This window comes from Dactylosporangium sp. NPDC049742 (assembly GCF_040674675.1).
Lineage (GTDB): Bacteria > Actinomycetota > Actinomycetes > Mycobacteriales > Micromonosporaceae > Dactylosporangium > Dactylosporangium maewongense.
Genome location: NZ_JBFANF010000015.1, coordinates 1 through 57,671, shown reverse-complemented (window position 1 = coordinate 57,671; position 57,671 = coordinate 1). Strand labels below are relative to the sequence as shown.

45 protein-coding genes (1 of these 45 running past the window's edge) are annotated in these 57,671 nt (G+C 71.7%); 30 read left to right on the top strand and 15 right to left on the bottom strand.

Annotated features, from left to right (window positions below; genetic code table 11):
* From AB0J72_RS20490 to AB0J72_RS20440, 11 genes are all read left to right on the top strand, one after another.
* Window positions 1–201, top strand: partial view of a type I polyketide synthase gene (locus AB0J72_RS20490; protein ID WP_363400898.1) — the end only. The gene continues 5,631 nt to the left of window position 1, outside the view; the window shows 201 of its 5,832 coding nt (coding positions 5,632–5,832); the start codon falls outside the window, past its left edge; it ends in the stop codon at window positions 199–201.
* Window positions 201–638: an acyl-CoA thioesterase gene (locus AB0J72_RS20485; RefSeq protein WP_360565902.1), complete on the top strand. Its 438-nt coding sequence runs from the start codon at window positions 201–203 to the stop codon at window positions 636–638. The genes AB0J72_RS20490 and AB0J72_RS20485 overlap by 1 nt, the downstream gene beginning before the upstream one ends.
* A 25-nt stretch (window positions 639–663) precedes the next feature.
* Window positions 664–1,203: a flavin reductase family protein gene (locus AB0J72_RS20480; RefSeq protein ID WP_344508702.1), complete on the top strand. Its 540-nt coding sequence runs from the start codon at window positions 664–666 to the stop codon at window positions 1,201–1,203.
* Between the two features lie 20 nt (window positions 1,204–1,223).
* The gene (locus AB0J72_RS20475; RefSeq protein WP_363401097.1) at window positions 1,224–2,570 is read left to right on the top strand and encodes a cytochrome P450; all 1,347 of its coding nucleotides are present in this window, start codon (window positions 1,224–1,226) and stop codon (window positions 2,568–2,570) included.
* Window positions 2,571–2,868: 298 nt separating this feature from the next.
* The gene (locus tag AB0J72_RS20470) at window positions 2,869–4,845 is read left to right on the top strand and encodes a CRTAC1 family protein (protein WP_363400895.1); all 1,977 of its coding nucleotides are present in this window, start codon (window positions 2,869–2,871) and stop codon (window positions 4,843–4,845) included.
* Window positions 4,842–5,843: an enediyne biosynthesis protein gene (locus AB0J72_RS20465; protein WP_363400893.1), complete on the top strand. Its 1,002-nt coding sequence runs from the start codon at window positions 4,842–4,844 to the stop codon at window positions 5,841–5,843. The genes AB0J72_RS20470 and AB0J72_RS20465 overlap by 4 nt, the downstream gene beginning before the upstream one ends.
* Window positions 5,844–5,920: 77 nt before the next feature.
* Window positions 5,921–6,859: a hypothetical protein gene (locus tag AB0J72_RS20460; protein ID WP_363400891.1), complete on the top strand. Its 939-nt coding sequence runs from the start codon at window positions 5,921–5,923 to the stop codon at window positions 6,857–6,859.
* A gap of 71 nt (window positions 6,860–6,930) precedes the next feature.
* Window positions 6,931–7,797, top strand: coding sequence for a maleylpyruvate isomerase N-terminal domain-containing protein (locus AB0J72_RS20455; RefSeq protein ID WP_363400889.1), 867 nt, complete (start codon window positions 6,931–6,933; stop codon window positions 7,795–7,797).
* A gap of 84 nt (window positions 7,798–7,881) precedes the next feature.
* Window positions 7,882–8,652: a class I SAM-dependent methyltransferase gene (locus AB0J72_RS20450; RefSeq protein ID WP_363400887.1), complete on the top strand. Its 771-nt coding sequence runs from the start codon at window positions 7,882–7,884 to the stop codon at window positions 8,650–8,652.
* 10 nt (window positions 8,653–8,662) lie between these two features.
* The gene (locus AB0J72_RS20445) at window positions 8,663–10,030 is read left to right on the top strand and encodes a cation:proton antiporter (protein ID WP_363400885.1); all 1,368 of its coding nucleotides are present in this window, start codon (window positions 8,663–8,665) and stop codon (window positions 10,028–10,030) included.
* Between the two features lie 64 nt (window positions 10,031–10,094).
* Window positions 10,095–10,778, top strand: coding sequence for an O-methyltransferase (locus tag AB0J72_RS20440; protein ID WP_363400882.1), 684 nt, complete (start codon window positions 10,095–10,097; stop codon window positions 10,776–10,778).
* Window positions 10,779–10,860: 82 nt separating this feature from the next.
* Here the strand turns inward: AB0J72_RS20440 and AB0J72_RS20435 are convergent, their stop codons facing one another.
* Entirely contained in the window at window positions 10,861–11,115 is a 255-nt protein-coding gene (locus AB0J72_RS20435) for a phosphopantetheine-binding protein (RefSeq protein ID WP_344508689.1), read from the bottom strand.
* A 155-nt stretch (window positions 11,116–11,270) separates the two neighbouring features.
* Between AB0J72_RS20435 and AB0J72_RS20430 the strand changes: the two genes are divergently transcribed.
* From AB0J72_RS20430 to AB0J72_RS20415, 4 genes are read left to right on the top strand one after another with little or no spacing between them, the layout of a single operon-like run.
* The gene (locus tag AB0J72_RS20430) at window positions 11,271–14,417 is read left to right on the top strand and encodes an AMP-binding protein (RefSeq protein ID WP_363400879.1); all 3,147 of its coding nucleotides are present in this window, start codon (window positions 11,271–11,273) and stop codon (window positions 14,415–14,417) included.
* Window positions 14,401–16,029: a tyrosine 2,3-aminomutase gene (gene cmdF / locus AB0J72_RS20425; protein WP_363400877.1), complete on the top strand. Its 1,629-nt coding sequence runs from the start codon at window positions 14,401–14,403 to the stop codon at window positions 16,027–16,029. The genes AB0J72_RS20430 and cmdF overlap by 17 nt, the downstream gene beginning before the upstream one ends.
* Before the next feature lie 16 nt (window positions 16,030–16,045).
* Window positions 16,046–17,536 (top strand): tryptophan 7-halogenase, encoded by a 1,491-nt coding sequence (locus AB0J72_RS20420; RefSeq protein WP_363400875.1) that lies wholly within the window; start codon window positions 16,046–16,048, stop codon window positions 17,534–17,536.
* Between the two features lie 2 nt (window positions 17,537–17,538).
* Entirely contained in the window at window positions 17,539–18,882 is a 1,344-nt protein-coding gene (locus AB0J72_RS20415) for a condensation domain-containing protein (RefSeq protein ID WP_363400873.1), read from the top strand.
* A 43-nt stretch (window positions 18,883–18,925) separates the two neighbouring features.
* Here the strand turns inward: AB0J72_RS20415 and AB0J72_RS20410 are convergent, their stop codons facing one another.
* The 3 genes from AB0J72_RS20410 to AB0J72_RS20400 all read right to left on the bottom strand — a co-directional run bounded on the left by AB0J72_RS20410 (window position 18,926) and on the right by AB0J72_RS20400 (window position 23,451).
* Window positions 18,926–20,200, bottom strand: coding sequence for a hypothetical protein (locus AB0J72_RS20410; protein WP_363400871.1), 1,275 nt, complete (start codon window positions 20,198–20,200; stop codon window positions 18,926–18,928).
* 386 nt (window positions 20,201–20,586) lie between these two features.
* Window positions 20,587–22,191 carry a 4-hydroxyphenylacetate 3-hydroxylase N-terminal domain-containing protein gene (locus AB0J72_RS20405; protein WP_363400869.1) on the bottom strand — a complete coding sequence of 535 codons (1,605 nt, stop codon included), beginning with the start codon at window positions 22,189–22,191 and terminating at the stop codon, window positions 20,587–20,589.
* A 12-nt stretch (window positions 22,192–22,203) separates the two neighbouring features.
* The gene (locus AB0J72_RS20400; RefSeq protein WP_363400866.1) at window positions 22,204–23,451 is read right to left on the bottom strand and encodes a cytochrome P450; all 1,248 of its coding nucleotides are present in this window, start codon (window positions 23,449–23,451) and stop codon (window positions 22,204–22,206) included.
* A gap of 151 nt (window positions 23,452–23,602) precedes the next feature.
* Between AB0J72_RS20400 and AB0J72_RS20395 the strand changes: the two genes are divergently transcribed.
* Window positions 23,603–24,757: an epoxide hydrolase family protein gene (locus AB0J72_RS20395; RefSeq protein ID WP_363400864.1), complete on the top strand. Its 1,155-nt coding sequence runs from the start codon at window positions 23,603–23,605 to the stop codon at window positions 24,755–24,757.
* Between the two features lie 109 nt (window positions 24,758–24,866).
* Here the strand turns inward: AB0J72_RS20395 and AB0J72_RS20390 are convergent, their stop codons facing one another.
* Together AB0J72_RS20390 and AB0J72_RS20385 are read right to left on the bottom strand one after the other, a co-directional pair.
* Window positions 24,867–25,076, bottom strand: coding sequence for a DUF6052 family protein (locus AB0J72_RS20390; RefSeq protein ID WP_344508672.1), 210 nt, complete (start codon window positions 25,074–25,076; stop codon window positions 24,867–24,869).
* Window positions 25,066–26,352, bottom strand: a complete 1,287-nt coding sequence (locus AB0J72_RS20385) for a hypothetical protein (RefSeq protein WP_363400862.1) — start codon at window positions 26,350–26,352, stop codon at window positions 25,066–25,068. The genes AB0J72_RS20390 and AB0J72_RS20385 overlap by 11 nt, the downstream gene beginning before the upstream one ends.
* A 253-nt stretch (window positions 26,353–26,605) precedes the next feature.
* On the opposite strand from AB0J72_RS20385, the gene AB0J72_RS20380 reads away from it, so the two are divergent.
* From AB0J72_RS20380 to AB0J72_RS20355, 6 genes are all read left to right on the top strand, one after another.
* Window positions 26,606–27,271, top strand: a complete 666-nt coding sequence (locus tag AB0J72_RS20380; RefSeq protein WP_363400860.1) for a flavodoxin family protein — start codon at window positions 26,606–26,608, stop codon at window positions 27,269–27,271.
* On the top strand, window positions 27,268–28,698 hold the full coding sequence (locus AB0J72_RS20375) for an AMP-binding protein (protein ID WP_363400858.1): 1,431 nt from the start codon (window positions 27,268–27,270) through the stop codon (window positions 28,696–28,698). The genes AB0J72_RS20380 and AB0J72_RS20375 overlap by 4 nt, the downstream gene beginning before the upstream one ends.
* A gap of 21 nt (window positions 28,699–28,719) precedes the next feature.
* Window positions 28,720–30,180: an anthranilate synthase component I family protein gene (locus tag AB0J72_RS20370; RefSeq protein WP_363400856.1), complete on the top strand. Its 1,461-nt coding sequence runs from the start codon at window positions 28,720–28,722 to the stop codon at window positions 30,178–30,180.
* 4 nt (window positions 30,181–30,184) lie between these two features.
* A complete protein-coding gene (locus AB0J72_RS20365; protein WP_363400854.1) occupies window positions 30,185–30,808 on the top strand; it encodes an aminodeoxychorismate/anthranilate synthase component II in 624 nt (207 codons plus the stop codon).
* Window positions 30,809–30,904: 96 nt separating this feature from the next.
* Window positions 30,905–32,518, top strand: coding sequence for an MFS transporter (locus AB0J72_RS20360; RefSeq protein ID WP_363400852.1), 1,614 nt, complete (start codon window positions 30,905–30,907; stop codon window positions 32,516–32,518).
* A 295-nt stretch (window positions 32,519–32,813) separates the two neighbouring features.
* A complete protein-coding gene (locus AB0J72_RS20355) occupies window positions 32,814–34,004 on the top strand; it encodes an IS110 family transposase (RefSeq protein WP_363400850.1) in 1,191 nt (396 codons plus the stop codon).
* 544 nt (window positions 34,005–34,548) lie between these two features.
* Here AB0J72_RS20355 and AB0J72_RS20350 read toward each other — a convergent pair.
* From AB0J72_RS20350 to AB0J72_RS20340, 3 genes are read right to left on the bottom strand one after another with little or no spacing between them, the layout of a single operon-like run.
* Window positions 34,549–35,691, bottom strand: coding sequence for an aminotransferase class I/II-fold pyridoxal phosphate-dependent enzyme (locus tag AB0J72_RS20350; RefSeq protein WP_363400848.1), 1,143 nt, complete (start codon window positions 35,689–35,691; stop codon window positions 34,549–34,551).
* A gap of 3 nt (window positions 35,692–35,694) precedes the next feature.
* Entirely contained in the window at window positions 35,695–37,086 is a 1,392-nt protein-coding gene (locus tag AB0J72_RS20345) for a nucleotide disphospho-sugar-binding domain-containing protein (RefSeq protein WP_363400846.1), read from the bottom strand.
* Window positions 37,087–37,135: 49 nt separating this feature from the next.
* Window positions 37,136–38,425, bottom strand: a complete 1,290-nt coding sequence (locus AB0J72_RS20340; RefSeq protein WP_363401095.1) for an FAD-binding monooxygenase — start codon at window positions 38,423–38,425, stop codon at window positions 37,136–37,138.
* A gap of 269 nt (window positions 38,426–38,694) precedes the next feature.
* On the opposite strand from AB0J72_RS20340, the gene AB0J72_RS20335 reads away from it, so the two are divergent.
* The 3 genes from AB0J72_RS20335 (at window position 38,695) to AB0J72_RS20325 (ending at window position 43,352) form a co-directional block, all read left to right on the top strand.
* A complete protein-coding gene (locus tag AB0J72_RS20335; RefSeq protein ID WP_363400844.1) occupies window positions 38,695–39,972 on the top strand; it encodes an MFS transporter in 1,278 nt (425 codons plus the stop codon).
* Between the two features lie 250 nt (window positions 39,973–40,222).
* Window positions 40,223–42,256 (top strand): peroxidase family protein, encoded by a 2,034-nt coding sequence (locus tag AB0J72_RS20330; protein ID WP_363400842.1) that lies wholly within the window; start codon window positions 40,223–40,225, stop codon window positions 42,254–42,256.
* A 25-nt stretch (window positions 42,257–42,281) separates the two neighbouring features.
* Window positions 42,282–43,352, top strand: coding sequence for an abortive infection protein (locus AB0J72_RS20325; protein ID WP_363400840.1), 1,071 nt, complete (start codon window positions 42,282–42,284; stop codon window positions 43,350–43,352).
* Window positions 43,353–43,409: 57 nt separating this feature from the next.
* Here AB0J72_RS20325 and AB0J72_RS20320 read toward each other — a convergent pair whose 3' ends face one another.
* Window positions 43,410–43,856, bottom strand: a complete 447-nt coding sequence (locus AB0J72_RS20320) for a hypothetical protein (protein WP_344508647.1) — start codon at window positions 43,854–43,856, stop codon at window positions 43,410–43,412.
* Between the two features lie 331 nt (window positions 43,857–44,187).
* Here AB0J72_RS20320 and AB0J72_RS20315 point away from each other — a divergent pair, with 331 nt between their 5' ends.
* The gene (locus AB0J72_RS20315; RefSeq protein ID WP_363400838.1) at window positions 44,188–45,504 is read left to right on the top strand and encodes an acyltransferase; all 1,317 of its coding nucleotides are present in this window, start codon (window positions 44,188–44,190) and stop codon (window positions 45,502–45,504) included.
* Window positions 45,505–45,802: 298 nt separating this feature from the next.
* Here the strand turns inward: AB0J72_RS20315 and AB0J72_RS20310 are convergent, their stop codons facing one another.
* The gene (locus tag AB0J72_RS20310; protein WP_360571252.1) at window positions 45,803–46,240 is read right to left on the bottom strand and encodes an SgcJ/EcaC family oxidoreductase; all 438 of its coding nucleotides are present in this window, start codon (window positions 46,238–46,240) and stop codon (window positions 45,803–45,805) included.
* A 13-nt stretch (window positions 46,241–46,253) separates the two neighbouring features.
* The gene (locus tag AB0J72_RS20305) at window positions 46,254–47,432 is read right to left on the bottom strand and encodes an acyl-CoA dehydrogenase family protein (RefSeq protein WP_363400836.1); all 1,179 of its coding nucleotides are present in this window, start codon (window positions 47,430–47,432) and stop codon (window positions 46,254–46,256) included.
* A gap of 151 nt (window positions 47,433–47,583) precedes the next feature.
* On the opposite strand from AB0J72_RS20305, the gene AB0J72_RS20300 reads away from it, so the two are divergent.
* The gene (locus AB0J72_RS20300) at window positions 47,584–48,756 is read left to right on the top strand and encodes a nucleotide disphospho-sugar-binding domain-containing protein (RefSeq protein ID WP_363400834.1); all 1,173 of its coding nucleotides are present in this window, start codon (window positions 47,584–47,586) and stop codon (window positions 48,754–48,756) included.
* A gap of 79 nt (window positions 48,757–48,835) precedes the next feature.
* Here AB0J72_RS20300 and AB0J72_RS20295 read toward each other — a convergent pair whose 3' ends face one another.
* Window positions 48,836–49,504: a winged helix-turn-helix transcriptional regulator gene (locus AB0J72_RS20295; protein ID WP_363400832.1), complete on the bottom strand. Its 669-nt coding sequence runs from the start codon at window positions 49,502–49,504 to the stop codon at window positions 48,836–48,838.
* Window positions 49,505–49,646: 142 nt separating this feature from the next.
* On the opposite strand from AB0J72_RS20295, the gene AB0J72_RS20290 reads away from it, so the two are divergent.
* Entirely contained in the window at window positions 49,647–51,788 is a 2,142-nt protein-coding gene (locus tag AB0J72_RS20290; protein WP_360571258.1) for an MMPL family transporter, read from the top strand.
* 44 nt (window positions 51,789–51,832) lie between these two features.
* On the opposite strand, the gene AB0J72_RS20285 is transcribed toward AB0J72_RS20290, so the two are convergent.
* Both AB0J72_RS20285 and AB0J72_RS20280 read right to left on the bottom strand, forming a co-directional pair.
* Complete coding sequence (locus AB0J72_RS20285) at window positions 51,833–54,940, bottom strand: BTAD domain-containing putative transcriptional regulator (protein ID WP_363400830.1); 3,108 nt, start codon at window positions 54,938–54,940, stop codon at window positions 51,833–51,835.
* 573 nt (window positions 54,941–55,513) lie between these two features.
* Complete coding sequence (locus AB0J72_RS20280; RefSeq protein ID WP_363400828.1) at window positions 55,514–55,702, bottom strand: hypothetical protein; 189 nt, start codon at window positions 55,700–55,702, stop codon at window positions 55,514–55,516.
* Between the two features lie 124 nt (window positions 55,703–55,826).
* Here AB0J72_RS20280 and AB0J72_RS20275 point away from each other — a divergent pair, with 124 nt between their 5' ends.
* A complete protein-coding gene (locus AB0J72_RS20275) occupies window positions 55,827–56,741 on the top strand; it encodes a hypothetical protein (RefSeq protein WP_363400826.1) in 915 nt (304 codons plus the stop codon).
* A gap of 45 nt (window positions 56,742–56,786) precedes the next feature.
* Window positions 56,787–57,608 (top strand): AfsR/SARP family transcriptional regulator, encoded by an 822-nt coding sequence (locus tag AB0J72_RS20270; protein WP_363400825.1) that lies wholly within the window; start codon window positions 56,787–56,789, stop codon window positions 57,606–57,608.
* Window positions 57,609–57,671: the final 63 nt, after the last annotated feature.

Here is a 57,671-nt window from a genome sequence, read left to right as displayed (position 1 = left end):
GCGACGCGGGTGTGGGCGGCCGTGGAGTGCGTGCAGAAGGCGGGCCGCTCGACCCTCGGGCCGCTGAGCCTGATGCCGTCGTCGCGGGCCGGCTGGGTCGTCTACTCGGCCGGGGACGCGTGCGTGGCGACCTTCGCCACAACCGTGCGCGGCGTCGACGGGCAGGTCGTCTTCGCGGTCCTGACCGGAGGGGAGCAGTGATGGAGTCGTACTTCGAGTACCAGCACACGGTCGGCTTCGAGGAGACCAACCTCGTCGGCAACGTGTACTACGTCAACTACCTGCGCTGGCAGGGCCGCTGCCGGGAGCTGTTCCTCAAGACGAAGGCGCCCGAGGTCCTCGCGGACCTGCAGGACGACCTGAAGCTCTTCACGCTGCGGGTCGGCTGCGAGTTCTTCGCCGAGATCACCGCGTTCGACGAGCTGTCGATCCGGATGCGGCTGGTGGAGCTGGCGCAGACCCAGATCGAGTTCAGCTTCGACTACGTGCGGGTCGGCGACGGCGGCGAGCTGCTCGTCGCCCGGGGCGGTCAGCGGGTGGCCTGCATGCGCGGGCCGAACACCAGGACGGTGCCGGCCCGTGTGCCGGAGGCGCTCGCCCGGGCGCTGGAGCCGTACACGTCGATGGCCCGGGTCTGAGGGCCTGCGCGAGCAGGAGGTGCGCGTGGACGTCCAGCCAAGGCCGCCGCTCAACGCGGTGACCGATCCGAAATCGTTGCGGCGGGCCCTGGGGGCGTTCGCCACCGGCGTCACCGTGGTGACCGTCGGCGGCAGCACACCGCACGGCATGACCGCCAACTCCTTCACCCCGGTGTCGCTCGACCCGCCGCTGGTGTCGATCTGCGTCGGGCGGCAGGCGGTCATGCACGGCACGCTCGGCGAGGTCGGCGCGTTCGCCGTGTCGGTGCTCTCCTCGGAGCAGGAGAGCCTGGCCCGGTACTTCGCCGACCGCCGCCGGCCGCTGGGCTGGCAGCAGTTCGACGTCGTCGACTGGGCGCCGGCACCGAACACGGGGGCGCCGCTCGTCGGCGGCGCCCTGGCCCACTTCGAGTGCGAGCTGTGGCGCACGTACGACGGCGGGGACCACACCATCTTCATCGGCAAGGTCCTGTCGATGCACCGCAGCGTCGACGACGAGGCGCTGCTGTTCCACTCCGGCAAGTTCCACCACCTGAGCCAGGAGCGCACCGAGGTGACGACGTGACGACGCTCGACCGCCCCCGGCTGCTGGATCCGCCCAGCAGCCCGCGGATCACCGCGATGGGCATGCTCGTGAAGATGACCCGCGACCGGATCGGCATGATGACCGACGCGGCGAAGGACTACGGCGACGCGTCCCGGCTCGCGGTCGGGCACAAGACGCTGTACTTCTTCAACCACCCCGACCACGCCAAGCACGTGCTCGCCGACAACGCCGGCAACTACCAGAAGGGCATCGGCCTGGTCCATGCCCGCCGGGCGCTCGGCGACGGCCTGCTCACCAGCGAGGGCGAGCTGTGGCGCAAGCAGCGCAAGGTGATCCAGCCGGCGTTCCAGAGCCGGCGGATCGCGGCGCAGGCCGGGGCGGTCGCGGAGGAGGGTGCCAAGCTCGTCGAGCGGCTGCGCCGGCGGGCCGGGACCGGTCCGGTCAACGTCCCGGAGGAGATGACCACGCTGACCCTCGGCGTGCTCGGCCGGACGCTGCTGGACGCCGACCTCAGCCGGTTCGGCGGGATCGGTGACTCGTTCGCCGCCGTGCAGGACCAGGCGATGTTCGAGCTGGAGACGCTCAGCGCGGTGCCGACCTGGGTGCCGCTGCCCCGGCAGCTGCGCTTCCGCCGGGCCCGCCGGAGCCTGGAGGCGATCGTCGACGAGCTGGTCGGCGGCCGGCGGGCCCGCACCGAGGACCGCGACGACGTGCTGTCGCGGCTCATCGTCTCGGCTGACGCCGAGCCGGACCCGGCCGTCGGCCGCGAGCGGCTGCGCGACGAGCTCGTCACGCTGCTGCTCGCCGGGCACGAGACGACCGCTAGCACGCTCAGCTGGGCGCTGTACCTCATCGGCGAGCACCCGGAGGTGCGGCAGCGGCTGCGCGAGGAGGCCGTCGCGGTGCTCGGCGACCGGCTGCCGGTCTTCGAGGACCTGCACCAGCTGCGGTACACCTCGATGGTCCTCGAGGAGGTCATGCGGCTCTACCCGCCGGTGTGGCTGCTGCCGCGCAAGGCCCTCGCGGCCGACGAGGTCGGCGGCTACCGGGTGCCGGCCGGCGCCGACGTGCTCGTGTCCCCGTTCACGCTGCACCGGCACCCGGACTTCTGGCCGGAGCCGGAGCGCTTCGACCCGGAGCGGTTCGACCCGCAGCGCCCGACCGGCACGGCGGAGCGGCCCCGGTACGCGTACATCCCGTTCGGCGCCGGGCCGCGGTTCTGCGTCGGCAACCACCTCGGCATGATGGAGGCGGCGTTCGTGCTCGCGCTGCTGTGCCGGGACCTGAAGCTGGAGAAGGTGCCCGGCCACCGGGTGGTCCCCGAGCCGATGCTGTCGCTGCGCATCCGCGGCGGCCTGCCGATGACGGTGACCGCCGTCCGCTGACCGAGTGTCCAATGTGGACGCCCGCCGGAGCTGTTGCTCCGGCGGGCGTTTCGCTGTGCGCAAGGGGTGCGCCGATAGCGTCCCACTAGGGCGTGGCTAGGGCGAGAGATCGACGAACGCCGTTGAGCATTTGCCGAGAAGACTTTGCTGCGGCCCGCCGCAACGATAGCGATAGTTCGATGGATCGAGCCGCGGGAGCGGCGGTCCTCGACCAGCCTGCGGGATCTCCGCCGGTCAATCAGGCAGGTGTCCGGCCGCGCATCCGCGGGCGACATGCCGTCGACCTCAAGGGGGAACTGTGCCACCGCAACCTGTCGGCGTCCTGCGCCGGCTCATCCCAGGCGCCTTCGTCCTGGTGCTCGTCGCCGCGTTGTACGTGGCGGCCCAGCTGCCCGAGGCGTCGGCGGCGACACGCAACGCCATCGCCAACCGATACGCGTTCACCGAGCTGCAGATCGCGCTGCCGCCGGGCCTGCCGCAGCACACGGTGCGTCAGGTCAACCCGAAGTACGAGCACATCAGGGCCTGGATCTCCTCGGTCGGCGCCGCCGTCGCGGTCAACGACATCGACGGCAACGGCCGGTCCAACGACCTGTGTCTCGTCGACACCCGCAGCGACTCGGCGATCGTCACGCCGGCGCCGCAGGGCGGGGCGACCTACGCGCCGTTCGTGCTGAACCCGGCGCCGCTGCCGACCAGCGCCACGATGGCGCCGATGGGCTGCGTGCCCGGCGACTACAACGCCGACGGCTGGACCGACCTGCTCGTCTACTACTGGGGCCGCACGCCGGTGCTGTACATGCACAAGCCCGGTGCCACCACGCTGGAGATGGCCGCGTTCCGGCCCACCGAGCTGGTCGCCGCGTCGAACACCGCGGCCGGCGGCTACGGCGGCCCGCTGTGGAACACCAACGCGGTGAACGTCGCCGACTTCGACGGCGACGGCCACGTGGACATCGGCGTGTTCAACTACTTCCCCGACACCCAGGTGCTCGACCCGCAGGGTGACCCCAACGTGCAGATGAACCACTCGATGTCGCGGGCGGAGAACGCCGGCGGCGCGCACGTGCTGCACTGGGAGGCCGCCAGCAGCGGCGACGAGCCCAGCGTCACGTACGTGGAGCAGAAGGCGATCCCGCCGTCGGCCGCGACCGGCTGGACGCTCGGGGCCGGCTCCGCGGACCTGGACGGCGACCTGCGCCCGGAGCTGTACCTCGCCAACGACTTCGGCCGGGACCGCTTCTTCCGCAACGTCTCCACCCCGGGGCAGATCAAGTTCGCCCTCGTCGAGGGGGAGCGCGGCGCCTTCACGCCGAAGTCCCTCGTCGTCGGGCACGACTCCTTCAAGGGCATGTCGATCGAGTTCAGCGACCTGTCCGGCGACGGGCAGTTCGACATGTTCATCAGCAACATCACCACCAGCTGGGGGCTGGAGGAGAGCAACCTCTACTACCAGAACACCGCGGCGAACCCGGCGAAGGCCGCCACGGCGCTCAAGGACGGCCGGGCGCCGTTCGAGAACAAGGCCGCCTCGGCGAACATCGCCTGGGTCGGCTGGGGCTGGGACGCCAAGGCCGCCGACTTCGACAACAGCGGCCGGCTGTCGCTGGTGCAGACCACCGGCTTCGTCAAGGGCCAGATCAACCGCTGGTCGTGGCTGCAGGAGCTGGCGATGACCAACGACCTGCTGCTGCAGGAGCCGCAGATGTGGCCGAACGCGAAGCCCGGTGACGACATCGCCGGCTCGCAGCCGTTCGCGTTCTGGGCCAAGGAGCCCAACGGCCGCTACGTCAACGTCGCCAAAGAGCTCGGCATGACGTCCGACATCCCGAGCCGCGGCGTCGCGGTCGCCGACGTCGACGGCGACGGCGCCCAGGACTTCGCCATCGCCCGGCAGTGGGGCGCCCCGTCCTACTACCGCAACACCAAGGCCGGCAGCGGCGAGTACCTCAGCCTCAACCTGTACCGCCCGGCGACCGGTGGCGTCTCCGCGACCGGTGGCCTGCCCGGCGCGCCCGCCTACGGCGCCCAGGTGCGCGTCACCACCGCCGACGGCCGCACCCAGGTGTCGCAGCTCGACGGCGGCGGCGGGCACTCCGGCAAGCGCGGCTTCCAGCAGCACTTCGGGCTCGGCGCCAACCAGGGCAAGCCGGTCTCGGCCGAGGTGTGCTGGCTCGACAACACCGGTGCCATGCACATGCAGACGCTGCAGCTGAGCCCCGGCCAGCACACCCTCATGTTGACCACGCAAGCCCAGGAGGTGCAGCCGTCATGACCGACGTGCAGCCCCGCGTCAAGCTCCCGACCGAGGCGCCGGTCTCACCGGCCGTAGCGGTTCCCACCAAGGCGACGGTGACGGTGTCGACCCCGTCGGGCGCGCCACCGCGCATCGACGGGCGCGACCCGCGGTATCTCGCACTGCGCAACTTCGCGATCTCCATGAGCATCTTCAACATCCTCGGCTACACCGTGCTCGGCTTCGAGCAGCCGTGGACGTGGCCGCTGTTCTCCCTCGCCATCGGCTACTCGACGGAGCTCGTCGTGGAGTGGATCGCGGCGAAGGCGGAGCGGCGCGCCCCCGGCTACTCCGGCCACGGCGGCTGGGGCCTGTACACGTTCCTGCTGCCGTCGCACATCACCGCGCTCGCGGCGAACATGCTGCTGTACGCCAACGACGTGTACTGGCCGATCGCCTTCGCCGTCGTCGTGGCCGTCGGGCAGAAGGTGCTGTTCCGCGCCCCGATCAAGGGCCGGCTGCGGCACTTCATGAACCCGTCGAACTTCGGCATCACCGTCACGCTGGTGCTGTTCGGCTGGGTCAACGTGGCGCCGCCGTACCACTTCACCGAGCACGTCCCGGACGTGATCCGCATCGTGGTGCCGACCGTCATCCTCACCGCGGGCACGATCCTCAACTCGCTGCTGACCAAGCGGGTCGCGCTCATCGTCGGCTGGGTCGGCGCGTTCGTCATCCAGGCGCTGATCCGGCACTACGTGTGGGACGTCGCGCTGTGGGCGGCGCTCGGCCCGATGACGGGCGTCGCGTTCATCCTCTTCACCAACTACATGATCACCGACCCGGGCACCACCCCGACGTCGGGCAAGGCGCAGTTCATGTTCGGCTCCAGCGTCGCGTTCGTCTACGGCGCGCTGCTGCTGGCCAACGTGGTCTACACGCTGTTCTTCGCCGTCACCATCGTCTGTGCCGCCCGCGGCCTGTTCTGGTGGGCGAAGTGGCTGAAGGACCGCCGGACGACCGTCATCACCACCTGAGGCACCACGCCGGTCGGCGCGGGGACAACGGCGTCCCCGCGCCGGCCGCGTTCCTTGTCGTCCACAGTGGAGGGTACGTGACATCCACCCAGCTGCGGACCGGCGTCACGCCGGGCCCGCACCTCGCTCTCCGACGCGCCCGCAACGGCCGGGTCGTCCTGTTCAGCATCCTGGCCGGCATCGCGCTGGCGGTGCTCTGGTCCTACGAGTTCGTCGACTCGGTCATCGGCGACAACGTCGCCAACAACCTGCTCGGCCACGACGCGAAGAAGACCGCCATCGCCGGCACCACCGCCGGCCTGGTCTTCGCGTTCGTGTCCGGGCTCGCCGGCACCTTCACCGCCTGCAACATCGCGATGGCGGCGTCCGTCGGCCCGCTGTCACAGGCCGGCGCCGGCCAGCGCGGCGGCCCGCTGCGGCGGCTGCTGCGCCCGCTCGGGTGGCTCACCGTCGGCATGGTGGCGGTGTCGGCGGTGTACGGCTTCGTCGGGGTCCTGCTCGGCGACCGGCTGCCGCAGCTGTCCACCGACAAGGTCGGCGACGTGCCGGTCCGGCTCCTGCAGTCCTCGGTCGTCTTCGGCCTCATCGGTCTCGCCCTGATCTACCTGGGCCTGGCCGCGCTCGGCGTCCTGCCGGACCTGTTCCGCGACCGGCCCACCGCCCGCGTCGTCGTCCTCGGCGGCCTCGTCGGCGGCTTCCTCATCGGCCGGCCGTACCCGTTGTTCAACAAGCTCTTCCACTACGCGGCGGACACCGACAACCCGCTCTACGGCTCGCTCGCCTTCGTGCTGCAGTCGGTGGGCAACGTCGTCTTCGTCGCGGCCGTATTCGCCGTCGTCGTGCTCCTCACCCGGGGGCGCTTCCTGTCGTGGCTCGGCGCGAGCCCGCGGCGGGCCGCCGTGGTGACGGGCAGCCTGCTCGTCGCGCTCGGCGTGTTCAACGTCGTGTACTGGGACGTCCGCCTGCCGGCGATGTTCGGCATCGGATGGTTCCCCACCATGTGGTACAACGCCTGACCTCTCACGTTCCTTCGTGCACTCGGGGTCGCGTCCGCGGCCCCGAATACGACTTCCGCGGATGGTGACCCATGACCGTCGTCGTGCTCCAGGACCGCTGGCAGCAGACCCGCGCCGCCGTCACGGACACGGGCCGGCGCTTCGAGTCGCTGGTCAACTGGGCTCCCGACCCCGCGGCGATGGCGACCGCGGAGTGGTCCATCGCCGACTCCGCCGCCCACGTGCTGTCCATCGCCAAGCTGTGCCTGCTGCTGCTGGACCCCGATGCGCCGCCGCCGCCCGTGCCGGGCCTGCGCGAGCTGCTCTCCGGCACTAACGTGGACACCGTGGCGGACACCAACTCCCACGTCATGCGCCACCTCACCGAGCGCGACCCGAGGGTCGTCACGCGCGAGCTGCGCACCGCGATCGAGCGCATCCTGCTCGTCACCCGCGACGCCGACCCGGCCTCGACCGTCACGTGGCTGGGCGACGCCCAGGTCACCGTCGCCGGCGTGCTCGCCCACCTCGTCAACGAGATGCTGGTGCACGGCTGGGACATGGCGCGCGCGGCCCGGCTGCCGTGGCCGATGCCCGACGCCGACGCCGCCCTTTTCTTCGAGCTGTTCCTCGTCGACATGATCCGCAACTCGTACGGCGCGCTGCTCAACGAGTCGGTCCGCATGCCCCGGCACCGCATCGCCGTCGAGTTCCGCTCGGTGCACACCCCGACGGCCATCCTGCAGCTGCACGAGGGCCGAGTCAGCGTGGCGCCGCCCGGCGACCCCTACGACGTCAGCCTCACCTTCCGCCCGGCGCGCTTCAACCTCATGCTCTTCGGCCGCATCAGCGCCCTGCGCGCCGCCGCCGGCCGGGACGTGGTGGTCGGCGGACCGCGTCCGTGGCGGCTGCGGTCGTTCCTGCGCGTCGTACACATGCCGAACAACGCCAAACCGTGAGGCCCAGGTCCGCACAGCAGCGGAAGCCAGCGTGACCCCGGAATCGAAGAATAGGTGCAGATCCGCTCATCCACGGAGGTTGCAATGGCATTCGAGCAGGACCGGACGCAGACCCACGCCGGGTGGAGTCAGGACCACACCGAGATCTACGATCTCGTCTTCCGCAGCCGCGGCAAGAGCTTCGAGGCCGAGGCCGACGACATCGCCGCGCACGTGCGCGCCCGCCACCCCGGCGCCGCCACCCTGCTCGACGTCGCCAGCGGCACCGGCTCGCACCTGGTGCGCTACGCCCAGCTGTTCGAGCACGTCGAGGGCGTCGAGCTGGCCCCCGCGATGCGCGTCGTCGCCCAGCGCAAGCTGCCCGGCGTCGCGGTGCACGCCGGCGACATGCGCGATTTCGACCTCGGCCGCACGTTCGACGCGGTCGTGTGCCTCGGCAACTCGGTCGCCTGCATGGCCTCCACCGCCGAGCTCGACACCGCGATCGCCCGGATGGCCGCGCACGTGGCGCCCGGCGGGGTCCTGATCGTGGAGCCCGGCTGGTTCCCCGAGCAGTTCCTCGACGGCTACGTCGGCGGGCACCTGGTCCGCGAGCCCGGCCGGGTCATCTCCCGGGTCACCCACTCGACCCGCGAGGGCCTCGCCACCCGGGTCGAGATCCGCTTCACCGTCGCCACGTCCGAGGGCGGCATCAAGGAGTGGACCGACTACTTCTACATGAACCTCTTCACCCGCGAGGAGTACACCGCCGCGTTCGAGAAGGCGGGCTGCGCGGTGGAGTTCCTCGACATCCCGTGGCGGCTCGGCACCGACCCGCACAACGCCCCCGGCCTGTTCGCCGGCGTGCGCAAGTAGGGCAGGCGCCGTGACCTTCGTCGCCCCCCTGACCTCGCACGTGATGGTGGGGTTCATCGTCGGGCTGGGGGTGCTGCTGCTGACCGCGTGGCTGCTCGGCCGGCTCGCCGAGCGGTGCCGGATGCCGGCCGTGGTCGGTGAGCTCACGGCCGGCGTCCTCATCGGCCCGTCGGTGCTCGGCCACCTCGCGCCGGGCGTCACCGAGCGGCTCTTCACCGGCTCGCCGGAGCAGATGCACGTCATCGACGCCGTCGGTCAGGTCGGCGTGCTGCTGCTCGTCGCCGTCACCGGCACGCACCTGGACCCGTCGCTGCTGCGGCGGGTCCGTGCCACGGCGGTCACCGTCAGCCTCGGCGGGCTGCTGCTCCCGCTCGCCGCCGGCATCGCGCTCGGGTACGTGCTGCCGGTGCCCGTCGTGCCGGGCGGCCCCGGCGACCGCACCGTGTTCGCGCTGTTCCTCGGCGTCGCGATGTGCGTGTCGGCGATCCCGGTGATCGCCAAGACCCTCACCGACATGCGCCTGCTGCACCGCAACATCGGGCAGCTCACGCTCGCCGCCGCGTTCATCGACGACGCCCTCGGCTGGCTGCTGCTGTCGGTGGTCGCGGCGGCCGCGACGGCCGGGGTCAGTGCCGGCACCGTGACGGCCTCGGTGCTGTACCTGGTGGGCTTCCTCCTCTTCGCCGCCACCCTCGGCCGGGTGATGGTGCGCAAGGTGATGACGGCCGTCGCGGACCGGCCCGCGGACACCCCGACGGTCGCGACGGCGGTCATCCTCGTGCTGTTCGGCGCCGCGACCACCCTCGCCCTGGGCATGGAGCCGGTCTTCGGGGCGTTCGTGGCCGGCCTGCTGATCACCGGCGCCCGCACCGCCCAGCCGAAGCTGGCCGGGCTGCGCACCGTCGTCACCGGGGTCCTGGCCCCGCTGTTCCTGGCCACCGCGGGGCTGCGGATGGACCTGACGGCGCTGGCCCGCCCGCAGGTGGCCCTGACGGCCGCGGTGGTGCTGGCGGTGGCGATCGTGGGCAAGTTCGTCGGCGCGTACCTCGGTGCCCGGCTGCGGAAGCTCACCCGCTGGGAGGCCCTCGCCCTCGGCGCCGGGATGAACTCCCGCGGCGTCATCGAGGTGATCGTGGCGCTGACCGGGCTGCGCCTCAAGGTGCTCGACACCGCCGGCTACACGGTGATCGTGCTGGTCGCGATCGTCACGTCGGTCGTCGCGCCGCCGCTGCTGCGGCACGCCATGAACCGCATCGCCGGCACCGAGGACGAGCGCCTGCGCGAGATCGACCACGACACGTGGAGCGGCCTCACCCCGGTCAACGCCTCGCCGTCCGGTCCGTCACAGTCCACTGTGGAGCGACGAACGGACGAGTAGCGTCCACAAAGGACCGCACGAGCAAGGATGCGGCCGTGGACATGGGCGCCGGACGATGGTTGGCATGACCACCGGGATCCAGGACACCAAGCATCTGCTCGCCGGTCAGGACGTCGGCGACTACGTGGCGGCCTGCACGACACCGCCGGGGCAGGCCGTCACGGGGCTCATCGCCCGCGCCGGCGAGCTCGGCGACGAGGCCGGGATGATGGCGACCGCCGCGCAGACGACGCTGCTGACGATGCTCGCCCGGCTGGTGCCGGCGCGGCTGGCCGTCGACATCGGCACCTTCACCGGGCTGTCCGCGCTCGCCCTCGCCGAAGGTGTCGGCGCCGGCGGCCGGGTCGTCACCTGCGACGTGTCCGACCGGTGGCTGCCCCTGGCGCGCGAACACTGGGAGAAGGCCGGGGTCGCGGACCGCATCGACTTCCGGCTCGGCGCCGCCGGGCGGACCCTCGCCGGGTTCGAGCCCGGCAGCGTCGACCTCGTCTTCGTCGACGCGGACAAGATGAGCTACCCCCGCTACCACGCGCTCGCGGTGCCGCTGCTGCGCCCGGGCGGGCTGCTCGTCGCCGACAACGTGCTGCTCGACGGCTGGGTCGTCGACCCCTCCCGGGCCGACACCCCCGCGCAGCGGCGGTGCGCCGAGACCCTGCGCGCCTTCAACGCCGCGCTCGCCGCCGACGAGCGCCTCGACGCCGTGATGCTGCCGCTCGCCGACGGTCTGACGATCGCGCGCAAGCGGTAGCGGGACGACGAACGGCGTGCACACCCCGGGGTGTGCACGCCGTTTCGTGTTGCCGTCCGCGTCTGTCGCTTGTGGACGCCGCTCAGCTCGTCAGCGCGACGACGGCCTTCGTGAACGTGGCCAGGTCCGGGTCCTCGAACAGCAGCCCGAAGTCGACGGTGACGCCGAGCTCGTCCTCCAGCCGGCCGACGATGCGGACCGCCGAGATGGACTGGCCGTGCAGCTCGAAGAAGGTCAGGTGCTGCCCGCCCTCGGGCATGCCGAGAACGTCCCGCCACACCTCTTCGACGCGCTGCTCGACGACGGACGGATCTGCCGCGCCAGTGTTCTGCACCATGGGACGTGCTCCTTCCAGGCAGGTGACTCCCCGCTCATCGTCGGCACCGCGGCCATCGACGCGCATCCTTCGAAATGCGCTGTGTGCGCCGCATTCCTTGAGAAGCAATCGATGTCCGCTGCGTGTGACGATTCGTCCGTCGTAAGGAGGACGCGATGAACGGATCGCCTGCCCGCTGGTGGGTGCTGGAGCACCTCGCGCCGGGCACCGCCGCGCCGCGCGTCTGCCGCGGCTTCGATGTGAGCGGCCCCGTGGACGTCGACGCGCTGCGCGCGGCCTGGCTCGCGGTGTTGTCCGCGCACGAGCCGTTGCGCACTACTGTGACCGATGTCGATGCGTCGCCGGTACCGGTGACCGCGGCCGCCGACCCCGCCTCGTTCGCGGTGCTCGACGCGCCCGCAACGCCTGCCTGGGAGGGACTTCCGGCCCGCCTGACCCTGACGCGCACCGGGCCGGACCGGCACCGTGTGACGGTCGTGCTGCACCGTACGGTCGCCGACGACGACACGATGGACCTCGTCGTCGAGGAGCTGTCGCAGCGCTGCGCCGGCCTGGTGCCGCCCGCGCCGACGGCGCCGTCCACCGGCCCCGATCCCCGCCGGGACGCCGAGCTGCTGCGCTGGTGGCAGGGCACGGCCCGGCCCACGCCGCCGGTGAGCCACCCGCTCGGCCCGGACCGCGACACCACCCCGGTCGTGCCGGGCGGCGCCGCCGGCTTCGACTGGGGGCCGGAGGCCGCGGCCGCGGTCACGGGGTTCGCCCGCGACACCGGCACCACCCCGTTCGCCGTGCTCCTCGCGGCGCTGCAGTCGCTGCTGTGCCGCTACGACGGCGGCGACCTGGTCACGGTCGGCACCCCGGTCAGTGTCCGCCCCGCCGGCGCCCCGCGGGTCGCCGGCGCGTTCGACAACCTGCTCGTGCTCCCCGGCGACCTGGCCGGCGCGGACACCTTCCGGGCGCGGGTCCTGCGCGCCGCCGCCACCACGGACGCCTGCCTGGCGCACCGCGAGCTGCCCTACGGCGAGCTGCTGCGGGCCCTGGACGCCTACGGCGACGCCCGTCCCGTGCCGCTGTGCGACGCGGTCCTGGTCGTGCGGGAGGCACCGGAGGCGGTGCTGCGCCTGCCCGGCGCCGAGGTTCGCCCCGCGCCGGCGGACACCGGCTGGGCGACGTGCGACCTGACGCTGACCGCGACCGTCGACCCGGCCGCCGGGCTCGCCGGCACGCTCGGCTTCCGCGGCGAGGAGCAGCGGCCCGCCGCGGCCGCCGTGCTCGAGCAGCTGCGGACCCTGCTGCTGGCCGCGATCACGGACCCCGACGCCGATGCCGCGACCCTGCCGATGGACGCCGCGACGCCCGGCCCGCTCGCCTCGCCGGCCGCGTCAGACTCGCTTGCGGTGGCCGGTCCGGCGGCGGTGCCCGGCGGACCGGCCCCGGCCGACCGGTTCGCGGACGCGCCGCTCGTGCACGAGGCGGTGCGCGCCGTCTCGGACCGCACTCCGGCCACGGTCGCGGTCGCCACCGAGGGCTCGTCCCTCGGGTACGGCGACCTGGAGCGCTCCGTCGCCGTCGTCGCGGCGCACCTGCGCGCGGCCGGCGCCGGCGGGCGCGCCGTCGCGGTGCGCATGGCGCCCGGCCCGCGCCAGATCGTCGCGTCGCTCGCCGCGCTGCGCGCCGGAGGGCACCTGCTGTGGTTCGGGACCGGCGACGCGGGCGAACGCGGCCGCACCGCGCTGCGCGAGCTGCGCCCCGCGTGCCTGCTGGTCGACGGCGGCGCCGAGACCGACGCCCTCGCCGGCTGGTACCGCGCCGAGATCCACGGCCTCGTCCTGGACGTCGGATCCCTGACGGCGGACCCGCCGCCCGGCGCCCCCGCCGCGCCGGTGGTACGGCGGGAGGCGATCGCCTACGTCGCCTACACGTCGGGCTCCACCGGCAAGCCGAAGGGCATCGCGCAGACCCACGGCGCGTTCGCGCAGTTCGCCGCGTGGATGGCCACGACGTTCGACCTGCGCCCCGGCGCCCGGGTCGCGCACTGGGTGGCCCCGGAGCACGACCCGAGCCTCTACGAGGCGTTCGCCACGCTGACCGCCGGCGCCACCCTGTGCCCCGTGCCGCAGCGGGTCCGCGTGCACCCCGAACGGTTCACCGACTGGCTCGCCACCGAGCGGATCACGTTCCTGCAGACGGTGCCGAGCTTCGCCAAGGAGCTGCTGGCGCCGATGACCGCCGCGGCCGGGCGGCTCGGGGCGCTGCGGCACCTGGTGCTTATGGGCGAGGCGCTGCCGGCCGCCCTCGCCGACGGGCTGCGCGCCGCGCTGCCCGGGCTGCGTCTGTCCAATGTGTACGGACCGACGGAGACGGTCGCGGCGACGTGGGCGGCGATCGACGCGCCGGTCCGCGGCATGGCCCCGATCGGGCGGGCCATCCCCGGCCGCGAGGTGCTGGTGCTCGACGAGGCCGACCGGCCCTGCCCGGACGGCGTCACCGGCGAGGTCGTGATCCGCAGCCCGTACGTGGCGGACGGCTATGTCGGCCTGCCGCCGGGCCCGGCGTTCCGCCCGCTGGAGGGGATGGATCCCGGGACCGGGGTGTACCGGACCGGCGACCTCGCCCGGCGCCGGCACGACGGGCGGCTGGAGTTCCGCGGCCGCAAGGACTTCCAGGTGAAGCTGCTCGGCAACCGGATCGAGGTGGCCGAGGTCGAGGAGGCCCTGGCCCAGCACGAGTCGGTGGCCGAGTGCGCGGTCGTGCCGGCCACCGACGGCGACGGCCTCGTCGTCGGCCTGGTCGCCCACGTGGTGCCGGCGCCCGGGGCGGACCCGGCCGTCGCCGCCTGGCGCGCGCACCTGCGCCGGCGCTTCGGCGCCGCGCTCGTGCTGGTGCAGTTCGAACCGATGACCGGCCCCCTGCCGCGCAACGTCGCCGGCAAGGTCGACCGGTCCCGGCTGCCCGCCCGGCAAGGGCAGGGTGGCCGGGAAGCAACCGCGGACCGCCCGTGGACCTGGGCGGAGACCGCGGTGGCGCAGCTGTGGCAGGACGTGCTCGGGGCGCCGCCCGCCGGCCCCGGGGCGTCGTTCACCGCCGCCGGCGCCGGCTCCCTGGACGCGCTGCGGCTCGCCGGGCTGATCCGCAAGCGGTTCGGCGCCGACGTGCCGCTGCAACAGTGCCTCACCAATCCCACGCTGACCGGACTGGCCACCGCGATCGTGGCCGCTGGCGCCCGCCAGGACGTCGCGGCCGGGCACCTGCCGCCGCGGCCACACCGAACCGAAGGAGAGTGCGTTGAATCAGCAGACTGAACAGGCCGTCGTGTTCGACGGCGAGACCCTCGACATCCCGGGTGTCAGGCGGGTCGCCGAGGAGCACGCGCCGGTCCAGGTCGCCACCTCGTCGCTGGAGCGGGCCACCAAGAGCCGCAAGATGTTCGAGGACATCGTCGCGCAGGAGATCCCCATCTACGGGGTGACCACCGGCTACGGCGAGATGATCTACATGCTGGTGTCGACCTCGAACGAGACCGAGCTGCAGACCAACCTGGTGCGCAGCCACAGCGCCGGCGTCGGCCCGCTGTTCGCCGAGGACGAGGCCCGCGCCATCCTCTCCGCCCGGCTCAACGCCCTCGCCAAGGGCTACTCCGCGGTGCGCCCCGACGTGCTGGAGCGGCTCGCGCTGTACCTCAACCTCGGCCTCACGCCGGCGATCCCGGAGATCGGCTCGCTCGGCGCCAGCGGCGACCTGGCGACGCTGTCGCACATCGCGAGCACCGTCATCGGCGAGGGCTACCTGCTGCAGGACGGCAAGAAGGTCCCGACCGGGCCGGTCCTGCGCGAGCGCGGGATCGAGCCGCTGCAGCTGCAGTTCAAGGAGGGCCTCGCGCTCATCAACGGCACCTCCGGCATGACCGGCCTCGGCGCGCTCGTCGTGGGCCGGGCGATGACCCAGGTGCGCCAGCACGAGCTGGTGACCGCGCTGGTCATCGAGACGCTGCAGGGCTCCACGAGCCCCTTCCTGCCGGCCGGGCACGACATCGCCCGCCCGCACCAGGGGCAGATCGACACGGCCGCCAACATGCGCGCGCTGATGGCCGGCAGCCGGCTCACCGTCGAGCACGCCGACCTGCGCCGCCAGGTCGCCGACGCGGGCGAGAAGGCCGCCGGCGAGGGCAAGCTGCACACCGACGGGGTGCAGCGCACGAAGATCTACCTGCAGAAGGCGTACTCGCTGCGGGCGATCCCGCAGATCCTCGGCTCGGTGCGCGACACCCTGTACCACGCGACGAACAAGCTGGACATCGAGCTGAACTCGGCGAACGACAACCCGTTGTTCTTCGAGGGCCAGGAGATCTTCCACGGCGCCAACTTCCACGGCCAGCCGATCGCGTTCGTGATGGACTTCGTCACGATCGCGCTCACCCAGCTCGGGGTGCTGTCCGAGCGGCAGTCCAACCGGCTGTTCAACCGGCACCTGTCCTACGGCCTGCCGGAGTTCCTGGTCGCCGGCGACCCGGGGCTCAACAGCGGCTTCGCGGGCGCGCAGTACCCGGCGACCGCGCTCATCGCCGAGAACCGCACCATCGGCCCCGCCAGCACGCAGAGCGTGCCGTCCAACGGCGACAACCAGGACGTCGTCAGCATGGGCCTGATCTCCGCCCGCAACGCCCGCCGGGTGCTGCAGAACAACGAGAAGATCCTGGCCGTGGAGTACCTCGCGGCGGCGCAGGCGGTCGACATCTCCAAGCGCTACGACGGGCTCAGCCCCGCGGCGAAGGCGACCTACGACCACATCCGCTCGCTGGTGCCGACCCTGGACCACGACCGCTACATGTCCGACGACATCGAGACGGTCGCCGCGGCGCTGGCCCGTGGCGAGTTCGTCGCCGCGGTCGCGTCCGCCGACGTCGAGCTGCGCTAGAAAGGGGCACCGGAAGATGACCTCAGAAACCTTCGACGTCGTGGTGGTCGGCGGTGGGCCGTGCGGCTCCACGGTTTCCACCCTGGTGGCGCAGCAGGGTCACCGCGTGCTCGTGCTGGAGCGGGAGCGGTTCCCCCGGTACCAGATCGGCGAGTCGCTGCTGCCCTCGACCGTGCACGGCATCTGCAAGCTGCTCGGGGTGACCGAGGAGCTGGCCGCGGCCGGCTTCCCGATCAAGCACGGCGGGACGTTCCGCTGGGGCAGCAACCCGGAGCCGTGGACGTTCGACTTCTCGCTGTCGCAGAACTTCGCCGGCGACTCCTCCACCGGCTACCAGGTCGAGCGGATGAAGTTCGACAAGATCCTGCTCGACAACGCCCGGGCCAAGGGCGTCGAGGTGCGGGAGGAGTCGACGGTCGTCGACGTCATCGAGGAGGACGGCCGGGCCTGCGGGGTGCGCTACACCGACGCCGCCGGCGAGCGCCACGAGGTGCGCAGCCGGTACGTCGTGGACGCCTCCGGCAACACCAGCCGGATCCACGGTCACAGCGGCGGCAAGCGGGTCTACTCCGACTTCTTCCGCAACCTGGCGCTGTTCGGCTACTTCGAGGGCGGCAAGCGCCTCGACCCGCCGTACTCGGGCAACATCCTCGCGGTCGCCTTCGAGGCCGGCTGGTTCTGGTACATCCCGCTCAGCGACACCCTGACCAGTGTCGGCGCGGTGCTGCTGCCGGAGGAGCTGGAGCGCGTCCAGGGCGACAAGGAGAGGGCGCTGCTCGGGCTGATCGAGCAGTGCCCGCTCATCGCGGACATGCTGTCCGACGCGACCCGCGTCACGACCGGGGTCTACGGCGACATCCGGGTCCGCAAGGACTACTCCTACCTCCAGGAGCGCTTCTGGAAGCCGGGCCTGGTGCTCGCCGGCGACGCGGCGTGCTTCATCGACCCGGTCTTCTCCCAGGGCGTGCACCTGGCGACGTACGGCGCGCTGCTCGCCGCCAGGTCGCTGAACACGGCGCTGGCCGAGGGGACGGACATCCCCGAGGAGACCGTCTTCAGCGAGTTCGAGCACCGGTACCGCGCCGAGTACAGCCGGTTCCACGACTTCCTGGTCGCCTTCTACGACATGCACCAGGACGAGGAGTCGTACTTCTGGAAGGCGAAGAAGGTGACGGCCGAGACGACGCCGGCGGCGGAGTCGTTCGTCAACCTCGTCGGCGGCGGCGCCTCGCAGGAGGGCGCGCTCGTCGACCCCGAGACGTACACCGCACGGGCGGAGGCGGCGCAGGAGCTGTCCGCGGCGATCGACCGCAGGGTCGAGGGTGCGGGCAACCAGGAGATCCTCAACACCTCGCTGGTCCGGTCGATCGTCAAGGAGGGCCACCAGATCCAGATCCAGGCGGCGCTCGGCCGCAGCGACCGCCCCACGCCGCCCGTCCGCGACGGCGGGCTGGTGCCGTCGGCGGACGGCATGCACTGGACGCTCCCGACGCCGAAGGAGGCGTGACGATGACCGACATCTCCACCGGCGGGAGCGGCGTCGAGCGCGCGCCGCTGTCGCTGCAGCTGGACTTCCTGCGCCTCATGGACGGCGGTGGGGGATGGGGCCCGTTCGGCCCCCGCTTCACCGTCGTGGCCGGGTGGCGGGTCGAGGGCGAGATCGACCTCGACACGCTGCACGGTGCGATGCACGACGTGGTCGCCCGGCACGAGACGCTGCGCACCAGGCTGGTGCTCGACCCCGAGGACCCGCACCAGGAGATCCACCCGCCGTCGGCGCCGCGGCTGGTGATCAGCGACCTGGACCCCTCGGCCGAGGACCGTGACGCCGTCGCCGAGGCGTTCATCAACGCCATCGAGGAGGACGACGGGCTCGGCATCGACGAGATCCCGGGGCTTCGGGTGTACCTGGGCCGCTTCGACGCCAAGGACTCGGTGCTGGCCTACATGGCGCACCACACCGCGGTGGACGGCTACTCGGTGCACCTGGTGATGCGGGACCTCGCCGCGTTCTACGCCGCCCGCAAGGAGGGCCGGCCGGTCGACCTGCCGCCGGCTCGCCAGTACCGCGAGTTCGTCGCCCACCAGCTCGAGCACGCCGACGACGCCCAGTCGCGGGCGGCGCGGGCGTTCTGGCGGGAGGAGCTGGCGGGCGCGCGGATGACCCCGCTGGCCAACGACCGGCCCCGGGCCACCGGCGCGTACACCACCGGCTGGCACCGGTACATGTTCTCCGACGAGCTCGACACGGCGGTGCAGGAGTTCGCGCGGACCAGCCGCAGCTCCCCGTTCATGGTGCTGATGGCGGCGTTCCTGACGGTGCTGCGCGAGCGGACCGGCGAGACCGACCTGGTGGTGCCGACGTTCATGCCGGGCCGCGGGCCGGCGTGGACCGCCGACGTCATCGGCACGTTCTACAACTTCACCCCGCTGCGGGTCGACCTGTCCGGCTGCGAGACGTTCACCGACGCGGTCGGCGCGGTCCGCCGCTCCTGCCTCGCCGCGTACCGGCACGAGCTGCCGTTCCTGCAGCTGGCCGGGGAGGCGCCGGAGCTGATGGCCTCGGTCGTCACGCCCCGGGCCGCGCCCGTGGTCTTCCAGGTCATCCAGTCGCCCTTCATGCGCGGCGAGGACCAGGTCGCCGACCTGCGCTTCGCGGCGATCCGCCGGCGCACGATCAGCTCGGCGGCCGGGTCGCAGATCCCCGACGGGATGCTCGTCTCCGCGGAGCTGCACCCGGCGGGCGGCATCGGCGGGCGGGTCGGCTACACCGACATGTTCGACGAGTCGACCGTCGTGGACATCATGACGCGGCTCCGCGAGGTGCTGCGGACCGAGGTCGAGCGGGGCTGAACACACAGACGAGGGCCGCTGCGGATCCCGCAGCGGCCCTCGTTCATGCCCGGACGGTCCTGCCGAACTTCACCAGGCCGCGGATGAGGCCGCGGACCCACATGACGACGCCCACGCCGTACACCCCCAGCATCAGCACCAGGATCAGCGCGAAGTCGAGCGGTGTGAGGTGGCTCCGCCCGCCGGACGTCCAGGTGATGAACTCGGTGACGACGGTGGCCATGATGGGCACGAAGACGGTCAGCAGCGTCATGACGGCGAAGCCGCGGCCGACGATGTAGAAGACCGAGTAGGTGCGGATCGCGGTGCGCTCGCGCCGGGAGATCCCGGACTGGTCGGTCACGTGCGCGCGCTTGCCGATGAGCCGCAGGACGCCGTTGCGCAGCATCGTCTCGGTGTCCGACATGAGGTTGCGGCAGTTGAGCGCGGTGGACACCAGGTAGTACAGGTCGGTGCGCAGGTAGAAGAAGCACTGGAAGAAGACCCGGAAGACGTAGCTCAGCAGCAGCGCGCCGACGAACTCGCGCCCGACGGGCGCCATCGCGATGACCCCGTGCCGGTCCGCGAACAGGGTCAGCACCAGCAGCGACGCGGAGACCAGGTCGACGATCGACCCGGCGAGGAAGGCCAGGAACAGCCGGCCCTTCGAGGCCATCCGCAGCCCGCTGATGTCGGTCTGGGCCACCATCACGTACATCAGGTTGCTGATGCCGAGCGTCACGGGCACGCCGGCGGCGCGGGCGACGGTCGCGTGCGCGAGCTCGTGCAGGAACGTGGCGCCGAGGGTGAGCGCGAGCACGGTGAGGCTCAGCACGGCGAAGTTGCCGTGCGGGTACAGCAGCACGTCGGTGCTCGGGAACAGCGACAGGTCGGCCAGCATGATCGCCGTCGCCCCGCCGATGAGCAGCAGGCAGGCCGCCAGGACCGGCGCGCTGGTCAGCCGCCGGGCGACGGCCGGTGAGATCCAGTCGAGGCTGACCTTGCGCAGCCGGCGCCCCTTCGGCCCGTGGTGGTGCGGCTCCTCCCGCGGGCGGTCGCCGGCGATGAACCCCTCGATGAATCCCTCGGTGGTCATGACGGCGAGGAAGTCCTCCATGTCCGGGGTCTCGTGGTAGCGGGACTCGTAGCGGCGGGCCGCCTCGCCGACCGTGTCGCCGGCGGCGAGCCAGTCGAGCAGGTCGACGCCGTCTTTCGGCAGTGCGAGAAACGCGCCGCGGGACGGGTCGCCGATGACGATCTCGTCCCCTTCCGGGCGGCGCTGGAACGGCAGGACGGCGACGGTCGTGTCGGCGTTGTAGGGGGCGCGGAGCTGGGTCACTGGTCACTCCAATCGTGCGATTACTTTTCAGCACACCAATAGTGGGGAACCGGAACGTTCCCGGTCCCCCACTTGGTTTGATGCCGTTACCGTCCTGTTCAGACGGGGTCCGTGCCGGGGCACGCGGCGTTCGCGGTGATGTTGGCGCTGGTCTTGATCTCCTCCAGCTTGCGAACCTCGATCTTCTTCATTCTATTCACCTCCGTCCATTTCTCTGCTGGTTCAATACTGGCACTCCAGCGATGCTCCAGCTTCTTTCAAAATGCTCTCGTAGTTATCTCGTCACGCTGTGTGGTAATTGTTGATGAGGAATGTCCGCTTCCCAATTTCCGCACACGAGAACGCCCCGCCCCTCGGAGGATGAGGGGCGGGGCGCGGGAGGAGGATCAGATGTTGAGGCCGCCGTAGGAGAGCTTGCGCAGCTCGTCGAAGGAGGCGAGGTCCGGCGCGGTCCAGCCGTCGAGGTCGTACTCGCGCAGGCAGGCGTCGGCGAAGGCCTTGTACTGCTCGGTCTGGCCGCCGGCGATCTGCCCGTTGAGCAGCTCCACCCTGGTGTTCTCGTGGTTGCCGGAGTAGTTGCGCTCGTAGAGCTCGTGCCGGCCGCCGAACTCGGAGCCGAACGCGTCCCACAGCAGCTTCATGACCTTCACCCGGTCGACGGCGTCGACGCCCTTCGAGCCGCGCAGGTACTTGTCCAGGTAGGGGCGCACGGCCGGGTTCTTGAAGTCCTCGGCGCTGGAGTTGACGTAGATGAGCCCGCTGGCGATGTCCTGCAGCGCGATCTCGCGGATGCGCGGGTAGCCGATCTGCATGAACCAGCGGTACGCCATGCCGTACTGGGGATTCGGCTGCACCGCGCCGTCCTTCCACGGCACCGGGTTGCGGGCGGCGGCGTCCGACAGCCCCCAGAAGAGGTTGCGCCAGGCGAGGACCTCGCCGAGGCGGCTCTGCACGCCGCGGAAGCTGTCGGTGCCGGTGATCTCGACGGCCTTGAGCAGCAGGCCGGCGAGGAACTCGAGCTTGACCGCCAGGCGGGTGCAGCCGTGGAACGTGAAGCGTTCGGTGAACCCGGACTGGCCGGAGAACATCTGGACCTTGCCGAGGTCGCCGTAGACGAACACGTTCTCCCACGGGATGAGGACCTTGTCCAGGACCAGGATCGTGTCGTTCTCGTCGAGACGGGAGGACAGCGGGTAGTCGAACGGGCTGCCCATCACCGCGGCCGTCGCCGCGTAGGACGGGCGGCACAGCAGCTTCATGCCGGGCGCGTCCATCGGCACCGTCGCGATGAGCGCGAACTCCTTCTTGCGCACCGGCACCCCGTAGTGCGCGAGGAAGTTGTAGTGCGTCAGCGCCGACGCGGTCGCGACCACCTTCGCGCCGGACACCACGAGGCCGGCGTCGGTCTCCCGCTCCACGTGCACGAAGACGTCCTCGACCTCGTCCGGCGGGCGGGACCGGTCGACCGGCGGGTGCACGATCGCGTGGTTCCAGTACAGGACCTTCTCCTGCGACTCGCGGTACCAGCGCCGGGCGTTGTCGCCGAACGGCTCGTAGTAGTCGGCGTTGGCGCCGAGGGTGCCGAGGAACGACGCCTTGTAGTCGGGGCTGCGGCCCATCCAGCCGTAGCTGAGCCTGGCCCACGCCGCGATCGCCTGCTGGTCGGCGACGAGGTCCTCGGCGCTGCGCGGCGTGCGGAAGAAGCGGTGGGTGTAGCCCCGGCTGCCGGTGTCGGTCGGCGCGGTGAGCACGTCGTGCGTCGCCGGGTCGTGCAGGGCGTCGTAGAGCCGCGCCGTCATCCGGACCGGGTTGCGGAACGCGGGATGCCTGGTCACGTCGGCGACGCGTTCGCCGTACAGGTACACCTCCCGGCCGTCACGCAGCGACTCGACGTACTCGTCGCCGGTGAACGGCCGGGTCACGCGGGCGTCGCCGGCCGGGTCTTCCGTGGCTGGCTCCGTGGCGGGCCCGGTGGCGGGCTGGGACTCCATCGCGCCGGCCCCTTACCAGGTGACGGGGAAGGACGTCAGGCGCGAGACGGTGAAGTCGAAGTACCAGGGGATCTCGGCCGTCGGCACCGCCGGGCGCAGCTTCGGCACGCGGTCGGCGAGGGTCCGCAGGACCACCTCGAGCTCCAGGCGCGCCAGGTTGTGCCCCATGCAGTGGTGCAGCCCGTAGCTGAAGGCGAGGGCGCCGGTCGGCGGGCGGGTGATGTCGAACTCGTCGGGGTGCGAGGTGACGCTCGGGTCGAGGTTGGCCGCGGCGCAGCTGAGCAGGATGCCGTCACCGGCCTTGATGGTGACGCCGCCGATCTCGACGTCGGCGGTCGCGACCCGCGACAGCTGCTCGACGAGGTTGACCGTGCGCAGGATCTCCTCGATCGCCCCCGGGACCAGGCTCGGGTCGGCGACCAGCGCCTCGTACTGGCCCTCGTGGTCGAGCAGGGCGAGCGTGCCGAGCGCGATGGCGCTGGTGGTCGTGACCGTCCCGGCCATGAGGATGGCCATCGCGAACGCGACCAGCTCGTCGCGGGACAGCTCGCCGCTGCGCACGTGGCTCGCGATGAGGTCGTCGATGAGGCCCTCGCCGGGCTCGGTCATCTTCTTGTCGACGAGCCGCTCCAGGTAGACGGTGAACTCCTCCCACGCCGCCTCGGCCTTCTCCGGCACCACCAGGTCGTGCATGGGCCCTTCGAAGAAGTCCCGCTCGGCGTAGGGCACGCCCAGGAACAGGCACACCACCATCATCGGCACCGGCGCGGCGAAGTCGGCGAGGAAGTCCGCCGGCTGGGGCTTGGCGAGCATCGCGTCGAGGCGCTCGTCGACGATGCGCTGGATGATCGGGCGCAGCGTCTGCACCTTGCGGTTGGTGAAGCTCGGCAGCAGCATCTTGCGCTGGCGGGTGTGCACCGGCGGGTCCACCCCGAACAGCACCTCCGGGAAGCCGCCCTCGACCTCCTGCGCCATCTCCTTGCTGGCCCGCATGTGCAGGTGGCTCTCGTCGATGACCGGGTAGTCATCCCAGGTCGCCATGCTCGACATCGCCGGGTCGGCGAGCAGCGCGCGGACCTCGGCGGGGCCGGTCACCAGCCAGGCGGTGCGGCCGTTGTACAGCCGGACCCGGATGATCGGGCCGGGCTCGCGCAGCTTCGCCGTGCCGGCCGACGGCTTGTACGGGCATTCGCGCTGCAGCGGATACGCCGGCGCCACATCGGGCGCGACATCGGTCTCGGTCGAATGGGTCACCGTCATGGCATCACTGTCGTCCGAGGTCGCGGCGGCGCGCATCTCATGCCGTGCGCACCGGATGCACCTGGGCACAACAGGAGATGGGGTGTCCGGGGCCCGGGTGCGACGCTACGGACAACAGCAGTAGATCACACCGAGTTGAGGTGGTGCGCCGATGCGACCGTTCCAGGTTGACATACCCGAGTCCGAGCTGGACGACCTGCGCGGCCGGCTGGCCGCCACCCGGTGGCCCGACGCCGGGCCCGGCCCCGGCTGGTCGCGCGGCGTCCCGCTGGCGTATCTGCAGGAGCTCGCCGAGTACTGGCGGACCGGCTTCGACTGGCGGGCCGCGGAGGCGAAGCTCAACGCGCACCCGCAGTTCGTCACCGAGATCGACGGCGCCACGGTGCACTTCGTCCACGTGCGGTCCCGGCACGCCGGCGCGACGCCCATCATCCTGACCCACGGCTGGCCGGGGTCGGTGCTGGAGTTCCTCGACCTCATCGGGCCGCTCACCGACCCGGAGGCGCACGGCGGGACCGCCGAGGACGCGTTCCACGTGGTCATCCCGACGATCCCCGGGTTCGGCTTCTCGGGCCCGACCGGCCAGCCCGGCTGGAGCGTCGCCCGGGTCGCCCGCGCGTGGGCCGACCTCATGCGCTCGCTGGGCTACGACCAGTACATCGCGCAGGGCGGCGACTGGGGCAAGGTCATCTCGCTGCAGCTCGGCCTCGCCGACGCGGAGCACGCCGCCGGGGTGCACATCAACATGCTCGTGACCTTCCCGCCGGACCCCGCCGCCGTCGCGTCGCTGGACGCCGACGACCTGGAGCGGCTCGGCCACGGCGCGCACTTCGCCGAGGACGGCATCGGCTGGCAGAAGATCCAGTCGACCCGGCCGCAGACCCTGGCGTACGCGCTGACCGACTCCCCGGTGGGCCAGCTCGCCTGGATCGTCGAGAAGTTCTACGAGTGGACCGGCGCGGTGGAGCGGCCGGAGGAGGTGATCGACCGGGACACGATCCTGTCGATCGTCACCCTGTACTGGCTGACCGCGACGGCCGGATCGTCGGCGCAGATCTACTACGAGACCACGCCGACCACGGGGGACTTCGTGGCGACCTGGGGCGGCCCGTGGAACCTGGCGATGCCGGTGGCCGTCGCGGTGTTCCCGCACGACGCGACCCGCCCGATCAAGACCTTCGCGGAGAAGGCCCTGCCGACGCTGACCCAGTGGACGGAGCACCCGGACGGCGGGCACTTCGCGGCGCTGGAGCAGCCGGAGGCGCTCGTCGCGGACATCCGCACGTTCGCCCGGACCCTGCGGTGAGGCTGCGCTGAGGACTCGGTGGGCCGGTCGGCCTCGGCGGCCGGTGCCACCTGAAGGTTCGTGCCCCGGTCCGAAGGCGGGCCGGGGCACGAACGGTTGTGCGGGTGGGTCAGGCCGCGACGGGCAGCGCCGCCTCGTCCCACTGGTGTGAGTAGAACTCGAACACGAGCGCCTGCCCCTCCAGGGCGACCTGGAGCTCGGCGACGGCGCGGCGCACCGCGGCCCGCACCGCCGGCACGTCGACCTCGGCGAGACCGTGCAGGGTCCGGTAGCACTCCAGCAGCTGCTGCTCCTGCGGTCCGGTCAGTTCACCGCTCATCGTGGAACCTCGCTCCCTTCAGCTCGAACCGCGGCAGGCTGCCGGGCTCGACGATCTCGACATCGGGCCGGATGCTGCACTCGCGCTTGACGGTGTCGGCGATGCGCGCGGCCAGGTCGCCTGCCGGCGTGCCGACCGGCTCGACCCGCAGGACCACGGTGTCGAGCCCGCGGACGGTGCGCAGCACCGTCTGGAACTCCCCGACCTCGTCGAAGCGGCGCAGCACCTCCTCGAACATGACCGGCTCGACCGACACGCCGCGGATCTTGCGCATGTCGTCGGCGCGGCCGAGGATGCCGCCGTCGAACCAGTCCCAGCTGCGCCCGCAGGCGCACTCGTGCCACGGCCGGCGGATCACCAGGTCCTCGGTCCAGTGCCGGAACAGCTGCATGCCCTCCCGGCCGATCCCGGTCGACACGCGGACGCCCTGCTCGCCGTACGCGACGGGCTGCAACGTCGCGGGGTCGAGCACCTCGTCGATGACGGTGGACTCCATGCTGTGGCAGCCGCCGCGGTTGGCCCGGCACTCGAACATGTTGGTGGTGCCGAGCTCCGTGGTGCCGGCGGCGTTGAACACCTCGGCGCCGAAGCCGTGCGCGATCGCCTGCGTGGTCGCCTTCGACCGGGCCTCGCCGCCCGCCATGATGATCTCCACGTTGGCGTCGCGGCGCAGGTCGACGCCCATCTCCTTGGCCGTCTCGATCAGCCGCAGCGCGTAGCTGGGGGTGCAGCCCAGCACCGACACCCGCTGGTCGATCATCAGCTTGATCCGGGCCTGCGAGTCGAAGCCGCCGGCCGGGATGACCGTGGCCCCGATCCGCTCCAGGGCGTAGTGCATGCCCCAGAACCCGACGAACATGCCGTAGCCGAACGCGACCATGCCGCGGTGGTGCTCGCGGACCCCGAGCGCGTACAGCGCCGTGGCGTACACGTCCGCGCACCAGGTCCAGTCGCGGATCGTGTCGAACGAGCGGACCGGCGGGTTGCCGCTGGTGCCGCTGGTCTGGTGGTGCCGGATCGCCAGCGCCGGGTCGGTCGACGGCAGCGTCCCGTACGGCGGCGCCACCTCCTGCGCGGCGATGAGATCCTTCTTGTACGTCAGCGGCATCCGCGCGAAGTAGTCGTCGAGCGAGCCGATGCCCGCCGGGATCCGCTCACTCCAGAACTCCGAGCGCTGGGCGTGCTGCAGGGCGACCTGCAGCTTGCGCCACTGCCACTCCCGCAGCTGCGGCCGGGGCATCGTCTCGGTCCTGCGGTTCCAGTATTCGCCTCCCATGGGTGGCTCCCTCGCCCTCGATTGATCTTCATCGTTCATCGTTGGGCGCGGCGCCGGGCCGTGCATCTTGCTGCGTGCGGGCCTTGCCGCGGGCGGCGCGCGCATCTCGCTGCGTGCCGCGTTGCCGCTGGCACCCGTTCCCGGCGGGTGCCGGGCGGGCTTGACGATCACCGCACGTTGCAAGATGCGGCGGCGGGCGGCCCCGAACGACGCTCGAAGCCACGTCCCGTGCCACTTCGAGGAGGCGCCACCCATGGAGCCGAAGATCGTCGCGATCAACGGATCGGAGCGCGACGGCAACACCGCCGGCGTCCTGCGCCACGCGGCCGCGGTGGCCGCGAACCGCGGCGCGGCGTTCGAGACGATCGACCTGCGCAACCTGCGGATGCTGCGGTGCGGCCCGTGCGGCGACTGCAACGACCGGCCGATCCGCTGCGAGCAGACCGACGACATCCCGGCCGTCGTGGACAAGATGGTCGCCGCCGACGGGATCATCTACGCCGCCCCCGTGCACGGGTTCGGCACCGCCAGCCTCATGCAGACCTTCATCGAGCGGGCCGGCGTGGGCTACCTGCGCTTCGACCGCCCGCTGTCGAACAAGGTCGCGGGCGTCATCGCCGTCGCCCGCCGGTACAACAACAGCGACGTGACCGGTCAGCTCATGGCCAACGTCCTGCTCAACCGGATGATCGTCGTCGGCAGCGGGTTCCCCGCCGAGGTGCAGGCGCTGCACAAGGGCGACTACGCCAACGACGAGGAGGGCCTGACCAACGTCACCCGCATGGTCGAGCGGATGGTCGACATGATCGAGCTGCTGAACAACTACCGCGAGCTCACCGGCCGGGCCGACGTGCTCGACGTCGGCGACCGCAACGAGCGGGTCGGCCTGGCCCTCGACGAGCTCAGGGCGAGCCTGTGACCGCCGCGACCACCACCGCAGGGGTCCGGCTGCCGGCCGGCTTCCGGGCCCGCTACGACGACCTGTCCGTGCGGTACTACGCCGGCGCGCTGTCCGAGACGGACCTGCGCGCCTGGCACGACGAGCGGTTGACGACCGTGCTCAAGCACGTCACGACCCGGTCGCCGTTCTACCGCAGGCACCTCGCCGGGATCGTCGTCGACGCCGTCACCACCTCGACCCTCGCCGCGCTGCCCTTCACCACGAAGGAGGACCTGCGCCGGGAGATGTACGGGGTGCTGTCGGGCCCGATGTCCGAGGCCGCCATCTACTACGAGACGACGGGCACGACCGGCGCCTCGACGCCCTGCCCGCGCGGCCCGAAGGACATCCTGACCAGCAACCGCGCCGTCGAGCAGTCGTGGCGCCGGCTGCTGCGCCACCGGTTCGGCGACCGCATGCCGGTCATCGGGCTGATGGGGCCGTCGGAGCTGTACGCGTTCGGCGACGTGTTCACCGCCGTCGCGGAGTCCGTCGGCGCCTGCCACGTCAAGATCTGGCCGGAGTCGCCGCGGGTCGGGTTCCGCAAGGCGCTGCGGCTCATCGAGGAGCTCGGCGTCGAGGTCGTCGTCTGCGCGCCGGCGCTGTGCCTGAGCCTGGCGAAGGCCGCCATGCACTACGGGTACGACCTGCGCCGCCTGCCGATCAAGATGTTCCTCGTGCTCGGCGAGATCTGCACGCCGCAGCTGCGGGCGAACGTGTCGTCGCTGTGGCCGGACGCGACCGTGTACCCGACGCTGTACGGCTCCCAGGAGGCGCTGTGCATCGCGACCGGGGCGCACACCGGCGAGATGCACCTGGCCGGGCTCAACTACATCGCCGAGGTCGTCGACCCGCGGACCGGCGCCTCGCGGGGTCCGTTCGGCGAGGGCGAGCTCGTGCTGACCATGCTGGTCGACGGGATCAAGCCGCTCATCCGGTACCGCACCGGCGACCTCGTCAGGGTCCGGCCCGGCCGGCCGGACGCGCCGCTGCCGGGGCCGGTGGTGGAGGTGCTCGGCCGCGCCGCCGACCGGATCCGGGTCGGCGCCGCGGACCTGCAGCCCGCGGAGCTGGAGGCGCTCGTCCTCGAGGACGTCCGGGGCTGCCTCGGCTACCAGATCGTGCTCGACAACGACGGCACCCAGGACACCGTCACCGTCCGGCTGGACCTGGTGCCGGCGCTCGCCGGCGACGCCCCGGCGATCGGCGCGGCCGTCGCCGCCCGGCTGCGGGAGCGCACCGGCGTGCGGGCCGGCCTCACCGTCGAGGCCGACCTCGACCCGGTCACCAGCACCGGCTCGTTCGTGAGCTGGAAGGCGGCCCGGATCCTGGACAACCGCACGGCACCGGACGCCGCGGTGCTGGCCGCCCGGGAGGTTGCGCACCGCTACGCGATCACGACGTGAACGGGGACTTCGATGCCTTCTGTGTCTGATCAGGTACGCGTACACACCCGGCGGCAACGGATCCCGAGGCCCGGCGCGCTGCCCGCGTGGTCCGCGCTCGCGGCGCGCTTCGGTCCCGGCGAGGTCTACCTGCTGGAGTCGGCGACGGGCCCGGGACAGGACGCCCGGCACGAGTTCATCGGCTTCGGCGAGCTGCTCACCGTCTCGGTGACCCGCGGCGCCGTCCACGTCGACGGCGTCCCGGCGCTGCGCGACGCGGTGCTGGCCCGCACGCGCGGCCTGCTGGTCGCCGACGGCGACACCCTGCGGCTGCCCGCCATGACCGACCTGTGGCCGGTCCTGCGCGCGGTGCAGGGGACGTTCGACGCGGAGGGCTCCGCCTCGCGGTTCAGCTTCGGGTTCCTCGCCTACTTCGGCTACGACGCGGTGCGGTACATCGAGGAGCTGCCGTACCTGATCGAGCAGGAGCCGTCGCTGCCGGACGTCCACCTCGTGCTGTACCGCGGCTGCCTCACCCACGAGGTCGGCGCCGCCGAGTCCGAGCTGCTGCTGTTCGACAGCGACGCGTGGCCGGCGCTCCCCGACGACATCGCCGGGCTGCTGGCCGGCGCCCCGCCGGTGGACCCGCCCCGGCTCGCCGAGGTGACCGGGTGGAGCGACGACACCGCCCGCGAGGACTACCTCACCACCGTCGAGGCGTGCCTCAAGCACATCGCGATCGGCGACATCTACCAGGTGCAGATCGGCCACGAGCTGACGGTCCGCACGCCGACCCCGCCGCTGGACGCCTACCAGCGGCTGCGGGAGCGCAACGCGTCGCCGTTCATGTACCTGACGGCGCTCGGCGGGCACACCCTCGTCGGCGCGAGCCCGGAGCTCTTCGTGCGGGTCGAGGACGGCAACGTGCTGATGCGGCCGATCGCCGGCACCGTCCCGCGCGGCGGCCCCGACGGCGACGAGGCCGCGGCCCGGCGGCTGCTCGCCGACCCCAAGGAGCTGGCCGAGCACACGATGCTGGTGGACCTGTGCCGCAACGACGTCGGCCGGATCTGCCGGCGCGACACCCTGGACGTGCCGGAGCACTTCAGCATCGAGCGGTACTCCCACGTGCAGCACCTGGTGTCCACCGTCTCCGGGCAGGCGGAGGAGCAGGTCGACAGCTACGACATCATCCCGGCGCTGTTCCCCGCCGGCACGATGACCGGCGCGCCGAAGATCCGCGCCATGGAGATCATCGAGGCGATGGAGCACAGCCGGCGCGGCCTGTACGGGGGAGCCCTCGGGCTGATCGACGTGGGTGGCTACCTGAACATGGCCCTGTGCATCCGCACGCTGATCCACCACGGCGGCGAGTACCGCACCCGGGCCTCGGCGGGTGTCGTCGCCGACTCCGACGCCGGGCGGGAGTGGACCGAGACGCTGGCGAAGCTCAGCGCCGCCTTCTGGGCGGTCACCGGCCGCGAACTGTTACAGGAGGACTGACATCGTGCGGGTGCTCGTCGTCGACGCGTTCGACAGCTTCGTCTACATCATCAGGCAGTACCTCATGTCGGCCGGCGCCGAACCGATCATGGTGCGCTCCAACGCGCTGCGGCTCGACGAGGTGCGTGAGGTGCGGCCCGACTCGATCCTGCTCGGCCCGGGCCCCGGCAGCCCCGACGACTCGGGGCACGTGGACATCGTGCGGGCCTTCGCCGGGGAGGTCCCGATCCTCGGCGTCTGCCTGGGGCACCAGGCGATCGGCCGCGCCTACGGCGCCACGGTCGTGCCCGCCGAGCACCTCATGCACGGCAAGACCAGCCGGATCCGGCACGACGGGCGGCGGCTCTTCCGCGGCATGGCCGAAGACTTCCACGCCACGCGGTACCACTCGCTGGTGGTCGTCGAGGAGACGGTGCCCTCATGCCTGGAGGTCAGCGCGCGGTCCCTCGACGACGGCTACATCATGGCGATGCGGCACCGGTGGCTGCCGGTCGAGTCGGTGCAGTTCCACCCCGAGAGCATCTGCACGCAGAACGGGGCGCACCTGCTGAACAACTTCGTGAAGTTCTGCTCGACGTTCCCTTCTTGGCGGTACGACGTGGCCCGGCAGCTGGAGGCCGCGGCGTAGAGCGCATTTGTGAAGATGTCCGGTCCAGGTGCCCCCCGAACAATGGCTGCGAGGGCCTCGTCGTTGCGGTGACGCGGCTTCGAACGAGGAGGGGACATGGCAACACATACGCAAGGCCCGGAGGTGAAGGCGACCCGGCGCGAGTGGCTCGGCCTCGCCGTCCTCGGGTTCCCGTCGATGCTCGGCATGATCGACATCAGCGTGCTCTTCCTGGCGCTGCCGAACCTGACGGCCGACCTCGACGCGAGCGCCAGCCAGCAGCTGTGGATCGGTGACATCTACGGCTTCCTCAGCGCCGGGTTCCTGGTCACCATGGGCACGCTCGGCGACCGTATCGGCCGGCGAAAACTGCTCGTCATCGGCGCCACCGCGTTCGGCCTGGTGTCGGCCGTGGCGGCGTTCTCCACCACGCCGGAGATGCTCATCGTCTGCCGCGCGCTGCTGGGCATCGCCGGCGCGACGCTCATCCCGTCGACGCTCGCGCTGATCACCCAGATGTTCAAGAACCCGAAAGAGATGGGCATCGCGATCGCGGTCTGGGCGTCGGCGCTGACGCTCGGCGTCGCCCTCGGCCCCGTCGTCGGCGGCGTCCTGCTGCAGTGGTTCTGGTGGGGCTCGGTGTTCCTGATCGGCCCGCCGGTCATGCTGCTGGTCGTCGCGACCGCCCGGGTGCTCCTACCGGAGTTCAAGGACCCGAACGCGGGCCGGCTCGACCTCTTCAGCGTCGCGCTGTCGCTGCTGGCGATCCTGCCGGTCATCTACGCGTTCAAGGAGCTGGCCGCGAACGGCTGGACCGCCATCGCCGTGGTCACGCTCGTCGGCGGCCTCGTCTTCGGCGCCGTCTTCGTCCACCGCCAGCGCAAGCTCGCCGACCCCCTGCTCGACGTCCGCCTGTTCAAGATCAAGGCGGTCAGCGGCGCGCTGGTCCTGGCCCTGCTCATCGGTGCCGTCCAGGGCGGCGCCGGCTTCTTCCTGGCCCAGTTCCTGCAGGTCGTGGAGGGCCGCAGCCCGCTCAGCAGCGGCCTGTGGATCCTGGTGCCGACCTTCGCCCTGCTGATCGGCATCGGCATGAGCCAGGGCATCGCGCAGAAGGTCCGCCCCGCGTACGTCGTCGCCGGCGGCGCGGTCATCGCCGCCATCGGCATGACGGTGCTCAGCCAGCTCACCGTCGCGGCCGGCCTGTCCATGCTCATCGTCGGCTTCAGCATCGTCTTCTTCGGCGTCAGCCCGGTCGGCCCGGTGGTCAGCCAGCTCGTCGTGCCGGCCGCCCCGCCGGAGAAGGCCGGCTCGGCGTCCTCCCTGCAGACCACCAGCGGCGACCTGGGCGTCGCGGTCGGCATCGCCACCATGGGCAGCATCGGCGCGGCCGTCTACTCCCGCGAGATGGTCGTCCCGCCGGAGATCGCCAACACCCCGGCCGGCGCCGCCGCGGCGGAGACCGCGGACGGCGCGCTCTTCGTCGCGCAGTCCCTGCCGGGCGCGGTCGGCGACGCACTGGTCGCCGCGGCCCGCACGGCCTTCACGACGGAGCTCAACACGGTGGCCGCGGTCTGCGGCGTCGTCTTCGTCGGCCTGGCGGTCCTGTCGGTGGCCACCCTGCGCGGCGTGCCCCCGATGGCCGGCCAGGGCGGCGGCCACGGCCACGGCGCCCCGGCCGAAACGGTCGAGGACACCCCCGCCCCCGACACCGAGAAGGTCCAGCCCGTCTGACGCTGTTTAGTTCCCAGAGGCGGCCCGGCACTCCACGTGCCGGGCCGCCTCTCGCTTCCCGTTACCTTTTTCAGGTCCCCGGTGTGGGGATGCTCGGTCGCCTGGCCTGGTATGACTTGCTTCCCCTGTCGTAGGCATGATCCGGGGGGTGTTGTCGCCGGGCCGGGTGGCGCCGACGGACCGCTGATAGGGACACGACCGCCCGGTGTGTTGGGGTAGGTCTCTTCGTAACGTGGCTGCCGGCGGTCGACGCCAGACGGGCGACCGAGGCCAGGGCTTGTCGCGGGGAGGCGATGTGCACGGCGACTACCAGGTGTTCCTGGGTCTCGACGTCGGGAAGGATGGCCATTACGCCGTTGCGTTGACCCGGGAGGGTAAACGGCTGCACGACGCGGCGCTGGTCAACACCGAGGCGAGGCTGCAGCAGGTGTTCGAGCGGCTCGCCCGTCACGGCCGGGTCCTGGTGGTGGTCGACCAGCCGGCCTCGATCGGGGCGCTGCCGGTCACGGTTGCCCGGGTCTGCGGCCACGAGGTCGGCTATCTGCCCGGGCTGGCGATGCGCCGGATCGCCGATCTGCACCCGGGCAACGCCAAGACCGACGCCCGCGACGCCTACGTGATCGCGGACGCCGCCCGGACGCTGCCGCACACCCTGCGCCGCGTTGACGTCGGTGACGAGGCCTTGGCGGAGCTGGAGGTGCTGGTCGGGTTCGATGACGATCTCGCCGGTGAGGCCACCCGCGTCGCGAACCGCATCCGCGGGCTGCTCACCCAGATCCACCCCGCACTCAAGCGGGTCCTCGGCCCGAACGTCCAGCACAAGGCGGTCCTGGAACTGCTGTCGCGTTGCGGCGGCCCAGCCGGTTTGCGCAAGGCCGGCCGGGCGAAACTGGCCGAGATCGTCCGTCCGCACGCGCCCCGCATAGGCGAACGCCTGGTCGAGCAGGTCGTCACCGCCCTCGGCGAGCAGACGGTGACCGTCCCGGGCACCGTCGCCGCGGAGACGATCCTGCCGAAACTCGCCGACAGCCTGCGCGAGGTACTGCGCCAACGGGACGAGCTGGCCCGGGACGTCGAGGGGATGCTTGATACGCACCCTCTTGCCTCGGTCCTGACCTCGATGCCCGGCATCGGGGTCAGGACCGCAGCCCGCATCCTGCTCGAAGTCGGCGACGGCACCGCGTTCCCGACGCCCGGGCATCTGGCCGCCTACGCCGGCCTGGCCCCGGTCACCCGCCGCTCCGGCAGCAGCATCCGCGGCGAACACCCACCCAAGGGCGGGAACAAGCAGCTCAAACGCGCGTTCTTCCTCGCCGCGTTCGCGTCCTTGTCACACCCGCCCTCCCGGGCCTACTACGACCGCAAACGAGCCGCCGGCAAACGCCACAACGCCGCCCTCATCTGCCTCGCCCGCCGCCGCGTCGACGTCCTCTACGCCATGCTCCGAGACCAGGTGCCCTACCAAGCCCGGCAAACTGCCGCTTGACGAAACCCATAGGGACACCCCCAGCCCCTGTTGCCCCGACTACAAGAACGGCTCGGAATCACGAGGGCGCTGCCCACGTGGCTGCGTCGTGCCGGGCCGCCACTCGAGCGCCCCACTGTGCCCCCACGGTCCGACAGCTCGGCACCCCCCCATGATCCCGTGTGGTTTCGGTGGTTCTGGCTGCCGGAAGGGCTCGGGATCATGAGGGGGTGGCCGCTTGGCTGTGCGCATCGGGCCGGTCTGTGCGCCTCGGCGTGATCCTGTCAGGCCGGCAGTTCGGTGGCCCGCAGTGATCCCGTGCGGTTCTGGTAGCTGTGGCTGCCGGAAGGGCTCGGGATCATGAGGAGCGTGCCCCGGCTTGGTCGTGGTGCCGGGCCGGCGCTTGAGCGCCTTGCCGTGATCCCCGTGATCCCCGTGGTCCGGCAGTTCGGCGCTTCCCGTGATCGCGTGTGGTTGGTGGTCCTGGCTGCCGGAAAGGCTTGGGACATGAGAAGCCGCCCCGCCTGGGGGAGGCGGGGCGGCTTCAGGGGTGGGGAGGAGCTGGTCAGGCGGCCAGGCGTTGGCGGAGCGGGCGGCAGGCGGTGCGGATGATGTCGCAGATGCCGGCGATCTCGGCCGGGCCGATCGAGGTGCCGGTCGGCAGGGACAGGACGCGGTCGCACAGGGCCTCGGTCCGCGGGAGCGGCAGGGGCGTGTGGCGGGACCGCTTCGAGCGGTACGGCTCGATGTCGTGGCAGCCGGGGTAGAAGTACTTGCGGGACAGGACGTTGTGCTCCAGCAGCAGGTCGTGCACGGCGTCGCGGGCGTCGGTCTCGATGACCACGTACTGGTGGTTGGCGCGCTCGCCGGGGGCCTGCCGGCGCAGCGTGACGCCGGGGACGCCGGCCAGGCCGTCCTGGTAGAGCATGGCGTTGCGGCGGTTCACGTCGATGAAGTCCTGCATCGACTCCAGGGACGTGAGGCCCATCGCGGCCGACGCCTCCGTCATGCGCCCGTTGATGCCGAGGTACGTCTGCTCCCGGTGCTCGTCCAGCCCCAGGTTGCGCATCGCCCGGGCGGCCTCGGCCAGGTCGGGGTCGTTGGTGACGATGGCGCCGCCCTCGAAGCTGTTGAGGTACTTCGTGGCGTGGAAGCTGAAGATCTCCGCGTCGCCGAAGCCGCCGATCGGCCGGCCGTGGTAGGTGCAGCCGAGCGCCTGCGCGGCGTCGAACAGCAGGATCAGGCCGTGCTGGTCGGCCAGGGCGCTGAGCTCGTCGATGTGGCAGGGGCGGCCGAAGACGTGCACGCCGATGATGGCCTTGGTGCGCGGGGTGATGAGCCGCTCGACGTGCTGCGGGTCGAGGGTCACGGTCTCGGTGTCGACGTCGGCGAAGATCGGCACCGCGCCGATCCACTCCATGGCGTGCGGGGTGGCCGGCGAGGTGAACGACGGCACGATCACCTCGTCGCCGGGCCCGATCCCGGCCGCCTTCGCCGCGATCTGGAGGCCGACGGTCGCGTTGGCGACCGGGACGCAGTAGCGGGCCTGTGCGACGGCCGCGACCTGCGCCTCGAACTCCTGCACGAGCGGCCCGTTGTTGGCCAGCCAGAGGCGGTCCAGGGCGCCGTTGATCCGGTCGAGGAAGCGGCCACGGTCACCGACGTTCGGCCGGCCCACGTGGAGGTGCTCAGCGAACAGCGGCTGCATCGCTCACCGGCCCTTTCGGAAGGAGACGAGGCCCTCGAAGATCTTGACGACCTGCGCGGGCGCGGGGGTGGCGAGCCAGGTCTCGTAGATGTCGTTGGCGCCGTCCTGGTAGACGCCCTCGCCGACGACCTGGAGGATCAGCTTGCCGATCTCCTCGACCGTCAGCGCGCGGTGGTTGAGCCGGGCCCCGGCGTGGTTGGTGATGACGTACTCCGACGTCCAGGTCGCCTCCAGCTTCTTCGCCGGCACGATCCACTGGGTGGTCTCGACCTCGGTCTCCTCGCGCACGCCGAACTCCCGGCCGATCGTGTACGTGGGCGCCTCGACCTTCTCCTGCCGCATGAGCACGGACTCCTCGGTGTCGCAGACGAGCTGCGGCACCCGGAAGGCGCGGCTGGCCGCGAAGGTGCCCATGCCGCCGTGGTGGATGATCGCGGAGCAGGTCGGCAGGAGCTGGGTCAGCGGCACCCAGTCGACCACCACGACGTTGTCCGGGATGGACTCCAGGCCCTGCAGCTGCAGGGAGTTGAGGGTGGCGATGACCTCGATGTCCAGGCCGGCGACCGCCTCGAGGATCTTCGGGGTGCGGTCCCAGTCGCCGGGGACGAAGCGGCGCGTCGACTCGCCGAGGGTCAGCGCGACCCGCGGGCGGCGCGGCGGCTCGTTCAGCCACGCCGGCACGGTCTGCGCGCCGCTGTAGGGCTCGTACCGCATCCGCACGACCTTCTCGGTGGTCGGCGGCCCGAAGCGCTCCGGCATCGGGTCGAGCGTCCACTGGCCCAGCATCAGCTCCCGGTCGACCTCGAGACCGTAGATCTCGGCGATCGGGCGCATGACGTCGGCGAGCGGGTTGGCCGACAGGCCGGCCGCCACGAGCTCCGCGGCGTGCTCCTCCAGCCGGTCGACGCTCCACGCGATCTCGTCCGGGCCGAGCATGAAGCGGGCGTGCGCGGCGCCGCTGGCCGCCGCCGCCACCGGGCCGGCGTAGAACAGCTCGTCCCACAGGACCAGGTCGGGCTTCCACGCGCGGGCGAAGGCGACCAGGTCGGCGCACTCCGGCAGGTCGGTGCGCACGTAGTCGGCGATCGGGTTGAGCAGGTACTGGTAGAAGGTGATCCAGTGTTCGCGCTCGACGGCGTCCAGGCCCATGACGTCGGCATAGCGCAGCACCTCGGCGGCCTCGGCCGGCCGGCGTGCGTCGTCGCGCAGCCGGGCCTCGTGCGAGTCCGGGTCGCCGAGCGGCACGGGGGTCAGTCCGGTCGCCGCAATCTGCGGCATGAAGCCGGCATGCGACGCCACCCGGACCTCGTGCCCGGCGCTTTGGAACGCCCATGCCAGCGGCACGATCGGCAGCAGGTGCGCGACCGAGGGGTACGGGGTGAACAGGACTCGCATCGGAAACTCCTTCGTGGGGCTAGGCGGCGGGGGCGAAGACGCGCAGCGCCTAGGCGGCGCGGGCGAGCTTGGGAGCGCCCAGGACTCGGCGCATCATGGTGGGGCGCATGAGCGCGGTGGGCGGGTCGACGAGGCCGGCCACCCGGAAGAACGCGGCGGTGACGGTGGGGTCGGTGACGGCTGCGGCGTGCAGCCGGGCCATGTACGCGTTGCCCATCCGCACCTGGAAGGTGCGGTCGCCCTCGACGCCGGGGAAGCCCAGGTCCGCGCCGGCCGAGATGGTCCAGGACGCGTCGACGACCTTGGCGATCTCGCGGAAGAAGCGGCGCGCGTCGGGCACCGAGCCGTGCGCGAGCATGTTGCGCAGCGTCCACGCCCCCAGCGCGGCGACCGTCATGCCCTGCCCGTAGACGGGGTTGAAGCTGCACACGGCGTCGCCGAGCACGAGCAGGCCGGCGGGGAAGGCGCGCATCAGCTCGTACCGGCGCCGGACGCTGGCGGGGAACTTGAACGTCACCGGGTCGTCGAGCGGCTCGGCGTCCTGGATCGCCTCGTAGATCTCAGGCGCGGCGAGCGTCTTGGCGAACGCCATGAAGCCCTCCGGGTCGGTCGGCGGGTGGTCGCCGAGGATGCCGGTGAGCGACAGCTGCGACGAGCCGTCGGCCAGCTTCGGGAAGAACGCGCCGCGCGGGTTCGCCGGGCTGGCGACCGGGTTGATGGACAGGTCGGTGCCGTAGGGGTCGTTCTTCAGGCGGAAGTGCCGGGTGGTGTACGCCAGGTCCACCTTGACCTTGTCCTCGGCCGGCCGCCCGTAGCCGAGCTCCTCCAGCCACGCCGGGGTCCGCGAGCCGCGGCCGGTGCTGTCCACGACGAGATCGGCGTCGAGCGTCGCCGCGATGCCGAAGTCGTCGCTCTGCACCCGCACCCCGGTGACGCGGCCGCCGGCGCCGGTGACGAGCCCGTTGATGGAGAAGCGCTCCATGAAGTCCACATTGGACAGCTCGGCGACCCGCGCCCGTACGTGCGCCTCCAGCTGCGGCCGGGTCGCCGACACGCTCAGCAGGTCGGCGCTGCCCGGGGCGAGCCGGTGCCCGTTGAAGTACCAGCGAAGGTTGCCGGCGATGTCGCCGGCCGGGATGCCCGCGTCGATCAGCTCCTGGCGCAGCCCCGGGAACAGCTCCTCCAGGATCTGCTGCCCGCGGGCCAGCAGTGCGTGTGCGTGCCGTGCGTGGGGCACGCCGCGGCGCGGCCGGTCCACGCCCATGAGCGCGTCACGGTCCACAATGGACACCTGACTGAACGACTCGGCCAGGACGCGGGCGGTGAGCAGCCCGCCCATGCCTCCGCCCAGCACCACGGCACGGCCTCCGACATGATCGGCCACAGCGGGTCACCTCCTGCAATCGCCGGGCAATTTTGTCCAAGTAGCGTCACACCGCCGCGCGGCGGGCCGCATCTCCTGAAATGCGTGCCGCCGGGGCCGTCGCGGGTCGGCACGGCGGGAGATGCGGGCGGCCCCCGCTGCGGCGACAGTGCGGTGTGAGCGGTGCAGCGGTGACGGAGGGTCCCGGGCTCGCCCTGGTGTGCGTCTATGAAAGGAGATCGACGATGACCATCTCCGAAGCGGCCTCGGAACAGACCGGCGTTGCCGCCGTCCCCGCGCTGGAGGAGCCGACCCGTCGCGTCACCGGACGGTGGATCCTGCTGTGGTCACTGGCCAACTTCATGCTGTCCGGCCTCGTGTACGGCGCTGCCTCGGTCGTCGGCCCGCAGCTGGCCGAGCGGGTCGACCCGGTCGGCAAGGTCGGCATGTTCGCCCTCGCCGGGGTGCTGACGGGGCTCGTCGCCCTGCTCCTCAGCCCGCTGTTCGGGGCGCTGTCGGACCGCACCACGGCCCGCTCCGGCCGCCGGCACCCGTGGATCCTGGCCGGCGCCCTGGGCACCGGCGCGGTCTTCGCCGTGCAGGCGTTCCAGACCACGGTCGCCGGCTACCTGCTGACGGCCGTCGCCGCGGGCGTGGCGATCGCGGTGCTCAGCACCAGCCTCGTCGCGGTCGTGCCCGACGACGTGCCGGTCCGGCAGCGGGCGACCGTGTCGGCCTGGGGCGGCGGCGTCGGCGGCTCGCTGGGTCTGCTGGTGTGCATCTCGCTGGTCGCGGTGGCGGTCACCGGCGTCACCGCCGGCTACGTGACGATGGGCGTGCTGATGGTGCTGGGCGTGCTGCCCTTCGCGCTGTTCACCCGGGGCACGCCGCTGCAGCGCGCGCAGCGGGCGCCGTTCACGTGGCGGGCGCTCACCGGCTCGCTGTGGGTCAGCCCGCGGCAGCACCCCGACTTCTGGTGGGCGATGAGCGGGCGCTTCCTGTTCTTCCTCGCCAACGGGCTGTTCTCCGGTTATCTGTACTTCTTCCTGCAGGACGAGATCCACTACGCCGACCCCGCCGTCGGTGTCCTGCTGCTCAACACCGTGTACGTCATCGTCGCGTCGCTCGCCAGCGTGCCGATGGGGCGGATCTCGGACCGGCGGCTGCGGCGCAAGAACCTGACGATCGTCAGCGCCGCGCTGCAGGCGGCCGCGTGCGCCACCCTGGCCGTGTCGCTGACGTGGACGGCGGCGCTGATCGCCGCGGTGCTGCTCGGCCTCGGGTTCGGCGTCTACATGTCGGTCGACCAGGCGCTGGTCACCGAGGTGCTGCCGGAGGCGGCCGGGCGGGGCAAGGACATGGGCTTGATCAACCTGGCCGTCACGCTCGCCGGGCTGCTCGCCCCGGCGCTGTCCGGCCCGGTGATCCTGCACCTCGGCGGCTACTCGACGCTGTTCTGGCTGGCCGCCGTCGTCGGCGTGGGCTCGGCCGTGCTCGTGCGTCCCATCCGCGGCGTCAGGTAGGGGATCGACCGCGGATCGAGCGGCTCTGGAGCGCCGGTCCAAGCGGGCGAGGCCGCACGCAACAAGAACTCGATGCCCGTTGATGCAGTGAAGACTCGGGTACGTCCGGACGCCGGCACGCCGAAGCGGTCCTCAGCGGTGAGGGTCCGATGTGGACCGTGGTGCCGGGCGCCAACCGTGCATCTGAGAGGGGAGAGCCATGGTTCAGTCCAGTCGCGCCCGCGGGCAGCGGATCCGCCGAGGAGGTGCGTTGGTCCTCGCGTTCGTGACCGCGAGCGTCATGGGCACCGGCGCGTCGGCCGAGGCCGCCGCGCCCGGCGGCGGCATCTTCGGCATCGTCGAGGCGCAGGGCCTCGACGGCGGGACCAACAACCGGTCGCACCCCGAGTGGGGCCGGACGAACACCATCTACCCGCGGGTCGGCGACCACCACTACGCCGACGGGGTCAACCAGGCGCAGGGCGGCCCGAACACGCGGTACATCAGCAACCGCGTCATCAACGGCGGCTCGCAGCAGCTGTACTCGGAGCGCGGGGTCAGCCAGTGGGGCTTCGTCTGGGGCCAGTTCCTGGACCACACGATCGCCCAGCGGGTCGGCCGGCGCCAGACCGGTCCGTCCGGCGAAGAGGCGAATATCCCGTTCAACAACGCCGACCCGCTGGAGTCGTCCCGCAACGACCTCGGGTTCCTGTTCTTCGAGCGCTCCATCGCCGAGGAGGGCACCGGCGTCACGGTGCCGCGCGAGCAGATCAACGCGATCAGCTCCTACATCGACGCGGCGACCGTCTACAGCAACGCCGACGCCCGCCTGGACTGGATGCGCGAGGGCACCGTCGACGGCAACCCGGCCAACAACGGGGCGCGCCTGCTCATGCCGGGCGGCTACCTGCCCCGCGCCGCCAGCCGCGGCAACTGGGAGACGGCGCCGCCGATGGTCGTCGGGTCGCTGTTCGCCACCCCGGAGGTCGTCGCGGTCGCCGGTGACCAGCGCGCCAACGAGAACCCGGGGCTGCTGGCCACCCACACGCTGTTCAACCGCGAGCACAACCGGATCGTGTCGAAGCTGCCGTCGTGGATGTCGGAGCAGGACAAGTTCCAGGTCGCCCGCGCGGTGCTCATCGCCGAGCAGCAGTACATCACCTACCAGGAGTTCCTGCCGTCGCTCGGCGTGCGGCTGCCCGCCTACAGCGGCTACAAGGCGGACGTCGACGCCGGGGTCACCAACGAGTTCGCCACCGTCGGGTACCGCGCGCACAGCATGATCGGCACGCACTACACGATGAAGGGCGAGCCCGGCCGGTGGAGCCAGGCGGACCTCGACTACTTCGCCTCCGTCGGCGTCACCGTCAAGAAGACCGGCGACCAGGTCGTGCTGTCGGTGCCGATCGGCGAGGAGACGTTCTTCAACCCGGACCTGCTCGAGCGGCTCCAGCTCGGCCCGGTGCTGCGCGGGGTGAGCTCGATCCCGCAGAACAAGAACGACGAGATCATCAACGACCTGATGCGCAACGGCAGGTTCGACTTCTCCGGCAACCCCGGCTGCGCCGAGGACCCGTCCGGCCCGACCTGCATCGCCGGCGTCAACGACCTCGCCGCGGTGGACATCGAGCGCGGCCGCGACCACGGCCTGGGCACCTACAACCAGCTGCGGGCCGCGTACGGGCTGCCGCCGAAGACGTCGTTCACCGCCATCACCGGCGAGACGACGCAGGAGTTCCCGGCCGATCCGCTGCTCACCGCCGGCAACGAGATCAACGACCCGAACATCATGGACTACACCGCCCTGTACGACATCAACGGCCACGCCACGACCGCCCAGGCCGACAACGCGGTCCGCGGCGTGCGGCGCACCACGACGGCGGCGCGGCTCAAGGCGATCTACGGCACGGTCGACCAGGTCGACGCGTTCACCGGGCTGATCGCCGAGAAGCACGTGGCCGGCACCGAGTTCGGCGAGCTGCAGCTGGCGATCTGGAAGCACCAGTTCCAGGCGCTGCGCGACGGCGACCGGTTCTTCTTCGCCAACGACCCGCTGCTGCCGCTGGTGCGCAACCTCTTCGGCATCGACTACCGGGTGAGCCTGGGCGACGTCATCGCCCGCAACACCGACATCCCGCGCAGCCAGCTGGCCCGCAACGTCTTCCTCACCCCCGACCAGCAGCGCAGCGCCCAGCTGCCGCCGGCGCCCGGTGAGCGGCTGCTGCCCGGCCCGAACACCCGGCAGCTCACCATCGGCTGGAGCCTCACCTCGACCGGCCCCCGCCGCAACGACCTGAACCCCTGACCCGCAGCCCAGAGAGGACGCAGACATGTTCACCTACCGTGGCGTCGCCTACGACGTCGGCTCCAACTTCGCGACCGGCCAGGGGGAACTGTCGCGGACCGTCGGCGACGACGAGATCCGCGCCCAGATCGCGATGATCGCGCAAGCGCTCAACGCGAACGCGGTCACCGTGTACGGCACCGACCTCGGCCGCCTCGAGACCGCGGCCCGGGCGGCGATCGGGCACGGCCTGCACGTCCTGCTGGACCCGCGGCTGGTCGACCACCCGCGCGAGGAGATCCTGGCGCACCTGGCCGACGTCGGCCGGCTCGCGGAGACCCTGCGCCTGGAGGGTGCGAGCGTCGCGCTGACCGTCGGCGCCGCGCACACCATCTTCACCGCCGGCATCACCCCCGGCGAGCACTACCACCAGCGCATGGCGAACATCTACTCCGACAACGACCACTACCTGCTGAGCCCGCAGAGCGCCGCCGACCTCGCCGACGCCGCGCCGCGGCTCAACGCCTTCCTCTCCGAGGCGGCCACGGTGGCCCGCGGCGTCTTCAACGGCGAGATCAGCTACTCGGCGGCGCCCTTCGAGCAGGTCGACTGGACGCCGTTCGACGCGATCGGGCTCATGTACTACTACCAGCCGCGGTACCTGACGCCGGAGCAGCACGCGGCGGAGATCGACCGGTACCGCAGCTGGGGCAAGCCGATCGACATCGCCGGCTTCGGCACCGCCACCTACCGCGGCGCGGAGGAGAAGGCGTTCTTCTTCTGGGACGTGGTGGACCGCAGCGACTTCGACGAGCTGAAGATCCTCGACGGGATCGTGCGGGACGAGGAGGCGCAGGCGGCCTTCCACACCAAGATGTTCGGCATCTTCGACGAGGCCGGCATCCGCGGGGTGACGGTCACCGACTTCATCCACCCGACGCACCCGCACTCGCCGGACGACCCGCGGCTGGACCTGGACACGGCGAGCCTGTGCATCGTCAAGACGATCCGGGAGCGCATCGCCGACCCCGCGTCGCCGTACACGTACGAACCGAAGGCGTCGTTCCACGCGATCGCCGACTACTACGGCTCGTTCAAGGCCGCGGCCGTCGCCTGAGACGGACACGACGACGGGCCGGGTGCGCGCACCCGGCCCGTCCCTGGTTTCCGCGCCCTACTTGACCTTCGTCATGTTGGACGTGTAACCGCCGCCGCCCGGGTAGACCCACGCACCCTCGTTCTTGGTGCCGGTCTTGTCGAAGGTCCCCTGGAAGTACGCGGGGGAGTCGCGGACCCCGCCCCAGATCGTGAGCGTGCTGCCGTCCTCGCTCACCTCGTAGACATAGTCGTAGGTCTCGCCGTCGGAGCCGTAGAAGCGGGACATGATCTCCTCGCTCGGCTCCTCCGCGCCGAACGGGAGCAGCCGCCCGATGACCTCCAGCCCGACGATGTGGTGATCGTTGAGCGTGATGTCGACGTGCTGCAGCACGAACTTCTCGCCCGGGCCCCACTCGTAGGTCACCGTGCCGGTCGCGTCGCCGCTCACCTCCCAGGTGCCGAGGAGCTTCTCGAGCCGGCGCAGCGCGGCGTCCTGCTTGGTCTCGGTCTTGGTTTCAGTCATGGATCTCCCCTGTTCGCGGACCTGTTCGCGGATTCCGGTAGCCCTCGCGGCATGGCGATGATCGGCCGCATTTCCGGGCCCGGCCAGCATAGTCCGATACGCGTGACGCCCGCACCGAGAGCGCGGCAGCCGGGTCGAACTGCGCAATCTTGAATACGTCCCGTCATCCGTAGGAGTGAGATTCTGCAAGCGAGGAAGGGGCGCGCACGGCCCCTTTCGCCACTGGACGCCGGTGTGACCGGCGGGGATATCCGAGCGTTGCGACGGCGATTCTCGACGACTAACCGGCCGCATTTCCGCCGCTGTGCCGATGAACAGATGAGGAGCGAGAATGACGGCACCTATCGCCGCCGGCGTGCGCACCGAGAACGCCGGCGAGACCAAGCGTGACCACAAGCTGGAGGGCTTACGCGGCTACCTGGCGCTCGGCGTCGTGGTCTACCATGTCGCGTTCTACGCCGGACTGACCAGCTTCCTGGACCTGCCGACGCACGGTATCTGGACGATCCTCGCCGACGGCCTGTCCGTCTGCCTGGCGCCGTTCTTCGTGCTCTCGGCGTTCTTCCTCTACCGGCCCTTCGCCCGTGCCGTGCTCGCCGGCACCAAGCACCCGCCGGCGCGGCCCTTCTGGTGGCGGCGGTTCCTGCGGCTGATCCCGGCCTACTGGGTGGTGGTCACGTTCGCGCTGCTCGTCTTCGACATCAACAAGATCGACGGGTTCTGGTACGCGGCGCGGCCCTACCTGCTGATGCACTTCTACTGGCCGAACGCGCCGTGGATCACCGGTCTCGTGCCGACCTGGACCGTGCCGGCGGAGATGCTGTTCTACCTGATCCTGCCGGGCATCGCCGTGCTCATCGGCCGGTTCGCGCGCAAGGCCGCGACGCTGGAGGCGAAGCGGCGGCGGATGGTGGCGCCGCTGACGCTCTTCGCGGTGATCGGCTTCGCGTGGACCGTCTACACCAACGTGCCGTCGCAGCTGGACACCGCGGTCGTCTACAACCTCTGGTACTGGCCGTTCGGCTACTACGACGCGTTCGCCATCGGCATGCTGCTGGCGACGGTGTCGGCGTACCACCAGGTGAGCGGCAAGACCCCGCGCAGCTACGCGTTCGTGGCCAAGCACCCCAACGTGCTGTGGGCGCTGGCGCTGGTCGTCTTCGTGGTGAACCTGAACCGGTTCTTCGGCAAGCTCGGCATGGGCGACTGGGCGTCGTTCAACCAGGAGCTGGTCATCCACGCCCTGGTGCTGCTGTTCGCGGGCCTGATCGTGGCGCCGCTGACGGTCCCCGGGGTGCGCTCGCGGCTGATGGAGATCACCCTGAACCCGCGGCCGATCCGGTTCGTGGGGCGGATCTCGTACGGCGTCTACCTGTGGCACATGGTGGTGGTCTCGCTGCTGCTGAAGCAGGGGCCGCTCTTCGGCAACACGCCGGGCTTCGGCCCGGAGCTCTACGGCGCGGCGAACTTCTGGTGGCTGCTGACGTGGACCACCGTGGGCACCATCGCGGTGTCCGCCGTCAGCTACTACCTGCTGGAGCAGCCGCTGTCGAAGCTGGGCGGCCGGCGCAAGCCCGACCCGGCCCCGCCGGCGGCGGAGCCCGCGGTCAAGACGGGCCAGGCGGTCGAGGTGCCGGCCGCACCGTGACGCCCCGCACATGAGGAGGGCCGGTCCGATCGGACCGGCCCTCCTTGCTGTCACGGGCTTCTGGCCGCACCCGCTGCTTTGGTGCACGTGCATCTCTTGCTGCCACACGCTTCCAGCTGCGCGTCCTTCGCCGGCTGCACGTGCATGTCTTGCTGCCGCGGGGTTCCCGCCGTCGCGCGGCTTGCCGGGTTGCCCGTGCTTCTTGCCGGGCCGGACGCGACGACGGCCGGATCCCGTGGAGGGATCCGGCCGCCGCGCCGCCGCGAGGAGGGTCGAGGGGTTTCTCGCGGCAGGTCCGTCAGGCCTGCGTACCGGGGGTGGGCAGGCTCTTGAAGGCCGGGCTGTTCTGGTAGGCGGCCAGGCGCCACGCGCCGTCCTGCTTGACGGCCAGCCAGGTGGCCCGGATCGCCTGGTCGTCGGAGACCTCGGACTCGCCGGCCGCGAGCACGCCGCCCTGCGTCTGGAGCACCACGACGCTGTCGCCGAGGAAACGCATGTCGATCGGCTTACCGGTGACCTGGGTGTTCTTGTACTGGTTGGCGAACGCGTCCTTGAGGTACGCGCGGATCTCCTCGCGACCCTTGCGGTACATGCCGGGCAGGATCATCGTGCCGTCCTCGGTGAAGACGTCGGCGAAGCCGTCGCCGTCACCGTAGGCCCAGGCGGCGATGACCCGCTGGGTGAGGCCGGCCACGGCGACCTGGTCCGCGGCGGGGCCCTGGGTGGTGGTGGTCATGCCGTTTCTCCCGTCAGATGTAGAGCGTGTTGGGTTCGAGGCCGCACAGGACCCGGCCGTAGAGCTCGGCGTTGGTGTTCGGGTTCATCAGCGCGTGCAGGTTGATGGTGTGCAGGTCGTGCGCGATGCGCTGGATCGGCACGTCCTGGTACACCGACGAGCCGCCGCTGGCCGACGCCAGGATGTCGACGGCCTCCTTCGCCAGGCGGACGGCGGTGCCCATGTCGTGCCGGGCGCGGGCCCGCTCCTCCAGCTTCCAGGGCAGGCCCGCGGCCGCCTTCTCGTCGACGGTGGTGGCGAGCCGGTGGGCGTGGAACGCCGCCTGGTCGCTCTTCGTCGCGGCCTCGGCGACCTGGAAGTGGGTGAGCGGCGCGTCGCGCTGCGAGTCGTAGCCGGTGTACGTGATCTTCCGGTTGGGCAGGCGCTTGAAGAAGCTCTCCTTCGCCGCGCGGGTCATGCCCAGCACGGTGCCGACCGACGACGCCGAGGCGACCGGCAGCAGCGGCACCTGGTGCATGGGATCGGTGCCGGCGCCGGCCGCGGAGCCCTGCAGCACCGCCGGCAGCGGCACGACCCGCTCCTGCGGGATGAACAGCTCCTGCGCGACGGTGGAGACGCTGCCGGTGCCGCGCAGCCCCGACGTGTGCCAGTCGTCGACGACCAGCAGGTCGCTCATCGGCACGAGCGCCATCACCGGGTACGGCTCACCGTTCTCCGGCGCCAGGATGGCGATGATCTCCTGCCAGTGCGCGTGGTGCGCGCCGCTGATGAAGCCCCACTTGCCGTTGACGACGATGCCGCCGTCGGCGGAGCGGGCCAGCGCGCTGGGGCTCAGCGTCCCGCAGATGCGCACGTCCGGGGTCGAGAACACCTCGTCCTGGACGGCCTGCGGGAACAGCCCCGCCATCCAGGTGGGGATCCAGTAGACCGCGGTGACCCACGAGGTCGAGCTGTCGGCGTGGCCGAGCTCGGTGGCGACGTCGACGAGGGTCGTGGCGTCCGCCGCGTAGCCGCCGTACCGCTTCGGCGTGCGCAGCTTGAACAGCCCGGCATCCGCGAGGGCCTCGATGGTCTCGTCGTGCAGGCGGCGGTGCTCCTCCGCCCAGCCCGTGCGGGCGCGCAGGGTCGGCCGGAGGGCGGCCGCCCGGCGGACGAGCTCCTCGCGGTCGGGGACTTCGGAAGTGGTCACCATCTCCTCCTAGGCACAGCTGCTGCGGGACGCTCCGACCGTCGCATCGCGCCCGGTAGCGGTGCATCTCCTGCCGTGCGCGAAGGGACACGCACGGTGCGCGACGGCTCGATGGAAGAAGACGGCGCCGTGCCGCGCGGGGATGCTGACCGGTATGCGCGTGCTGTTCACGTCCGTCGCTCTTTCCGGGCACCTGTTCCCGCTGGTGCCGCTCGCCTGGAGCTGCCGCACGTTCGGGCACGAGGTCCTCGTCGCGACGTCCGACAACTTCCTGCCCGAGGTGACGAAGTCCGGGCTGCCGGTCGCGTCGTGCGGCCCGGCGATCGACTTCGTCGAGCTGACCACGGCGGCGGGCATCCCCGAGGACCTGCAGCAGCGGCGGCTCGCCAACGGGCACGCGTTCGGGCGGATCGCGGCGTCCGCGCTGCCCGGGATGCTGGACCTCGTCCGCGCCTGGCGGCCCGACGTGATCGTCAGCGAGCGGGCCGAGTTCGCGGGGCCGGTCGCCGCCGCGGTGTGCGGGGTGCCGCAGGTCGAGCTGCAGTGGGGGGTCGCGCGGCTGGCGGAGTACCGGGCGGGGGCCGCCGTGCAGCTCGCGGAGGGCCTCGAACGGCACGGCCTGGCCGCGCTGCCCGCCCCGCGCGAGGTGCTCAACCCGTGGCCGCCGAGCCTGCGCCTGCGGCATGCCGCGTCCCACCACGGGATCTGCTGCGTGCCGTACAACGGCGCCGCGCGCGTGCCGTCGTGGCTGTGGGCGCCGCCGCGTCGGCCGCGGATCTGCCTGACCCTCGGCACGGTGCTGCCGCGGCTCGGCGCCGACGGCGTCACCGACGTCGTGGTGCCGCTGCTGGAGCGGCTCGGGCGGCTGGACGTGGAGGTGGTCGTCGCCGTCGACGACGCGGTCGCCGCGACCTGGCCGCCGCTGCCGCCGGTCGCCCGTCAGGTCGGGCGGATGCCGCTGTGGCAGGTGCTGCAGACCTGCGACCTGGCCGTGCACCACGGCGGGCAGGGCACCGCGCTGACCGCGTTCATGGCCGGCGTCCCGCAGCTGGTGATCCCGGTCTTCGACGACCAGGTCGACAACGCCGAGGCGGTCGCCCGCTCCGGCGCCGGTGCCTGCATCCTGCCCGACGAGCTGACCGTGCCCGACGCCGTGGCGGCCTGCGCCGCGCTGCTCGGCGACCGGCGGCACGGGGCGGCGGCCCGCGCCGTCGCCGCCGAGATCGCCCGCCAGCCGTCCCCGGCGGCGGTCGTCGAGCTGCTCGGCGCCGTCGCGCGCGGCGTGCCCGCCACCGTCAGACCGCGCCGCCGGGCGGACGTGGCCTGATGGGAATCAGCCTGCCGGGCCGCGCCGCGCGGCCCGGCCGCCGTGACCAGACCGCGCCGGCGCACCGCCCGCCGGACGGTCAGGCCGCGGCGACGGGTGGGCGGGGCTTGATGGGGAACAGCTCCGCGAACCGCGCGAACAACGTCTCGTCACCCGTGAGAGTGACATCGCCACCGGCGACGGCGTCATCGGCGGCGACCTCGCCGGCCATCACCGCCCGCAGGACCGGTCCCGCCTCGATGACGAGGTCGGGCGTGTCGGGCCCGCCGGGGTGCACCTCGAGGCGCCCGTCGTCGATGCGGGCGTGCACCACGACCTCGCCGAAGCGCAGCTCCAGGACGGCGTGCACACCCGCGGCGGCGGCCGGCTCGAACGTCGTGCGCAGCGCCATGACCAGTGAGTCCGGCGTGACGACCTCGTCGGGCCCGGGGTCGGTGAGGGCGCCGGCCCCCCACTTGCCCAGCTGGAGCACGGCCGGCTCGAGCTGGCGGCCGTAGTCCGTCAGCTCGTAGACGACCGCGCCACCGGGCCGGGCCTGCAGGCTGCGGCGGACGAGGTCGTTGCGCTCAAGATCCTTGAGCCGGTCGGACAGCACGTTGGTCGGGATGCCGGGCAGGCCGATCCGCAGGTCGGTGTAGCGGCGCGGGCCGACGAGGAGGTCTCGGACGATGAGCAACGTCCAGCGTTCCCCGATCAGCTCGAGCGCGCGTGAGATGCCGCAGAACTGCCCATACGCTCGCTTGCTCATCACCCGATCGTACTGCGTGATGCGCTTGACGCCGTATGCTTGTTTCTAGCAAGCTGGCTTTTAGAAATGAACTAGTACCGATGTACGGTGCGGACCAACCAAGGAAGCCAACCGAGGTCGTGCAGACCGGGGGAGGGGAGTCATGGAGCGTGTAGCTGGAGTCGCGAGACTCATCAGCGGGCGCCGGACGAAGTGGATCGTGCTCGGCGTGTGGCTGGTGCTGTTCATGGGCCTGTCGCCACTGTCGGGTGAGCTCACGGGCGTGCAGAAGAACGACATCGCTCAGTGGCTCCCCGGCAGCGCCGAGTCGACCCAGGTCGTCGAGCTGCAGAAGCAGTTCCAGCCGACCGAGGTGGCACCCGCGGTCGTCGTCTACGAACGCCCGTCCGGGACGACCCCCGCCGACCTGGAGAAGGTCAAGGCCGACGTGGCGAAGTTCGCCGGCGTGGACGGCATCGCGGGGGAGGTCTCCCCGCCCGTCGAGGCCAAGGACGGCCAGGCGCTGCAGGTCGTGGTGCCGGTGAAGGTCACCACCGACGACCCGGCGAAGGCGCTCGACCGGGTCAAGGCGATCCGGGCCATCGCGTCCGCCGGCGACACCGGACTCACGGTGCACATCGCCGGGCCGCTCGCCTTCACCGCCGACAACGTGAGTGCGTTCGAGGGCGCCGACTTCACCCTGATGTTCGCCACCGTCCTGGTCGTGGTGGTGCTGCTGCTGGTCATCTACCGCAGCCCGGTGCTGTGGCTGCTGCCGGTGATCAGCGCGATGATCGCGCTCGTCACGTCGGAGGCGGTGATCTACCTGCTGGCGAAGAACGCCGGCGTGACCGCGACCGGTGAGAGCTCCTCGATCCTCACCGTGCTCGTCTTCGGTGCCACCACGGACTACGCGTTGCTGCTCATCGCGCGGTACCGCGAGGCGCTGCGCCAGCACGAGGACCGGCACGCCGCGATGGCCGTCGCCCTGCGCCGCGCGGCACCGGCCATCGTGGCCAGCGCGGCCACGGTCGCGATCGGCATGCTGTGCCTGCTGTTCGCGGACATGAACTCCACCAGCGGCCTCGGCCCGGTCGCCGCGGTCGGCATCGCCGTCGGCCTGCTCGTCGCGGTGACCCTGCTCCCGGCGCTGCTGGTGATCTGCGGCCGCTGGCTGTTCTGGCCGAAGAAGCCGCAGGTCGGCTCCGCCGAGCCCAGCGCGCACGGCGTCTGGGCCCGGCTCGGCGAGCGGATCGCCCGCCGCCCGCGCACCGTCTGGATCGGCACCGCGCTCGTGCTCGGTGTCATGGCGCTCGGCCTCACCCAGCTCAACGTCAGGATCCTGTCCGCCGAGGACACGTTCGTGACGGAGCAGCCGTCGATCAGCGCGATGAAGGTCCTGTCCAAGCACTTCCCGGCGGGCTCCGGCGAGCCGGTCGTGGTGGTGGGCAAGGCCGACAGCGCCGCGGCGCTGAAGGCGGGCATCAGCGGCACGGCCGGCGTCGTGGACGTCACCGAGCCGGTGGTCAAGAACGGGCTCGCCCTGATCGAGGGCACGCTGCAGGCCCAGCCGGGCAGCGCCGCCGCCGACGACACGATCGTGCGGCTGCGCGCGGCGGTGCACGCGGTCGCCGGCGCCGACGCGAAGGTCGGCGGGCCGACGGCGATGAGCCTGGACATGGACCGGGCCACCAAGCACGACAACCGGCTGATCATCCCGCTGGTGCTCGTGGTGGTGCTGCTCATCCTGTGCGTGCTGCTGCGGTCGATCGTCGCGCCGCTGCTGCTGATGGCGACGGTGGTGCTGTCCTTCGGGGCGGCGCTGGGCGTCAGCACGCTGGTCTTCGAGCACGTGTTCGGCTTCAACGGCGTCGACAGCAGCTTCCCGCTGTACGTCTTCGTCTTCCTGGTGGCGCTGGGCATCGACTACAACATCTTCCTGGTCACCCGGGTCCGGGAGGAGGCGCTGCGGATCGGGACGCGGCGCGGCGCGCTGGTCGGCCTGGCCGTCACCGGCGGCGTGATCACCTCCGCCGGCCTGGTCCTCGCCGCCACCTTCGGCGTGCTGGCCAGCCTGCCGCTGGTCTTCCTCGCCGAGATGGGCTTCGCGGTGGCGCTGGGCGTCCTGCTCGACACGTTCATCGTGCGCTCGGTGCTCGTCACCGCGCTGAGCCTGGACGCCGGGCGGCACCTCTGGTGGCCCTCGAAGCTGGCGGCCAAGGCCGACGTGCCCGAGGACGCCGACCCGGTGCCCGCGCAGGCCGACGGCCAGGGCACACCGCGGCAGCCGGACCTGGTCTCCTGATCCGCACCGCCGGCCCGGCGCCCCGCAGCAGCGGTGGCGCCGGGTCAGCGCGTGATCTGCTCCGCCTCCAGGGCGGCCCGGGTCGTCTCCAGCTGCACCAGCAGGTAGGCGGCGTCGCGGGAGGTCACGTCGGTGAGCACCCCCTTGGCCTGCTCGATCTCGACCCGGGCGAGCTCGAACTCGCCCTGGTTGCGGTGCACCTCGGCGAGGAGGCTGAGCGTCTTGCCGTGCCACATCGCGGAGTCGAGCTCGTCGAGCAGGTGGGCGGCGTCGAGCAGGTGGGTGGCGGCGGCGGAGTAGGCACCCCTGGCGAGCACGATCTCGCCGAGGGCGTAGAGCGCCTTGGCCTCGACCATCCGCTCACCCAGTTCACGAGCAAGGGAGAGCGCGTGCTGCAACGTCGTCTGCGCCTGGTCGAGGCGGCCCTCCTGGTGCCGCACGACGCCCAGCCCGTAGAGCGTGTAGCACTCGCCGATCCGGTCGCCGAGGTCACGGACGATGAGCAGGGCCCGGTGCAGCGACTGCCGGGCCAGCTCCACCTGGTCGGTGCGCAGGTACAGCTCGGCGAAGCGGTGCATCACCTGCGCCTCGCCGCGCAGGTGCCGGGCCGTGAGGCACAGCTCCAGCGCCCGGGTGAGGTGCTCGTGCGCCTGCACGGTGTCACCCTCCTCGACCCAGTAACCGGCGAGGCTCTGCAGCACGTGCGCCTCGCCGGTGGCGTCGCCGACGTGCTGCAGCAGCCGCCGCGCCTGCTGGAACTTGTCGAGCATCTCGGCGAACCGGCCCTGGTGCCGGTCGACGATGCCCGACTCGCGCAGCACCAGCGCGCAGCCGTGCACGTGGTTCCCGCCGCGGAAGATGGCCAGCGCGGTGTCGAAGCAGTGCCTGGCCTCGGCGAGCCGCTTCTGCACCATGTGCAGGCAGCCCAGCGAGTACAGCATGGCCGCCCGGCCGATCCGGTTGCCGGCCAGCTCGGCGGCGGCCAGGCCCAGCTCGGTGGTCTCCTGCCAGTCGCTGAAGTAGCCCTTCACCTCGAACAGGCCGGCCGAGGTGAGCGCGATGTCCCAGCACAGCTCGTCCAGCCCGGTCGCGGCCGCCTGGCGCACCGCGGCGACCAGGGCGCGGCGCTCGGTCTCCCACCACTCCAGGGGGCTGCCGATGATGTCGAGCTCGACGCCCTCGATCCGCCAGCGGGGTGCGGTGCCGTGCAGGATGTTGAAGTCGCCGCCGTGGTCCTTGCGGTAGGCGTCCTCGGCGAGGCCGAGCCAGGCGCCGAGGACCCGGCACAGCGCGTCGTCGCGCTCCTGCGCCGGCTCCTGCTCGGCCAGCTTCTCCAGGGCGTAGGCGCGGATGAGGGTGTGGAAGCGGTACCGGATCCGCTCGCCCGGGTACTCGACGGTGTCCAGCAGCTGCGCGTCGACGAGCTGCTCCAGCACGTCCTCCGCCTCGCGCAGCGGGCTGTCGAGCAGCGCCGCGGCGGTCCAGCCGGGGAAGTCGGGCGCCTCGATCAGCGCGAACAGCCGGAACAGCCGCTGGCAGCGCGGGCTGAGCACGCGGTAGGTCAGCCCGATGGTGGAGCGCAGCTCGAGCCCGCGGTGGCTGAACTCGTCGAGGCGGTGCGCCTCGTCGTCGAGCCGGGCGACCACCGTCTCCAGCCGCCAGTGCCGCTTGAAGGCCAGCCGGGCGCCGGCGATGCGCAGCGCCAGCGGCAGGCCGTCGCAGAAGTCGATCAGCGCGAGCGCCGACTGCTCCTCGGCCTCGACCCGGATCGGCCCTATGATCTTGGAGAGCATCCGCATCGAGTTGGCGGTGTCGAACACGTCGACGTCCAGGAGGTGCGCGCCGGGCAGCCCGGACAGGCGCATCCGGCTCGTGGCGATCACCGCGCAGGTCGGGCTGCCGGGCAGCAGCCGCTGCATCTGCTCCTCCGCGGACACGTCGTCGAGGACGACCAGCACCCGGCGGTGCGCGAGGCGGCTGCGGTACAGCTCGGACCGCTCCTCGACGTCGTCGGGGATCGCGGAGCCGGGCACGCCGAGCGCCCGCAGGAAGCGGGTCAGCAGCGCCCCGGTCAGGTCCTCGTCGGCGGGGTGCTGGAGGTCGGCGTAGAGCAGCCCGTCGGGGAAGCGGTCGCTGAGCTCGTGGGCGACCCGCACCGCGAGGCACGACTTGCCGACGCCGCCCTTCCCGGCGAGGGCCACGATCGGCATGGCGTAGCGCGCATCGCCGTGCCCGGGCGCGTCGGTGAGGATGCGGGTGATCTCGGCGATCTCGGCCTCGCGCCCGGTGAAGTCGGCGATGCTGCGCGGCAGCTGGTTGGGCACCAGCACGGTGAGCTCGGGTCCCACCCGCCGCGGTGCCGCCGGCGCGGTGCTCTGCTCGGCGGGCGGGGCTCCGGCGTGGGCCTCCAGCGCCGGGTCGCGGTTGAGGATGGCCCGTTCGAGGTGCTGCAGGGCGGCGCCCGGCTCGATCCCGAGCTCGTCGATGAGGGTGGTCCGGGCGCGGCGGCTCACCTCAAGAGCCTCGGCCTGCCGGCCGGACCGGTACAGCGCGAGCATGAGCAGCTCGTAGAGCCGTTCGCGCAGCGGGTGCTCGGCGACCAGCGTCGCGAGCGCGCCGCCGATCTCGTGGTGGCGGCCCAGCTCCAGGTCGAGACGGGCCAGCTCCTGGATCGCCGAGAGCCGGTCCTCCTCCAGCTGGGCGGCGCCGCGCTGCACCAGCGGACTGTCCACATCGGACAGTGCGTTGCCCCGCCAGAGCGCCAGTGCCCGCTGCAGCGCGGTCGAGGCCTCCGCCAGCCGGCCGGCGTCGGAGTGCTTGCGGGCCTCCTGCACCCGCGCGGCGAACTCGGTGCGGTCCAGGTCGGCGTCGGGGATCTCCAGCATGTAGCCGCCCGGGCGGGTGCGGATCGTCGCCGTGCCGTTGGCGCCGGTGACGTGCTTGCGCAGCGCCGAGATGCAGATCTGGATCTGCGCGCGGGCGGTGGTCGGCTCGTCCTGCTCCCAGACGGCCTCGATGAGGGAGTTGACAGGTGTCACCCGGTTGGCGTTCAGGGCCAGCATCGCCAGCACCACCCGCAGGCGGGGGCCGCCGATGTTCACCACGTCACCGCCGCACACCAGCTCCAGCGGGCCGAGGATCCTGAACTTCATGCGGTTTCCCGCTCGGCCGATGCTGACGACCTTCGCAACCGTGCCACCTGGCATGACCCCCCGTTCGATATGCTCTGCGCGGCCTGGCGTGCGTTCGTCGGGGTCGACGGCCGGGGCCGTCGCGGTGCTCCAGCATCGCATGCTGGCGCCACGGGCAGATCTTCCCGGCTTGCGCCGATCCGAAATGCAATTCGCCCACGTCGATTGAAGCATATTTTGCGGGCGAGTTCTGTCGATCTGCGATCCGGACCGTGCGTTCCGCGTAATACGCTACTTGATGTCCCTTCGGTGGAATTCTGTATGGCTGTTCGGTGGATGGCTGATTCGCCGGTTCGGTGTAGTGCGGTATCGCCGGTTCGGCCGAGGCTCGGACGCGCCGAAACGGCCCGGCCGCCGATGGTCTCGGTCGGCCGGGCCGCTCGTGGCGGTTGCCGGGTTCGCTGGGCGGTCGCTGGCCGATCGGGGGAGCGGGTCCGGCCGTCGTGTCGACGCCTTCGTGGACCTGTCGTCGCGCGTGGTCGCCCGACCGTCACCTGCGAGTGCGGCGCCGCCACGGAGTGGCCGCCCGTCGCGTCAGTGCCACGGCTCGAAGGCCGTGGCCACCGGCGCCGCGATGGTGTTGACCAGTGCGATCGCCGTGGCCGCAGCGAGGAAGAGCCTGCCGATGAACCTACGATTCGTGAACATTACATTTCCTCCCCATGTTCGTTTCTTTTCATCGCCGCCGTCGGCGTCTGGGAAGGAGTCCACCGGGTCGTGCATTCGGTGAAGCATCTATCTACAATCAATGGCCTTCTCGACCGTGATAGCGGATGGATGGCAGACGGAAAGCGAAATCGTGCAGGCTCGGTGCGCAAAATCACGGCGCGCATGAGAAGCGGTGCACATGGCTGATCCGATCCTCCTGTTCACCGGCGAGGAGCTGCGGCGCGCCGGCGCGATGATGAACCCGCTGGACGTCCTGGCGGAGGAACTCGTCGCGTTGACCGCTCCGGTGGGCACTCCCAGCACGGCCGCCTACCGGTGCACACTCACGCCGTGGACGCCGACGGACGCCGGCGACGCCACCGAGACGCTCGTGCTGTGCGAGCTGTCCGGCACCGGCGACCGCAGCCTCATGCCGGCGGAGATGCTCCGCCTGCTCGGCGCGGCGGCGCTGACCGCCCTTGCCGTGCGGGAGCTGCTGGGCCCGGGCCTCATCACCGCGTGCGTGCTCGGCTCCGGCCTCGCCGCCGAGGTGCAGCTGGCGACCAACGCCCAGCACACGCGCGACATCAGCCACGTCGCCGTCTGGCCGGGCGGCACCGCCGAGGCGGCCCCGCTCGACCCGCGCGTGCTCGACCAGCTCGAGCTCGCCGGTGCGAGGCTGACCTCGACGTCGAGCGTCGCGCAGGCGCTCTTCGGCGCCAACCTGGTGATCGTCACCGGGGACGTGGGCGACGCCCCGGCCGGCACGCACCTGGCCAAGGGCGCCCTCGTCGTCAACGCGGCGGGCACCGACCTGCCGGCCGGCTTCGCCGACGGCGCCCAGGTCCACCTCGTCGACGACGCCCGCCTGCTCACGGGCGCCCCGGACCCGCAGATGTACCTCGACCTCGGCGCCACGGCGGCGGGCGGGCACGACGCCCGCCCGGTGGACGCCGATCTCGGTCAGGTCCTCACCGGCCTGCACCGTGGCCGGCCGCATCTCGACGCGATCGTCGTCGTCGAGCTGCTCAGCGCCGGCCTGCTGATCCTGCCGCTGGCGGGGCGGCTGCACCAACTCGCGCGCCGGCTCGGCCTCGGCCGGCCGGTCGGATGAGAGGTCCGTCATGCCCGGCACCACCATACGAGGGAAGAAGTAGCCATGCGAGTCGACATCAAGGTCCTCGGTCCGCTGGAGGTCTCGGTCGCCGGTGCCTCCGTGGTGCCGACGGCCAACAAACCCAGCCAGTTACTGGCCATGCTGGCCCTCAACGCGGGGCACGTGGTCACCATCTCCACGCTGCTGGAGGAGATCTGGGGCAGCTGTCCGCCGCGCAGCGCGGTGCCGACGCTGCATACGTACGTGCTCCAGCTGCGAAAAAAGATCCAGCAGGCGCTCGAGGCCGGCGGGCACCGCTCGCCGCGTGACGTGCTCATCACCCGCCGGTGCGGCTACGTGCTCGACGTCGCCCCCGACGACGTGGACGCCACCCGCTACCTGGAGCTGTCGGCGCAGGGGCACGAGGCGGCCGACCGCGAGGACCACCAGGAGGCCGCGGCCAAGCTCGCCGCCGCCCTGCGGCTGTGGCGCGGGCAGGCGTTCGCCGACATCGCCGCCGGCTCGCAGCTGCGGCTGGAGACGACGCGCCTGGAGGAGATCCGCCTCAGCGACCTGGACCTGCGCATCGAGACGGACCTGCGGCTCGGCCGGCACCACCAGCTGATCGGCGAGCTGGCCACGCTGTGCGCGCGCTACCCGCTGCACGAGCACTTCTACTCCCTCTACATGCTGGCCCTGTACCGGGCCGGCCGGCAGGGCCAGGCGCTGGAGGCCTACCAGCGGGTGCGGACCCTGACGGTGGCCAACCTGGGGGTGGACCCCTCGCCGCCGCTGCGCCGCCTCCAGCGGGCGATCCTGCGCGGCGACCCGGCGGTCGAGGACCCGAACTTCAGGCCTTCTGGCCGTCGGCGATCAGTTGCTTGAGCTTCGCCTCGTCCAGCTTGCCGTCCTTCAGCGCCGGGATCGACTGCACGACGACGTTGACGA

What these genes read in the sequence shown, in the direction of transcription:
- AB0J72_RS20485 (WP_360565902.1), top strand. Translation starts at nt 201, where the DNA reads ATGGAGTCGTACTTCGAGTACCAGCACACGGTCGGCTTCGAGGAGACC.
- AB0J72_RS20465 (WP_363400893.1), top strand. Translation starts at nt 4,842, where the DNA reads ATGACCGACGTGCAGCCCCGCGTCAAGCTCCCGACCGAGGCGCCGGTC.
- AB0J72_RS20455 (WP_363400889.1), top strand. Translation starts at nt 6,931, where the DNA reads ATGACCGTCGTCGTGCTCCAGGACCGCTGGCAGCAGACCCGCGCCGCC.
- AB0J72_RS20450 (WP_363400887.1), top strand. Translation starts at nt 7,882, where the DNA reads ATGGCATTCGAGCAGGACCGGACGCAGACCCACGCCGGGTGGAGTCAG.
- AB0J72_RS20440 (WP_363400882.1), top strand. Translation starts at nt 10,095, where the DNA reads ATGACCACCGGGATCCAGGACACCAAGCATCTGCTCGCCGGTCAGGAC.
- AB0J72_RS20435 (WP_344508689.1), bottom strand. Translation starts at nt 11,115, where the DNA reads ATGGTGCAGAACACTGGCGCGGCAGATCCGTCCGTCGTCGAGCAGCGC.
- AB0J72_RS20430 (WP_363400879.1), top strand. Translation starts at nt 11,271, where the DNA reads ATGAACGGATCGCCTGCCCGCTGGTGGGTGCTGGAGCACCTCGCGCCG.
- AB0J72_RS20420 (WP_363400875.1), top strand. Translation starts at nt 16,046, where the DNA reads ATGACCTCAGAAACCTTCGACGTCGTGGTGGTCGGCGGTGGGCCGTGC.
- AB0J72_RS20415 (WP_363400873.1), top strand. Translation starts at nt 17,539, where the DNA reads ATGACCGACATCTCCACCGGCGGGAGCGGCGTCGAGCGCGCGCCGCTG.
- AB0J72_RS20405 (WP_363400869.1), bottom strand. Translation starts at nt 22,191, where the DNA reads ATGGAGTCCCAGCCCGCCACCGGGCCCGCCACGGAGCCAGCCACGGAA.
- AB0J72_RS20400 (WP_363400866.1), bottom strand. Translation starts at nt 23,451, where the DNA reads ATGACGGTGACCCATTCGACCGAGACCGATGTCGCGCCCGATGTGGCG.
- AB0J72_RS20395 (WP_363400864.1), top strand. Translation starts at nt 23,603, where the DNA reads ATGCGACCGTTCCAGGTTGACATACCCGAGTCCGAGCTGGACGACCTG.
- AB0J72_RS20390 (WP_344508672.1), bottom strand. Translation starts at nt 25,076, where the DNA reads ATGAGCGGTGAACTGACCGGACCGCAGGAGCAGCAGCTGCTGGAGTGC.
- AB0J72_RS20385 (WP_363400862.1), bottom strand. Translation starts at nt 26,352, where the DNA reads ATGGGAGGCGAATACTGGAACCGCAGGACCGAGACGATGCCCCGGCCG.
- AB0J72_RS20380 (WP_363400860.1), top strand. Translation starts at nt 26,606, where the DNA reads ATGGAGCCGAAGATCGTCGCGATCAACGGATCGGAGCGCGACGGCAAC.
- AB0J72_RS20360 (WP_363400852.1), top strand. Translation starts at nt 30,905, where the DNA reads ATGGCAACACATACGCAAGGCCCGGAGGTGAAGGCGACCCGGCGCGAG.
- AB0J72_RS20350 (WP_363400848.1), bottom strand. Translation starts at nt 35,691, where the DNA reads ATGCAGCCGCTGTTCGCTGAGCACCTCCACGTGGGCCGGCCGAACGTC.
- AB0J72_RS20345 (WP_363400846.1), bottom strand. Translation starts at nt 37,086, where the DNA reads ATGCGAGTCCTGTTCACCCCGTACCCCTCGGTCGCGCACCTGCTGCCG.
- AB0J72_RS20340 (WP_363401095.1), bottom strand. Translation starts at nt 38,425, where the DNA reads ATGGGCGGGCTGCTCACCGCCCGCGTCCTGGCCGAGTCGTTCAGTCAG.
- AB0J72_RS20335 (WP_363400844.1), top strand. Translation starts at nt 38,695, where the DNA reads ATGACCATCTCCGAAGCGGCCTCGGAACAGACCGGCGTTGCCGCCGTC.
- AB0J72_RS20325 (WP_363400840.1), top strand. Translation starts at nt 42,282, where the DNA reads ATGTTCACCTACCGTGGCGTCGCCTACGACGTCGGCTCCAACTTCGCG.
- AB0J72_RS20320 (WP_344508647.1), bottom strand. Translation starts at nt 43,856, where the DNA reads ATGACTGAAACCAAGACCGAGACCAAGCAGGACGCCGCGCTGCGCCGG.
- AB0J72_RS20315 (WP_363400838.1), top strand. Translation starts at nt 44,188, where the DNA reads ATGACGGCACCTATCGCCGCCGGCGTGCGCACCGAGAACGCCGGCGAG.
- AB0J72_RS20310 (WP_360571252.1), bottom strand. Translation starts at nt 46,240, where the DNA reads ATGACCACCACCACCCAGGGCCCCGCCGCGGACCAGGTCGCCGTGGCC.
- AB0J72_RS20305 (WP_363400836.1), bottom strand. Translation starts at nt 47,432, where the DNA reads ATGGTGACCACTTCCGAAGTCCCCGACCGCGAGGAGCTCGTCCGCCGG.
- AB0J72_RS20300 (WP_363400834.1), top strand. Translation starts at nt 47,584, where the DNA reads ATGCGCGTGCTGTTCACGTCCGTCGCTCTTTCCGGGCACCTGTTCCCG.
- AB0J72_RS20295 (WP_363400832.1), bottom strand. Translation starts at nt 49,504, where the DNA reads ATGAGCAAGCGAGCGTATGGGCAGTTCTGCGGCATCTCACGCGCGCTC.
- AB0J72_RS20290 (WP_360571258.1), top strand. Translation starts at nt 49,647, where the DNA reads ATGGAGCGTGTAGCTGGAGTCGCGAGACTCATCAGCGGGCGCCGGACG.
- AB0J72_RS20285 (WP_363400830.1), bottom strand. Translation starts at nt 54,940, where the DNA reads ATGAAGTTCAGGATCCTCGGCCCGCTGGAGCTGGTGTGCGGCGGTGAC.
- AB0J72_RS20280 (WP_363400828.1), bottom strand. Translation starts at nt 55,702, where the DNA reads ATGCACGACCCGGTGGACTCCTTCCCAGACGCCGACGGCGGCGATGAA.
- AB0J72_RS20275 (WP_363400826.1), top strand. Translation starts at nt 55,827, where the DNA reads ATGGCTGATCCGATCCTCCTGTTCACCGGCGAGGAGCTGCGGCGCGCC.
- AB0J72_RS20270 (WP_363400825.1), top strand. Translation starts at nt 56,787, where the DNA reads ATGCGAGTCGACATCAAGGTCCTCGGTCCGCTGGAGGTCTCGGTCGCC.